A 46,462-nucleotide genomic window follows, 5' to 3' on the forward strand; every position below is an offset into this window, starting at 1 on the left:
TGGCGGGCTGCTGTTCATGGCCATGTTCCAGACGTCTGTTCTGCTGGGGATGGTGGTTGCGGTGCAGGGCGTCGGGCGCGCACTGGGAGGCAAGGGCAGTTTTCCTGACACCTTGCTGTTACTGGCCTGGCTGCAGTTCGTCATGCTTGTGCTGCAGTTTGTCCAGATTGCTGCGCTGATCCTGATCCCGCCGCTGTTTGGCATGATTACGCTGCTCGCGCTGGCGGTGTTTCTGTGGCTGCTGACGAATTTCGTACTGGTGCTGCATGGGTTCACATCGGGGCTGAAGGTCTTTGTGGGGATCATCTTTTCGTTTTTCGGGGTGGCGATGGCGCTGGCGTTCCTGCTGGTCTTGCTGGGTTTTGGCCCCGAGGGGGCAATGTGATGCTGGACGTAAATGCTGTCCGCGCGGATTTTCCGATTCTGGCGCGTCAGGTGAATGGCAAGCCGCTGGTTTATCTGGATAGCGGCGCGTCAGCGCAGAAGCCGCAGGTGGTGATTGATGCGGTTACCCGCGCATATGCCGAGGAATATTCCAATGTTCATCGCGGCCTGCACTATCTGTCCAATCTGGCAACCGACAAATACGAAGCTGTGCGCGGTACCTTGCAGCGTTTTCTGAATGCCGCGCATGAAGATGAGATCATTTATACGACAGGCACGACCGAAGGCATTAATCTGGTGGCTTATGGGTGGGCGATGCCGCGGTTTGAACCCGGCGACGAGATTGTCCTGTCGATCATGGAGCATCACGCCAATATTGTGCCCTGGCATTTCCTGCGCGAACGTCAGGGTGCGGTCATCAGATGGGTGGATACCGCCGCTGATGGCAGCCTTGATCCGCAAGCCGTGATTGACGCGATCGGTCCGCGCACGAAGCTGGTGGCCATTACGCATATGTCGAATGTGTTGGGCACGGTTGTCGATGTGCGCGCCATCTGTGCAGGGGCGCAGGCAAAGGGCGTGCCGGTGCTGGTCGACGGGTCGCAGGCGGCAGTGCATATGCCGGTGGATATGCAGGCCATTGGCTGTGATTTCTATGCGGTGACGGGCCACAAGCTTTATGGGCCGTCTGCATCCGGGGCGATATATATCCGGCGTGACCGTCAGGCCCAGATGCGCCCCTTCATGGGCGGTGGCGACATGATCCGCGAGGTTACGCGGGAGTCCGTTATCTATAACGACCCCCCCCATAAATTCGAAGCGGGCACGCCCGGCATTGTCCAGCAGATCGGGCTGGGGGTTGCGATTGACTATATGACGGGTCTGGGCATGCAGACCATTGCTGCACATGAGGCGGATCTGCGTGACTATGCGACCAGCCGTCTAGCGGGGCTGAACTGGCTGAATGTTCAGGGAACGGCACCCGGCAAAGGCGCGATTTTCAGCTTCACGCTGGAAGGGGCCGCGCATGCGCATGACATTTCTACGGTGCTGGACAAGAAGGGCATAGCCGTGCGCGCGGGGCAGCATTGCGCCGCCCCCCTGATGGACCATCTGGGGCTGTCGGCCACGTGCCGGGCGTCATTTGCGCTGTATAATACCCGCGAAGATGTGGATAAACTGATAGAGGCACTGGAATTGTGCCATGATCTGTTCGCGTGAAAAACCCGATTGCATCGGGTTTCCTGCCCGCCTATAGACGACATGCGGCACCCGTAGCTCAGCTGGATAGAGCGCTGCCCTCCGAAGGCAGAGGTCACAGGTTCGAATCCTGTCGGGTGCGCCATTAAATTCGTTCATGACAATAGCTTCCGGCCTGCGTGCATCGCACGTCACCCTTGTTGTGCTGTCCTGTCCCCCCCGACCCTGCCAGCATCAATGATGTAGCCTTGAAAGCGCGGCACAGCAGGCGCGTACAAGGCCGGGGTGCAGTTGCGGCCATCGTGGGATGAACGGGCGCGGCTTGATGGCGTGCGTAATGACGCTATGTGCAGAAATGGCCACAATCCGTATCAACAGACTGCTTGTGCAGGATGCAGCATGGCGGCAAGCGTGCATGGACGTTATAGATCAGGGTGTGCTGGGCTGCCAATGCGGTCCTTTGGGTCGATTCGAGGGGCAGATATTTGGCCGGATCAGTGGTGACACGCGACGATGCGCCTGAGCGCTGGGAGGATCCCGGTTTCGCGCTTGAACAGCAAGGCGAGGCATGGGTTCTGCGTGGCGAACTGACAGTACGCAGTCTGGGGGAGGCCATGCCCCGGCTTCTGGCGCTGGATGATGGCCCGCTGGCGCTGAACTTCAGCGCGCTGAAGCGGTTCGATACCGCCGGGGCCTGGGCCATATTGCAATTGCGCGAAAAGCTGCATTCCATAGGGCATGAATTGCAATTGCAGGGCTTAAGCCCGGAACATGAAGCCCTGATTGCCCGCGTCGAGCAGGCGGTTCCCACCCCGCCGGAGGATGAGAGGCGCAGGTTTGATATCCGCGACCTGCTGGCCGCTGTCGGTCAGGCGGTGGTAGGTGTCGGGCGGTTCATGGCGGAAATTCTGGCTATGCTGGGCGTGTTCCTGGCGCGGCTGGCCTGGCTGGCGCGGCATCCGTCGCAGTTCCGTCTGACCTCGTTGGTCTATCATGCTGATCAGGTGGGTTGGCGCGCGGTGCCGATTGTCTCGCTTATGGCGTTTCTGATCGGGGTTGTGCTGGCCTTTCAAGGGGCCGTGCAGTTGCGTCAGTTCGGGGCGGAAATTTTCGTTGTGGACCTGATTGCGATTTCCATCCTGCGCGAACTGGGCATTTTGCTGACCGCCATCATTGTGGCGGGGCGCACGGCATCCAGTTTCACCGCAGCCATCGGGTCGATGAAAATGCGCGAGGAAATCGACGCCATGAACACATTGGCAATCGATCCCGCGACAGTGCTGTTTGTGCCGCGCATTCTGGCACTTCTGATCACGCTGCCGATTCTGGGGATGGTGGCAAATGCGATGGGGCTTCTGGGCGGCGCACTGATGTCATGGATTGAACTTGGCATCTCGCCTGCCATGTTCCTGACGCGCCTGATCGAGGATACCAGTCTTGACCACGTGCTTGTCGGTTTTGTCAAAGCGCCGGTTTTCGCCATTATCATCGGTGTGATCGGTTGCCATGCGGGCATGCAGGTGGGCGGGAATGCCGAAAGTCTGGGACGGCAGACATCATCTGCGGTGGTGCGCGCGATTTTCGCCGTGATCCTGGCTGATGCGTTGTTTTCCGTGTTCTTTGCGATGATGGAAATCTGATGGAGCAGGATGTTGTCATTCGCCTGCGGGGTCTTCGCAACCAGTTTGGTGCGCAGGTCATTCATGATGATCTGGACCTTGATGTCTATCGCGGCGAGGTTCTGGGCGTTGTCGGCGGGTCGGGCACCGGGAAATCGGTGCTGCTGCGCTGCATCGCGGGGTTGCGCCCGCCGCAGGCAGGCGAGATCAGCATTTTCGGGCAGGACGCATTGCATTGTTCCGAAAGCGCCCGTCGCGCCATTGACCAGCGCATGGGTGTCATGTTTCAGGATGGCGCGCTGTTTTCCAGTCTGACCGTGCGCGAGAATGTGGAAGTGCCGATGCGCACTGTGCCGGGGCTGAGTGCTGCGATGCGCCGCGATCTGGCGGATCTGAAAATCGCCATGGCGGGGCTGCCCTATATTGCAGGGGACAAATACCCGTCTGAATTGTCAGGCGGCATGCGCAAACGGGCCGGTCTGGCGCGGGCACTGGCGCTGGACCCGGAAATCGTGTTTCTGGATGAACCGACCGCCGGTCTGGACCCGATCGGAGCATCGGCGTTTGATGAACTGATAAAAGGGCTGTCGCAAAGCATGGGGCTGACTGTCTTTCTGGTTACCCATGATCTGGACACGCTGCATGCCACATGCGGACGGATTGCCGTGTTGGCCGAAAAGAGAGTGATGTATACCGGGACCATGTCCGATATGCTGGAAGTAGATCACCCATGGGTGCATGAGTATTTCCACGGGCCGCGCGCACGCGCGGCGCTGGACACGAAGGAAAGGATCGCCTGACGCATGGAAACGCGGGCAAATTATGTTCTGATCGGTGCTTTTGCGCTTGCGGGATTTCTTGGAATCCTGGGGTTCTTTCTGGCATTCAGCAAATACCAGTTTGACCGGCAATTCGCCTATTATGAAGCTTATTTCGAAAGCGTATCCGGCTTGACGCGGTCGGCGGATGTGCGTTTTGCCGGGCTACCGGTGGGGCAGGTGCTGGAGGTCAGCCTTGCACCGGACGGGCGCGTGCGGGTCATGCTGGAAGTGGACCGTGCAACACCTGTCCGCGCGGATTCGGTCGCCATGGTGGACAGTTCGGGCATTACCGGCGTGTCCTTTGTTGCGCTGTCGCCCGGCACGCAGACCGCGGAGCTGATCAATGACCGCGATGATGTGCCACAATTGCAGGTAGGGATGTCCACAATACAGACATTGACAGAAACCGGCCCGCGTATTCTGGAAGAGGCATTGCAGGTCGTCGAACAGGTTAACCGTCTGCTGGGCGAAGAAAACCAGGCCCGTGTCGCCGGTATTCTGGACAATATCGAACAGTCTTCGGGGGATTTGACCGCTGCGCTGGACAGCTTTGCCGGTTTTACCGAGACAGTTGCCGCTGCAACGGAAACATTTTCAGAATTCAGCGACAATCTGGCCCCCATTCTGCGGCAGGCCGAAAATACGCTGGAAAGCCTGGAATTCGCTATCGACGAAATTGCCCTTGTCGCTACCGAAGCGCGCTACACATTTGAAGCGGGCACCCAGACCCTGAACACCGCTGACACGTTTGTGGCCGGTGAACTGACAGCGCTTGTCGAGGAACTGAGCGGGGCTGCCGCCACCATCCGCGCGGAGCTGGAAGAATTCAGCCAGGAAGCACAGGTCATGTTCGGCGAATTCACCCGCACAAGCAGTGCCGCCACCCAACGCATCGAGGCGCTGGACCCCGCCCTCGCGCGGCTGGACCCGCTGCTTGCGCGCGCCGACCGCACGTTGGAAACTGTGGAACGGATGTCAGACAATATCGACGGGCTTGTTACGGGGGACGGGGCCGCGCTGGTGGCTGAAGCCCGTGAAATGGTGGCCATCGCACGCGATGCGACCGTATCCATCGCACGGGCGGCGGAAACCGATCTGCCCCTGATCATGGCTGATATCCGCGCCGCGACCGAAGAAATCCGCGGGGTTGTCGCAAATGTGGGTGAAGACCTGTCCAGCGCCTCGGGGCAGCTTGATGCGCTGTCGGGCGCGGGGTTGCGCACATTGGATCAGGTGACTGACACATTCGCCAATGCCAACACCACGCTGGACGCGATAAACCGTGCATTGATCACCGGCGAAAGCACCTTGCAAGCGGCGGAACGCGCTTTTGTGGGGGCGGACCGGGTCATCAACGAGGAAATCGGCCAGATCACCGAAGACCTGCGTGATGTGCTGGGTCGGCTGGGGCGCGCAGTGGATTCGGTGGCCGATGACATTCCCGAAGTGACCGCCGAATTGCGCCGCACGGCCGAAAGTGCAGCGCGCGCCTTCGATGATCTGGGCGCGATCATTCGCGACAGTGGTGCACCTGTGCGTGAATTCACCACTACCGGCCTGCCCAATATCAGCCAGCTTGCGCGGGAAACGCGCGGTCTGATCTCGAATCTGGACCGGCTGACGCGCCAGATAGAACGTGACCCGACACGGTTCTTCCTGAACCGTCAGACACCGGAGTTCAGAAGATGACCCTTACCCGCAGACATCTGTTGACCAGCAGCTTTGCCCTGACCGCGCTGACGGGCTGCGGGGCGGTTTCGGCGTTGAACCAGGCGACAACAGCGCTGGACGCCTATGAGTTACGCGCGCCGCGCGGATTGCCGCAAGCGCCGCGTATGTTGGCGCGATCCCTGAGCATCGAGCCGCCCACCACATCGGGCGCGCTGGACACAGACCGCATATTGATCAAGCCCAACGCCGTCCAATCGCTGTATCTGCCGCGTGTGCGCTGGTCCGAGAATGCGCCGCTGATGGTGCAGACCTTGTTGCTGCGTGCCTTTGAAGATACTGGTGCGCTGTCATATGTGGGGCGCCGTCCGCTGGGGGGATCGGGGGATTTTGCGCTGCTTTGCGAAATCACGGATTTTCAGGCCGAACTCGGCACTGACGGTAACACAGTCGCCACGCGCATGCGCGTGACCGCGCGTATGGTGCGCGAGTCCGATGCGCGTATTCTGGGCCGCCGCAGTTTTGTGGCCACCGCGCCCGCCGCGTCAACTGACACGCTGGATATTGTCGAGAGTTTCAATGTGGTATCTGATGAATTGATCACCGATCTGGTGCGCTGGGGGCTGGATACTGTCGGCCTGCGCTTGCCAGTGGGTTGATAATTCCGCATGCATGCGTGGGGGCTGCCTGCCCCCACACCCCCGGGGATATTTATCCCAGAATGAAAGAGCGATCAGGCACTTGCTGAAATCTCTGTATGACTGGACCTTGTCACTTGCGCGCCATCCGCATGCACTATGGGCTTTGGCGATCGTGGCGTTCATTGAAAGTTCGGTCTTTCCGATTCCGCCGGATGTGCTGATGATTGCAATGATCGTGGCGCGCCCGTCACGGGCATTCGTGATTGCAGGCGTGGCCACAGTCGCGTCTGTCGCGGGCGGGATGGCGGGCTATTTTATCGGCTATGGCGCCTTCGAGGCATTGGGCCGACCGGTGCTGGAGTTTTACGGCAAGGATGCCTATTTCGAGCAGTTTCAGGCGCGGTATAACGAATGGGGGGCCTGGGCGGTGCTGATCGCGGGGGTGACGCCTTTTCCCTATAAGGTCATTACCATTCTGTCGGGGGCGACCGGGCTATCGCTGCCGGTGTTCATTGTTGCATCGGTGATTGCGCGGGCATTGCGCTTCTTCATTGTCGCCGCCCTGCTGTGGAGATTCGGCGCACCGATCCGTGATTTCATAGAGCGCCGTCTGGGGCTTATGTTCACATTGTTTATGGCTCTTCTTCTGGGCGGATTTCTGGCTGTGAGGTATCTATGATGCGAAGGCGGGTTCAAATTCTGGCGTTGGCAGGGTCTTTAGGGTTGCTGCTGGGGGCGTTGGCGTTCCAGTATATTGGTGGCATGGTGCCTTGCGCACTGTGTATCTGGCAGCGCTGGCCGCATGTCATAGCCCTGCTGGGGGCCGGGGCACTGGCCTTGCCGGGGCCGGTATTCGCGCTGATCGGGGCGGCGGGGGCTGCGACATCGGGGGTGATCGGGGTTTACCATACCGGGGTGGAGCGTGCGTGGTGGGAAGGCCCTTCAAGCTGCTCGGCCGGGGGCAACCTGTCGGGGTTGAGCGCCGAAGAATTGCTGGCGCAGATTCTGGCGGCACCCGTCGTGCGCTGCGACGAGGTGCCATGGGAGATGCTGGGGCTGTCGATGGCAAGCTGGAATGCGGTTGTGTCCTTCGGGATTGCCGGGCTGTGGATGGCCAGTCTGCGCCTGCGTTAGTGGTTGCGCAGGCCCGGTGCGGGGAATTCGCCGACATTGAATTCGCCCACCACATGGCGCCATTCGCCCGCGCGCAGCTGTTTGCGATGGGTAAAGCGCACGCAATGCAGTGGCCCGTCGATACTGCCTTGCCAGAATTCGATGAACTCGAAAAGGCGCGGATAATCCGGGGCCAGGTCGTAATCTTGCCAGACAAATGTATTGAGCACATGGGTATGGTCGGGCATGCGGTAGATCATTTCCGCTGTGGTCAGACCGTAACCTTTGAGCATGAGTTCGACAGGGGATGCGTCCATTTCAGACCTCTTGTTGCTGCTGGATAATTGAATCATGCCAAGAGAATAATAATAATCAATGAAAACATGTTGTTATCACTAATGATCGGCGGCTGCCAAAGGGCGGGGCTTTGCGGCATTGCACCCCATATGATGGTTCTGGTAAGGTAGGACCAACGAGATATAGTGAAGATCCAAACCGCGCGAGGATAAGGTGAGCGATAGCCCCGAAACCCCTGAAAATATTGACGAAACCCCACCATCCGGTCCCATCGGGCACAGTGTTTCGATCACCCAGGAAATGCGCGCGTCCTATCTTGATTACGCGATGAGCGTGATTGTCAGCCGTGCCATTCCTGATTTGCGCGATGGGTTAAAACCTGTGCACCGGCGCATTCTTTATGCAATGCATGAAGGCGGGAATACGCATGACAAGCCCTATCGCAAATCCGCGCGGGCTGTGGGCGATGTGATGGGGAAGTACCATCCGCATGGCGATTCCGCGATCTATGATGCGCTGGTGCGGATGGCGCAGCCCTTTTCGATGTCGCTGAAGCTGCTTGACGGGCAGGGCAATTTCGGCTCGATGGACGGCGATAATGCGGCTGCGATGCGCTATACAGAAGTGCGCATGGACAAGTCGGCGGCGTTTCTTCTGGCTGATATCGACAAGGATACGGTCAATTTTCAGGACAACTACGATGGGCGCGACCGGGAGCCGACCGTTCTGCCCGCGCGCTTTCCGAATATGCTGGTCAACGGGGCTGGTGGTATTGCGGTCGGCATGGCGACGAATATTCCGCCCCATAATCTGGGTGAGGTGATTGATGCGACGCTTGCGTTGATTGAGAACCCGGATCTGACCAGCGCTGAACTGATGGATTATGTGCCTGCGCCGGATTTTCCGACAGGCGGGTTGATTCTGGGGCGTGCGGGCGCGCGCAAGGCCTATCTGGAAGGGCGTGGGTCGGTCATCATCCGCGCCAAAACCCATATAGAGGAAGTGCGCAAGGATCGTTTCGCTATCATCGTGGATGAGATTCCCTATCAGGTGAACAAATCAACCATGGTTGAGAAGATCGCCGATGCGGTGCGTGAAAAGAAAATCGAAGGTATTTCTTCTGTCGCTGACGAATCCGACCGGACCGGTGTACGGGTAGTGGTTGAACTGAAGCGCGATGCCACACCGGATGTGGTGCTGAACCAGTTGTTCCGTTTTACCCCGATGCAGACGAGTTTTGGCTGCAACATGCTGGCGCTGAATGGCGGACGGCCGGAGCAGTTGTTGCTGCGGGATTTCCTGTCAGCGTTTATCGGGTTCCGCGAAGAAGTGGTTACGCGCCGCACGGCCTATGAACTGAACAAGGCGCGAGAGCGCAGTCATGTTCTGTGCGGCCTGGCGGTGGCGGTGTCCAATGTCGACGAGGTTGTGGCGACGATCCGGTCTTCCGCCGATCCTGCAGAGGCGCGCGAAAAGCTGATGACACGGCGCTGGCCTGCCATGGATATCGCGCCCTATATCCGGCTGATCGATGACCCCAGCCATACCATGAATGACGATGGCACCTACAACCTGTCCGAAATTCAGGCCCGCGCCATTCTGGAACTGCGGCTGCAACGCCTGACTGCGATGGGCGTGAAGGAAGTCACGGACGAGCTGGAAAACCTTGCTGCGAAGATCAAGGATTATCTGGATATTCTGCGTTCACGCGTGCGGGTGATGGAAATCATAGGCACGGAATTGCGCGAAGTGCGCGATGCATTTGCCGTCCCGCGCCGCACTGAAATCGTCGACTGGGCCGGCGATATGGATGACGAAGACCTGATCGAGCGTGAAGATATGGTGGTGACCATCACCAGTGGCGGGTATATCAAGCGCACGCCTCTGGCTGATTTCCGTGCGCAGCGGCGCGGCGGGAAGGGGCTGTCGGGGATGGCGACCAAGGATGATGATGTCGTCACCCAGTTGTTTGTCGCCAATACCCATACGCAGCTTCTGTTCTTCACCACGGACGGAATGGCCTATAAGCTGAAGACATGGCGCCTGCCGCTGGGCGGGCGCAACACGCGCGGCAAGGCGATGGTGAATATTCTGCCGATTGCCCAGGGCGTCAGCATTGCCGCTATCATGCCGGTAGAACGCCCGGAGGATGAATGGGAAAACCTGCAGATCGTATTCGCCACCTCTGACGGGTCGGTGCGGCGCAATGCGCTGTCGGATTTCGTGAATGTGAAGTCCAACGGCAAGATTGCGATGAAACTGCCCGAAGGCGTCAGTCTGGTGAACGCGCGCATCTGTGACGAAGATGACGATGTCATGCTCGTTACAGCATCCGGGCGGGCAATCCGGTTCCGCACGACCGACGTGCGTGTGTTCAAAGGGCGCGATTCCACGGGCGTGCGCGGTGTCCGTCTGGGTGATGGTGACAGCGTGGTCAGCATGGCCGTGATCCGCCACTTTGAGGCCAGCCCCGAAGAACGCGCCACTTATCTGAAGATGCGCCGTGCCATGGCCGGTGTCACCGAAGATGAGGGCGAGGATGAAGAGGACGCCGCTGAAGCTGCATTGTCACCGGAACGCTATGCGGAAATGTCGGCCTGCGAAGACCTGATTCTGACCATCTCGGAAAAAGGGACCGGCAAACTCTCCTCCAGCCATAATTACCCGGTGCGTGGCCGTGGGGGCATGGGGGTTGCCGCGATGGACCGCGCAATGCGGGGCGGCGCACTTGTCGCCTGTTTCCCGGTCGATGCGAATGACCAGATCATGCTGGCCACCTCCAGGGGCCAGTCCATCCGTGTCCCGGTGGAGGGGATTTCCTTCCGCTCGCGGTCTGCGGGCGGGGTCAAGGTGTTCAACACCTCGAACGGGGAACTTGTCGTCTCGGTCGCCCGCATTGCGGAAACCGGCGAGGAGGCAGAGGATGCGGCGGACGGGCAAGGGCCAGAGGATGCTGCGGGCGCTTGAATTCGCGCTGGACGATTGCCGGATGCAGCGCACCACGCTGACATACGGGCAATTGGCCGCAAAACTGGAAATTGACGGTCCGGGCCGCATCGCAAAACTGACCACCGCGCTGGAAACGCTGATGGAACAGGATGCGCAGGCGGGGCGACCCCTGCGCGCGGCCCTGGTGGTGGCGCGCGCAGGGGCCGGATTACCCGCACCCGGTTTTTTCCAGAAGGCGCAGGCGCTTGGCCTGTACCCTGATCCGGGTGATGAAACCGCCGCGCAGCGCTTTCATGCCCACCATCTGGACCGCTTGTTCGCCGTGGCCGATGGCCCACAACAAGACGAATAAAATACGATTCAACATGCATCGTGCCGACCTGTCCTTGCCGCAAAGGTGACATGAAGCGCGGGCTTCATGGCGCCTGTACCTGTTACCTTCAGGTGGGTGCGCGACATGAAGGTGACTTTTAATTGTTCAGTAAGTATCTGAAAGAATTCACTATTCATCAGAATGCGGTGACCCGCGGGGATTGGGTTATCCTGACCGCGGCTATTGCGGGAATGGGGATTTCGGTGTTCGCCTATATCGCGGACGGTCCTGGGGACCTGGCAGAAGCCGGGATGATCGTAGCAGAATAATTTAGCTGCCTGCCCGGACGTGGCGCGCCGAGGCAAAGCTTTGTTAGGAATTTCATGACATCCTGCACGCAATCACAGGAAGCCGCCCATGAACCAGTATATTTGCATGATCGACCTGAAGCCCAACGCCCACCCGCTGGCTTTCGCACGCGCTGCGGAGCAGTGGTTTAACCGGCTGATCGCTGCCGGAAAGATTGCCGGGTGGTCCTTGCAGCGCCGCAAACTGCGCCTTGCGGGTCCAGGATTCGGGGATTTCATGCTGGTTGTGCAAGTGGTTGATCTGTCGCAGCTCGATCTGGCATTCGGGCATCTCGCAGAAGGACATCACGATGTCGCGCGCGACTATGAACAGATGCATGGCATGGTGGAACGGGTTGATGTCGGCCTGTACCGCCCCTATCCGGACGCGGTGCAGGTGGAACGATTAGCCCTGATCTAGCTTTTGATCCCGGACTTTGACGGCGCAATCCGCTCACAGGAATGGAAGGCAGCACTATGGGATCAATCAGAAGATGTGTCGCAATCTGGAACCGACGGGGCAGTGTGGCGGGCGTTCCGGCAGGGCCGAAGGTGCCGCGCACCACCATACTGACGATGAAGGCGGTCGCAGCCGGGCATGCGTCTCAAGCGTGATTGGCACCTGCATGACTAACCGTGCCGGGGCATATGCCCGCATGAATGCCCTGTTCACGAACCTGGAAAATGGGCATATCGTCAAGGGCATCGATATGCTCAGGTCATGGGCTTATATGTGGCCCGCCATCACTTCCAAATGACATCCCCGGGACTTCATGACCCTGTTCCGCAGCCGTGAAACCGCTGATTGCAATCCGGATATCAATGGGGCGTGTCCGCAGCTTTCCTTTCATTCTGGCCCAAATATCCACAGGGTTTCTAAAGGGGGCGTGCCCCCTTGGCCTTTTTTATGCAAGACTGTGCGGCAAGTGATTCCCCAGCGGACGGGTGTACCAGATCTGACCGCGATGCGCCCTCAGCGCAGGCTGCGCCCCTTGATCACCGCATCATGGCCGAACCTTGCGCGCAAGGCATCGACCGCACGTTCGGCGCGCGCGCGCCCCTCTGCACCGGGGTCCAGCAGGTCGGGGCTGAATCCTGCGCCACTATCCACGCTGAGATCCGATATCCCGACGCCCAGAAGCCGGAATGGTCCCTTGGACATGGTTTGTGCCAGCAGCGGGCAGGCGGCGCGATAGATGACATCCGCCAGACAAGTCGGGCCGCGCAGGCTGACACGCCGCGTCAGTATCTGGTGGTCGGCGCGTTTCAGTTTTAGCGTCACCACCACGCCTGCCAGCCCCTTTGCCTTGGCGCGGCTGGCCACCTGATCTGACAGTCGCCACAAATGCCCCACCAGCGCGTCCGGATCGTTCAGATCCCTGTCGAACGTCGTTTCCTTGGAAATGGATTTGACCGAAGGGTCGCGACTGACTGCGCGTGTGTCCTGACCCCGCGCCAGATGCCACAGCCGCAATCCCATGGCACCGAAGCGGGCCACCAGTTCCGACTGGTCCCAGCGCAGCAGATCGTCAATTGTTGCGATACCCGCCTGTGCCAGATGGCCCCGTGCTGCAACTCCCACCCCCCAGATCATGCCGACAGGTTTGCCGCGCAGGAAGCCTTCGGTGCCCGCGCGCGAAATCACCGCAAAGCCGCGCGGCTTGTCCAGATCGGACGCGATCTTGGCCAGAAACTTGTTGTGGGACAGCCCGATGGACCCGGACAGGCGCAGCTCACTTTCCATCCGGCGGATCAGCCGCGCAAGGGATATTGCGGGGGGCGCGCCGTGCAGGCGTGTTGTGCCTGTCAGGTCCAGAAATGCCTCGTCCAAGGACAATGGTTCAATGGCGGGAGTCAGTTCTTCCATCATCGCGCGGATTTCACGCGATGCGCTCGCATATGCGTCAAATCGTGGTTTCACGACCACCGCCTCGGGGCAAAGCTGCAGCGCCCGGAACATGGGCATGGCAGACCGGACACCGTGAATACGGGCGATATAGCACGCGGTTGTAACAACCCCGCGCTGGCCACCACCGACAATGACGGGTTTGTCCTGCAGGGCCGGGTTGTCGCGTTTTTCGACGCTGGCATAGAACGCATCGCAATCCATATGCGCAATGCTCAGGTCCAGCAATTCGGGATCCGCCACAATGCGCGGCGAATGGCAGGCCGGACAACGCGGCCCTGCATTGAAGCTGGTCAGGCAATCACGGCATAGCGCAGGCATGGGCGCAGTATAGCGCGGGATTGACGCACAGCGCTATCGCAATCATGGATGCGCGATGGTGCAATCCATACCGCGCGCAGACAGGCGCCGGCAGGCGCGTTCAGCTTCAGTTGCGGTCAGCCCTGCGAAGCTGGCTTCAAACCTGCCGCTGGTCTGGCGGATGCGGCTGATGCCGTTGCCAAGGGCTGCGGCCTCGGCCATCTTGACTGTGATGATCCCGCGTTCAGCGGCATTGCGCGATGTGAATTCACCCAGCGAAACCCCCCATAGCCGCCCCCCGTCAGAGGTGGACAACCGGCTGACAATTTCGGCGTCGGCCTGGACATTGGCTTCGGCCACTGCTGCTGTTGCCGCGGCCTGGCTGTTCGGAACAGGTTGTGCTGCGCTGGTCAGAATAATGCCCTGACGTTCGGGGGGGCGGGGTGATGCGGCCAGACCGTCCTGCGCAAGAATCTGGCCGGTTTCTGCCCGCGCGTCGTCATAAAGTGCCGCCGGGGTCGTTGATGCATCGGGTGTGGCGAAATCCGCCAGCAGAATGCTTTCTGCGGCACCGATCCACACGGTTTCAGGCAGGGTTTCCACGTTCTGCGACTGCGCGATCTGCGTGTCTTCCACAGTATCCGTGCTGGTTGCGTCTGTGTCGCTGGCATCATCCGGGCTGTCTGACTGGTCTGCGGACGCTTCTGCAAGCTGTACCAGCGTATCCGAATCAGGCGTGGCAATGGCCGTGGCCACATCCAGCGCAACAAGATCTTCTGTATTGGCGATGCTGAAACCTGCGGCCTGCGCGACTGTGAAATCCGGTGTTTCACTTTCCGTTGTCAGATCCGCTGTTGCGCCGAAATCATCGGGGCGGGGCGGCGGGGTGACGGACGGGGTTTCGGGGGCCAGCGCGGCGACTGCCATTGTGGTGCTGCCTTCGTCCACGGCGGGCGCGGTTTCGGCAGATGTGGCATCGGCAATCTGCGACACTGCGGCTTCCACCCCGTCACGCAGGGCAAGCAGCACGTCAGATGAGGGGGCGCGTTCGGGGCGGGCTTGTGGGCGCGGGCTGGTGCGCACAGCTGTTTGCAACCGGATCGTGCGTGCGGATGCGGGCCTGTCGCCGCTGCCCTCCGGGGCCTGAGCAACGGCAACCGCGCCGCGCCCGCGATAGCCAGGCGTTGCCGGCGCACGTGTCGCCACCCGCGCACCAGCGCGGCTGAACCCGATATCCAGCAATTCCGCGACATGCGCGTTGCGGGCGGCTGTTGAACTGCCGCCGAACATGGTCGCAATGATATGCTTGCCGCCGCGCTGCGCAGATGCAGTCAGATTGAATCCTGCCGCGCGGGTATACCCGGTCTTGATGCCATCCGCGCCCGAATAGGCATCCAGAAAGCGCCGGTTGGTGTTTGGCACGGTGCCCACGCCCGCATTATCACTGCGCCGCGAGAAGATGTTGAAATACTGCGGATAATCGAAATAAAGCTGGCGGCCCAGAATGGTCATGTCGCGTGCGGTCGATACATGGCCTGATTGCGTCAGGCCGTGCGGGTTCCTGAATGTCGTATTCGACATGCCCATAGCGCGGGCGGTGGCTGTCATGCGGTCGGCGAATGCCTCGACGGAACCGGAAATCCCTTCTGCAATGACGACCGCTGCATCATTGGCAGACCGCAGCGCCGCAGCGCGGATAAGGTGGCGCAAGGATATTTTCTGCCCTTCGCGCAGGCCCAGACACACACAAGTCTGTTGCGTGGCGCGGCGGCTGGTGGTGAACATCGTGTCCAGGGTCACTTCGCCATGCTTCACGGCCTCGAACGCAATATAGAGCGTCATCATCTTGGTCAGCGATGCGGGGTGCAGCTTGGTGTCGTGGTTGCGCGCGAAAATAACTTCGCCATTGCGTGCATCCATCACCATCGCGGCATAAGGTGCCGCAAGCGCGGGGGCTGCGACCAGATAGCCGATCAGTAAGATGGAACATACCAAAACGTGACGGTATAGCCGCCCGAATCGTGCCTGCATCCGATTGCCTTTGTTTTCCGCCGCGATTTTTTTGCGGTCTGACTGCTCAGCTATGATGGTAGCACGATGTCGTCTTTCAGAAAAGTATGAAATTTCAACAGGTTTTTCCGCAAACGTCATCCGGTTGCAGGGCAGGTCTTGTGGCGGCGGCGCAGGCGGACACCAGATTTCGACAATCTGTCGGGGTTTGCTGATTGTCTGTAATCAGCTTCCGTCGATCCAGCCCACCAGTTCGGGCAGGGAACCCAGGCTGGCCAGGGTGCGGTAACGCGGATGTGTCAGCGGCGGTTCGGCATATTCAATTTCCCAGACCAGCCCATGCGGCACATACACCCCCCACCCACCGGCGAGAATGGGGGGGATGACATCAGAACGCATGGAATTTCCGACCATCAGTGCGGCTTCGGGCCCGTCCCCATGGCGGGTGAATATTGCTGCATAGGTTTGCGGCGTCTTGTGGGACACAATTTCGACCGCATCGAACATTTCGCCCAAACCTGACTGCGCGAGCTTGCGTTCCTGATCCAGCAGGTCGCCCTTGGTAATCAGAACCAGCCGATGCGAAGGCGCAAGTGCGGCGATCGCCACTTCGACATCGGGCAGCAACTCGATAGGGTGGTGCAACATCTCCTGCCCGGCAGCCAGCAATTGCGCAATCACCGATGCGGGCACGCGTTCCTCTGTTACCTCGATCGCGGTTTCGATCATCGACAGGACAAACCCCTTGATCCCGAATCCGTAATGCCCAAGGTTCCGGCGCTCTGCGTCCAGCAGACGGGCCATCAATGTGGCTCTGTCGGTATAATCGGCCAGAAGTTCCGCAAAATGGTCCTGCGTCAGGCGGAAGAAGCGTTCATTGTGCCACAAGGTATCATCTGCGTCGAAACCGATTGTCGTGATCCGGGTCATCTGGTCCTGTCTTTGGCTTCGGGGCTTTTCTGTGGCATCAGTTCCGCTATATTGTGCAGTAACCGCGTCATCCAGCACTGAAAAGGCCAAAACTCCGAATGCGCCACGTTCCGACCATGACAGACAGTGACACCCCGAACGGACCCGAGAATGACGGTGCTGTTGTCACTAAAACACGCACCCGGACCCAGCGCCCCCCCATGTACAAGGTGATGCTGCTGAACGATGATTTCACGCCCATGGAATTTGTTGTCCATGTGCTGGAACGGTTCTTTGGTATGTCCCACGCTATGGCTTTCGACATCATGCTGACAGTACACAAGAAAGGGGTGGCTGTTGTCGGCGTCTTCTCATATGAGGTGGCGGAAACCAAGGTCGCGCAGGTGATGGATTTTGCGCGCCGTCATCAACACCCGCTGCAATGCACGCTGGAAAAGGAATAGGCGCCACGCGCCCATGACATATACTCCCCCTGTCCTTGCCGTTGATCCGGCCCCGCGCGATGCGCGCCTGACCCTTGCCATGGCCGAAGGGCTGATCCTGCCTGACGGGCCGGTTACTGTGCTGCGCCCGCGCGCCGGTGAACGGTTTGACCCGCTGGATATGTCCCGTCTGCAACTGGTGCAGGGTTTCCGGCCAGACCATGATGCGCTGTTGGCAGCGGGCTATGATGTGGCGGTTGCTGCGCGCCCCGCGCCATCGGTGCTGGTCTGTCTGCCCCGGTCCAAGGCCGAAGCGTTTGCGCTGATCGCACAGGCGGCGGGCGCGTCTGGTACGGAACTGGTGCTTGTGGATGGTCAGAAAACCGATGGCATTGATTCGGTCTTCAAAACCCTGCGCGGCCGCGTTGCGGTGTCTGGGGTGGTGTCAAAAGCGCATGGCAAGCTGTTCTGGTTCGACCCGCGTGGTGTTGACCTGTCGGACCTGTCCTTTCGCCCAGCCACAGTATCCGATCCTGCCCTTGGGCAGTTCCGGACAGTGGCAGGGGTGTTTTCCGCTGACGGGGTTGACCCGGCATCGCAGATGCTGGCGCAGGCACTGCCGGATGAACTGCCTGCGACGCTGGCCGATCTTGGGGCAGGGTGGGGCTATCTGTCTGCGGCCGCCCTTGCGCGCCGCGGTGTGAAAACCCTGCATCTGGTTGAGGCGGACGCCACTGCCCTTGATCTGGCGCGGCGCAACGTCACCGACCCGCGCGTGCAGTTCCACTGGGCCGATGCGACACAGGTTGTATTGCCCGCGCGTGTGGATGGTGTGGTCATGAACCCGCCCTTTCATAACGGTCGCAAGGCCCAGCCCGCGCTGGGACTGGCGTTTATTGCAGCAGCCGCACGTATTCTGGCCCCGCGCGGGCGCTTGTGGATGGTTGCGAATCGGCATTTGCCGTATGAAGGGGCGTTGGCAGCCGCCTTCACCCAGATAGAGGTGCTGGCAGAAAACGGTGCTTTCCGTGTCTGGCAGGCCACCGCACCGAAGCGCGCAGATACCGGCACCGCGCCCCGGCGGCGCCGCTAGGAAGGCAGACAGCATGAGCTATTCGATAGCAGGCAAGACAGCGATTATCACAGGGGCCGCGAATGGCGTAGGCTTGGCGATCGCGCATCATTTCGTTGATCAGGGCGCGAATGTCGTGCTTGCCGACAGGGATGAAACCAGGCTGAAGGCCGAAGTCGCCCGAATGTCCAGATCGGACGAGCGCGCGATCTTTTTTGCGGGGGATCTGCGGGAACGTCTGACACTTGCGAACCTGATTTCCGCCACGGTGGATACGTTTGACAAAATTGATATTCTGGTCAATGCGACACGCCAATGCGCATCCTGCGACCCGCTTGATGACCAGAGCGACGCGGTGGAGCAATCATTGCAGCAAAACCTGCTGGCCAGTCTGAAACTTAGTCAGCTTGTTGCGAAGCGCATGTTGTTTCAGGCCGAAGCTGAGGGGGTTACCGGCGGGGACAGGCGTAATGCGATTGGGTCCATCATCAACATGTCCTCCATCGCGGCGCGCCGCTCTCAACCCGAATTGATGGCCTATTCCATTGCCAGCGCGGCGCTGGACCAGATGACGCGCGCCATGGCGGTCGCCCTTGCCGGAAGGCGCATCCGGGTCAATGGCGTCGCGCTTGGCAGCGTCATGAGCGCGAATCTGAAAGACAAGATCGACACCAACGAGGATTACCGGGAGCGGATTGTGCAGCAAACCCCGATGCGGCGTATCGGTGCCGCGTCCGAAGCCGCAGAGGCCGTGCAATTCCTGGCATCCGACGCCGCGGCCTTCATGACAGGGCAGATCATCACGATTGATGGCGGGCGCACCCTGATGGACCCGGTTTCCGTTCCCGCGCATTAAGGCGGAATAGGTTAAGCACGGCCTGAAGCAACCTTCGGACCAAGCGCTAAGCGCGCCATCGGTGGGCCGGGGACTGCCGGTCCGACGTTCAAAGAATGCAGTTTATGCAGGCGTCACAACCCTGAGTTCAAAGGCTTGGCGTGACATCAGCGAAATCGGCAGGTCGCGGGACCGCCAGACCTATGGCGCGACGGGCTTGCGCCCTCTGTTCCGCGCGTTTTGGGAATCTTTCAGTGCCCGCGTCATACCAGAACCGCCCGCAAGCCAAGATCCTGAAAGAACCGCAACAGATAACCGTCAGGATCTGCAACGACGAACTGCCTGTGCCCGCCCTCTTTTGTCCCGATGCGATACCATTTCTCTTCGACGGGAAGGTAGAGAGACCGTCTATACCGGGCAAGCGCTTCAGTAAGCGGATCGATTGATGGAACCCTGATCTGAACATTCAGACCTTTTCCAAAGGGATAGCTTTCTGGCAGATGTCCATCGTCGAAGGTGCGCCCCTCTCCTATCTGATCAATCATCAGTTCTGCCTCACCCAGACGCAAATAGCAGAAGCCTTCCTCAGGACGTTCATAGACACTCTCGAATCCGAGTATGTCGCAGTAGAAGAACTTTGACTGCTGCCAGTTGGAAACGGCAAATTCCGGGACTAGGGCGTTGCTCATTCTTCCTCCCGGTGCATCTTCTGCGCCTCTTGGTCAGGCGATGTCTGATCGTAGCAGGCCTCAATGCCGTATCCGCCGCCCTCCAACCCCGGACATGTGGGATCATGAGGTTGGTCTGATCACGCTCTTGGGGGTAATCACGGCACACGGCAGGCGGCGATGCGATCTGTGGTCCGGACCACCAGTTCGGCGCGGGACTGGCGCAATCGCTGCAGCCGTGCCTGTTCTGCCTGCCGGTCAATCACCTCGCGGGTTTCGGAACGGGGGCGCTGAATGGACTCAGTGCAGAACAGCACAGGTTCGCGGGGCCATGCGCACAGGCTTAACCGCGTTCGGCCTTCCTGCGCGGGCAGAATGCGGTAGCCTTTGGCCAGCGCGGTTTCCACATCGGCAATCTGGGCATCCAGTGCGCGCAGATCGGCCTGCGCGACGCGTGTGCAGCGGTCCTGCGGTGTGCCACAGGCGGCAAGCAGGGCAGGGATGGCCGCAATCAGGATCAGCTTGCGCATGGTTCCGGTTCCCCGATCAGCAAGGCGCACCCGACCGCGCCCCGTTCCAGCCTGTCACCGCGGCGAGCGTTTGGCAAGGATGCGCTGCAATGTCCGGCGGTGCATGCTCAGCCTGCGCGCGGTTTCCGACACGTTGCGGTCGCATTGCTCATACACACGTTGGATATGTTCCCAGCGCACGCGGTCAGCGGACATGGGGTTGTCGGGAATATCGGGCAGTTCATCATCGGGCAGTGCCAGCAGGGCGCGCATCACATCATTGGCGTCCGCAGGTTTGGACAGATAATCCGTCGCCCCGATCTTGACCGCAGCCACGGCGGTGGCAATTGCGCCGTAACCTGTCAGCACAACCACGCGCACATCATCGCGCGCGGCGCGCAGGGCTTCGACCACATCCAGCCCATTGCCATCTTCCAGCCGCAGGTCGACCACGGCATAGGCGGGGGGGCGGGCGCGGGCGATAACCTTGCCTGCGACGACCGAAGTTGCGGTTTCAACCTGAAAGCCGCGTTTTTCCATCGCCCGCGACAGACGCTTCAGAAATACCTCGTCATCATCAACCAGCAGCAATGATGGGTCAGGCCCAAGGTCAATTTTCACGCTGTCATCCATGCTTACACCCGCTTTCCTGTTCCTGACATTTAGGACGGGTTGCGCGAAAGGTCAATTTCACTGACGGCTTTCAGGCATTGTCGATGAAACAGCCTAATGTGTCGGCCACCTGTTCAGGGGACTGGTCGCGGCGGATAACGTCAACGAAGCCATGTCCGGGCAGCATGAAATAGCTGAAGGTCGAATGATCGATCAGGAAGAATTCATCATCGCTTTCCTGCGCAGCGAAATAAACGCGATAGGCGCGCGCCGCATCGCGGATCTGCTCTTCGGTACCTGTCAGGCCGATCATCTCGGGATGCATGAAGCGCACGAATTCCGCCAGCAGGTCCTGGGTGTCGCGCTGATGATCCACCGACACGAAAACCGGCGTCACGTCATAGCCGCGTTCCGCCAGCAGATCGACGGCCTGCGCATTGCGCGCTGTGTCTAGCGGGCAGACATCGGGGCAGAAAGTGTACCCGAAATACAGCAGGACAGGGCGGTCTGCGAAATCGGCATCGGTGACAGTGCGGCCCGTATGGTCAACCAGTTCGAAAGGCCCGCCAATGGACCCCGCGCCCCCCGCGATGGATGTTTCGCGGCATTGTCCCAGACCGGCCTGTTGCGACCCTGTCATAACCATATAGCCAAGTCCCCCCAGAAGGGCGGCAATCAGACCAGCAGCGATAAGTGAATAAAGGCGAATCATCGCACCCTCTCCGGCTTGGGATATTGACGGCTTGATGCCGGAATGCGCGCGGCCTAACAATCCCTTATCCCGCACCTGTGACATCACGACCCGCTGGCTAGAAGGAACCACCCCATGAAAGCGCCCACATTCGGCGAGATTAGTCAGGACAACCGGGGCGAATGGGTGCGGCTGCGCACGCTGACCTATGTACGGGCCGTTGCGCTGGCTGGTCAGGTGGGGGCGTTCCTGCTGGCGGTGGTGGTATTTGATCTGCGGTTCGACATGGGGCTGGTTGCCCTGGTCCTTGCCGCGGCGGCGGTATCCATCCTGCTGGCGCTGTTTTTATTCCCGCCCACCAAGCGATTGTCAGATATGGAAGCATCGCTGACATTTCTGTTCGACATCGCGCAACTGGGCTGCCTGCTGTATCTGACCGGCGGTATAACCAACCCGTTTGCGTTGCTTGTCATGGCGCCGGTGGCCATTTCGGCCATGGCATTGCAGCCACGATCGACCATGATGCTTGCACTGGTTGCTGTCGCGCTGATCACGCTGGTCAGTGTGACATATCAACCCTTGCGGTTCACGGATGGCACTATTCTTGTAGTGCCCCCGATCCTGAGTTTCGGGTTCTGGGCGGCAATTGTCATCGGGGTGGTGTTTCAGGCGTTTTATGCCCATCGCGTTGCCGCAGAATCGGAATCAATGGCAGATGCGCTTCTGGCGGTGCAGATGGCGTTGTCGCGCGAACAGAAGCTGACGGATCTGGGCGGTGTCGTGGCCGCGACCGCGCATGAACTGGGCACGCCGCTTGCCACGATCAAGCTGATCAGTTCGGAACTGGTGGATGAATTGACTGACCGCCCCGACCTGATGGAGGATCTGCACCTGCTGGCTGATCAGGTAGACCGTTGCCGCGATATTCTGCGCGCCATGGGGCGCAGCGGCAAGGATGACACCCATATGCACCGCGCGCCGCTGGAAGCCGTGCTGATAGAAGCTGCCGAACCCCACCGCAGCCGTGGCAAGAATGTGCATTTCCTGCTGACGCCTGAAGGGGGCGCCCCCGATAGCCAACCGCTGATTCTGCGCCGTCCCGAAATTATCCATGGGTTGCGCAACCTGATCCAGAATGCGGTTGATTTCGCGCAATCCGAAGTGTGGATAGACGCGCGCTGGTCCCCGCAAACCCTGACATTGCGCATCATTGATGACGGGGCCGGATTTCCGCCGCAGGTTCTGGCCAGCATTGGCGAACCTTTCATCGGGAACCGCCGGGATAGCGCCCGCGCCAAGCGCCGCCCTGGATATGACGGAATGGGGCTGGGAAGCTTCATTGCCAAGACATTGCTGGAACGCACCGGCGCAAGGTTGGATTTCATGAATTGCGACGGATCGGTCAGGACATTGCCGCAGGCCCCGGAATTGCATGGTGCACTGGTGGAAATTAGCTGGCCACTTTCGGCGATTGCCGTGGATGTGTCGCAAGGGCTGGGTCCGAACCCGGCGATGTCAGCCTAGGACAGCGCTGTCACCGAAAGGCTTGACTTCCGGCCTGTCTGTGCATAGGTGGGGCAATATCCCGGAAGTATGACCGCTTCCGGTCTTTGCTATGTGCAAAGATCGCCATCCGCCAGCGCGTTGCGCCCGTGGGTGCGATTATGGTTTGTGGCCCGTTGTGGCAAGATGATGTGGTCCCTGCGGGGATGTGGTTGCAGCCCTGCGGGGTGAACTGGATTGCTGCCCCTCCTGCGGGGTAGGCTGGATTACTGCCCCTGCGGGGCGAGGAGATGACGCGCATGTTCGAGAATCTGTCCGAACGCCTGTCCGGGGTTTTTGACCGCCTGACCAAACAGGGTTCGCTGTCCGAAGATGACGTGCGCGCCGCCTTGCGCGAAGTGCGCGTGGCGCTGCTGGAAGCCGATGTATCCCTTGCTGTTGCCCGTGATTTCATCAAGCGCGTGCAGAAGAAAGCCACCGGCGCATCGGTCACCAAATCGGTCACACCGGGCCAGCAGGTGGTCAAGATCGTTCATGACGAACTGATCGCCATGCTCGAAGGTGAAGATGATGCAGGCGCGCTGAAAATCGACAATCCGCCCGCGCCGGTGCTGATGGTGGGTTTGCAGGGGTCGGGGAAAACCACGACCACAGCGAAACTGGCCCGCCGCCTGAAGGAACGCGAAGGCAAGCGCGTGCTGATGGCCAGCCTTGACACCAACCGCCCCGCCGCAATGGAACAGCTGGCCATCCTTGGCACCCAGATCGGTGTGGATACGCTGCCGATCATCAAAGGGCAGAGTGCCGTTGACATCGCCAAACGCGCGAAACAACAGGCCACGCTGGGCGGCTATGATGTGTTCCTGCTGGACACTGCCGGGCGGCTGCATATCGATGAAGTTCTGATGGACGAAGTGCAGGCTGTGCGCGATGTCGCCAACCCGCGCGAAACGCTGCTGGTCGTCGATGGCCTGACCGGTCAGGACGCCGTGAATGTCGCCGCTGAATTCGATGGCAAGCTGGGCGTGACCGGTGTTGTGCTGACACGGATGGATGGTGATGGGCGTGGCGGTGCGGCGCTGTCAATGCGGGCCGTGACCGGAAAACCCATCCGCTTTGTGGGTCTGGGCGAAAAGACCGACGCGCTGGAAGTCTTCGACCCCAAGCGCGTCGCAGGCCGCATCTTGGGCATGGGCGACATCGTGGCCCTTGTGGAAAAAGCCCAGGAAGTGCTGGAGGTCGAACAGGCCGAACGCATGATGAAGCGTTTCCAGAAGGGTATGTTCAACATGAATGACCTGAAAATGCAGCTGGAACAAATGCTGAAAATGGGCGGCATGCAGGGCGTTATGGGTATGATGCCAGGCATGGGCAAAATGTCCAAGGCCGCCGAAGCCGCCGGCTTTGATGATTCCATGCTGAAGCGCCAGATTGCACTGGTCAATTCCATGACCAAGAAGGAACGCGCCAACCCCGCAATCCTTCAGGCCAGTCGCAAGAAACGCATTGCTGCGGGCGCGGGGCTGGACGTGTCTGACCTGAACAAACTGCTGAAACAGCATCGTCAGATGGCCGACATGATGAAAACCATGGGCAAGAAGGGCATGCTGAAACAGGCCATGGCAGGCATGATGGGCAAGGGAAAAGGCGCGGAAGCGATGCCGGACCCCGGCCAGATGGACCCGAAACTGATGCAACAGGCCGCGCGGCAACTGGGCGGCATGCCCGGACTGGGCGGTGGTGGTGGTTTGCCCGGCGGGCTGTCAGGGATGTTCAAGAAGAAATGACCCCCGCACTGGCCCATACCCCCGTACTGGAAACCGCGCGACTGGTGTTGCGTGCGCCGGTTGCCGCCGACTGGCCAGCATGGCGCGATTTCATGGCATCAGATCGTGCGCAGTTCGTCAATGCACTGGCGCGCGATGACGTGTCGGCCTGGCGCGCATTCGGTCATTTCATAGGGCATTGGGTGCTGCATGGTTTCGGCCAGTTTGTCATCACCGAACGGCAATCCGGTGCGGTCCTTGGATCAGCCGGGCCGTGGTTTCCGCTCGGCTGGCCGGAGAAGGAACTTGGCTGGTTGCTATGGCGGCCGGAAGCCGAGGGCAAGGGCTACGCTTTTGAAGCGGTCAGTGCGGTTCGGGATCATGTGCAAAATGATCTCGGTTGGAACGGCGCTGTCAGCTATATCGCGCCAGACAACCTGCGCAGCCTCGCGCTGGCGCAAAGATTGGGGTGTGCGCATGATATGGCCGCCGCAACGCCGGGCGGGCTTGCCGACGTGCAGGTCTGGCGGCACCCGATCGCCCGCGCCGATAATGACGGCAACTTAGAGGCCTATGCATGAGTGATCACGTTCAACGCGCCGCCGAAATTCTGGCCGATCACCGCGACAGCATCGACCGGCTGGACGCGATCCTTGTCTATACGCTGGGTGAACGCTTCAAGCACACGCAGGCTGTGGGCCGCCTGAAGGCGCAGCATGATCTTCCCCCGTCCGACCCTGCGCGCGAAGAACGCCAGATAGAACGGCTGGAATGGTTGGCCAAAGAGGCCGATCTCGACCCGGAATTCGCCAAGAAATTCCTGAATTTCATCATCTCGGAAGTGATACGTCACCACGAGGGATTGCAACGCTGACACCGATATTGCGGGATTTTCCCGCGACTGCCAATCATAAGGAGAAACTGACATGGCAACGAAAATCCGTCTGGCCCGTGGTGGGTCCAAGAAACGCCCCCATTACGCGATTGTCGCGTCCGATTCGCGCATGCCGCGCGATGGCCGCTTTCTGGAAAAGCTGGGCACCTATAACCCGCTGCTGGCCAAAGACAGCGAAGACCGCATCAAGATGGACCTTGAGCGCGTAAAACATTGGCTGGACCAGGGCGCACAGCCCACCGACCGCGTTGCGCGCTTTCTGGAAGCTGCTGGCGTGCGCGAAAAAGCCACTCGCGCCAATATGAAAAAGGCGCAGCCCGGCAAGAAAGCGCTGGATCGTGCTGCTGAAAAAGCAGCAAAAACCGAAGAAGCTGCGGCTGAATAAACACGCTAAAACAAGGGGGGCTGTCTGCCCCCCGATTGCCCGCGTTTCGCGGGCAAATCCCCCCCCGCGAGTATTTTGGCAAGATGAAAGCACTATGAGCAAAGCGCGAATCTGTGTCGGGGCGATCATGGGGGCCTATGGGGTGCGCGGCGAAGTGCGGTTGAAAAGCTTCTGCGCCGATCCCCGCGCGATTGCCGATTATGGCCCGCTTTGGTCCGAAGATGGCACGCGACAATTCAAGCTGACCCTTGGCGCGCAGGTCGCACAGGGGTTTGCTGCACGTCTGGGCGGGATCAGCAGCCGCGAGGCCGCCGACGCCTTGCGCGGTGTGCGGTTGTTCGTTGACCGTGACCGACTGGCCAGCCTGCCCGATGATGAATTCTATCACGCGGATCTGATCGGTTTGCTGGTGTTCGACACCGGCGGCGCGGAACTGGGCCGAGTCAAGGCTGTGCTGAATCATGGCGCGTCCGATCTGTTGGAAATTGTGGCACCCGGGCGCAAAGGTGCGATCCTGTTGCCGTTTACACAAGCAGCGGTGCCGACTGTGGATCTGGCAAGCCGCCGCATCATTGCCGACCCGCCCGAAGGTTTGCTGGAATGAGCGACCGGCCAAGGCGCGCGGCGGGGCGTATCGCGGTAACTCCGTCGCTTAGCCCGCGCGATCTGGATGCGCCGCGCCCTTTGGCGCAGGCATGGCAGGCGCGTATCATCACCCTGTTTCCCGAAGCTTTTCCCGGTGTGCTGGGCCTGTCATTGACGGGCAAGGCACTGAAAGCCGGGCTTTGGGGGCTGGACACAATTGATCTGCGCCTGTTTGGCGAAGGCAAGCACCGCAATGTTGATGATACCCCTGCGGGCGGGGGGGCTGGCATGGTCTTGCGCGCGGATGTTCTGGGCCGCGCCATTGCGTTGGCGCAGCGGGGGCGCAGTGACAGCCCGTTGGTATACCTGTCGCCGCGCGGGGCACCGTTTACGCAGGCCACAGCGCGGCGTTGGGCGGGCGCATCCGGAGTGACGCTGATTTGCGGGCGCTTTGAAGGGATTGACCAGCGCGTGATCGACCATTTCGGGATCGAGGAAGTCAGCCTTGGCGATTTCGTCCTGACCGGTGGCGAAATTGCCGCGCAGGCCATGATTGACGCCACAGTGCGCCTGTTGCCTGATGTTCTGGGTAATGCCGCATCGGTCGAGGATGAAAGTTTCGCGCGCGGCCTGCTGGAACACCCGCAGTATACCCGCCCCACTGAGTGGCAGGGGCATGGCATTCCGCCGGTGCTGCTGTCTGGAAATCATGGGGAAATTGCACACTGGCGTCAGCAGCAGTCAGAGGAATTGACGCAGGCGCGCAGGCCGGATCTGTGGGCCGAATGGCTGGCCCGGCAGCAGGACGGCAGCGAAAGCTGAATCCGTGTTGGTGCGTTGGTCGAATATGGCCTGAAGGGGAGGTTGGTTCTTGGATCAAGCCCACGCCAGCGGAGGGCCGGGGTCTGCCGGTCCCACATTGGATAAGTTCACTTTATGCTGGCGGAGCAATCCTAAGTCCAAAGTTCTGGCATGACGCCAACGAAATCGGCAGGCCGCGGGACGGCCGCCGATGGTGCGGCGGCCTGCGGCCTTTGCTCCGCACATTTAGGAACGCGCCCCAACGTCCCCTTCAGGCCGAACGCTCCCGCCAAAGTACCTTTCAACCCGTTTCAACAATGCTATTGAGAAACATGTTCCGGGGCATTCACAGCGCGATATGCGCCTGGGATTTGGTCAGGTCATCCAGCGCGCGTAACTGGCCGATAAGGTCGGCCATCTTGTCCACCGGAATCATGTTCGGCCCGTCGGATGGGGCGTTGTCCGGGTCCTGATGGGTTTCAATGAACAGCGCCGAAACCCCCACCGCGACAGCCGCGCGCGCCAGAACCGGCGCGAATTCACGCTGCCCGCCCGATGTGGTGCCTTGCCCGCCGGGTTGCTGCACTGAATGCGTGGCATCAAAGACGACCGGATAGCCGGTTTGCGCCATTGTGGGCAGGCCGCGAAAATCGCTGACCAGCGTGTTGTAGCCAAAGGACGTGCCACGGTCGCACAGCATGATGCGCGTGTTACCGGTTGAGGCGATCTTGGCCGCAACATTGCCCATGTCCCAGGGGGCCAGAAACTGCCCTTTCTTGACATTGATGGCGCTGCCGGTTTCGCCTGCGGCCAGCAACAGATCGGTCTGCCGACACAGGAAGGCCGGAATTTGCAATACATCGCAGACCTGCGCAGCGGGGGCGCATTGGCGGGCGTCATGCACATCTGTCAGCACCGGCACGCCGAATTCACGCTTGATCTGGTCCAGAATACGTAAGCCTTCGTCCATGCCCAGACCGCGCTCTGTGCTGATGGATGACCGGTTGGCCTTGTCATAGCTGGCCTTGAAGATGAAGCGCGTCGCCGTGGGGGCACAGGCCGCAGCAATACGTTCGGCCATCATGCGGGCATGATCCAGGCTTTCAAGCTGGCATGGGCCGGTGATCAGCGCAAAGGGATGTGCCCCACCAATGGAGATGTCACCAATCTGGATGGGGGTCGTCGCGATCATGATGCCTCCAATACTGTCTCAATCCGGGCCACGTCTTCTGGGTTGTTCAATTCCCAGAAAACACGTCCGCGCCCGTCCACTTCCACGCAGCGGACGGGTATGCCGCCATAGAGGAAGCGCAGTTGTTCCAGCCCTTCCAGTTTTTCCAGCGCGCAGGGCGGCATGGCTGCGTATCGGGCCAGCGCTTCTGGGCGGTAGGCATAGACGCCAACATGGTGGAAGACGGGAATCGGGTCCGGCAGGTTTCCCGCGTCGATAAACGGCAGCACTTCCTTGGAAAAATACAGCGCATTCATGTGCCGGTCAAATACGGCGGTGGTGCCGCCCACGCGCCCGTTGCGCCGGTCATCAATGAAATTGTCATAGGTCTGGCGGTCACAGCGCAGCACAGGTGTTGCCATACCCACAGACGGGTCGGCCTGCATGGCATCGATAAGCGCTTCGACAAACCAGGGTGGCGTCAGGGGGGCATCGCCCTGCAGGTTGACGACAAGTTCCGGCGTCAGGTTCAGCCGCGCCAGCGCATCGGCGCAGCGGACCGTCCCGTTTTCGCAGCTTTCGGAGGTCATGACGACATCCGCCCCGAATTCGCGCGACGCATCTGCAATACGTTCGTCATCGGTTGCCACAAATACCGCATCGACACCGCGTACCTGTCGGGCAGCTTCCCAGCTTAACTGGATCAGGGATTTATGACTGCCGTCACGCAGGCGCAACGAAACCAGCGGTTTGCCGGGATATCTGGTGGACGCATAGCGTGCCGGAATGAACAAAACGGTTTTCACATGACCCCCGCGCGTAAAAAATCGTGAATATGAACAATGCCTATCGGTGTATTCTCTGCCGTGACCACCAGCAAGACGCTGATCTTGCGTGCATTCATAAGCGCCAGTGCTTCGGCGGCCAGCATGTCGGGCTGCACGGTCACGGGGCTTGGATTGGCCACATCTGCGGGGCGAACATTCATCAGGCTGTCCATGTTGCGTCGCAAATCGCCATCTGTCATGACGCCGATGATGCGGTCGTCCTGCATCAGGACGGCCACCCCGAACCCCTTGGATGTCATGGTCAGCAGTGCTGTCTGCATATCGGCACGGTGGTCGAGTAACGGCAGGGAATTGCCTTGGTGCATGAAATCGGCAACGGTTTTCAGTTGGGCGCCCAGTTTGCCACCGGGATGATACAGGCGGAAATCCTCTGGCATGAAGCCGCGCATTTCCATCAGGGCCACGGCCAACGCATCGCCAAGGGCCAGCGTCAGGGTGGTTGATGTGGTGGGCGCCATGCCGATGGGGCAGGCTTCGGGCAGTTCCGGCAGGGTCAGCCTGTAGGTCGCGGCTTTCATCATCGTGCTGTCGGGGCGCGATGAAATGCCCATCATCGGAATCGAGAAGCGCTTGATATGGAACAGCATATCACGCAGCTCGGTGGTTTCGCCGGAATTGGAGATCAGCAGGCAGATATCATCATTGGTGACCATGCCAAGGTCGCCATGGCTGGCTTCGGCGCAATGGACAAAGAAGGCGGGCGTTCCGGTAGAGGCCAGCGTGGCCGCAATCTTGCGCCCGATATGGCCGGATTTGCCGATGCCCGACACAATCACCCGGCCCTTGATGTTCAGGATATGATGAATCGCGGCTTCCAGATCCGTCGGCAGGTTGCGCGACAGATAGTCCAGCGCGCGGGCCTCGACCGCGACCGTTTCGGCCGCGGCCTTGCGGATTACGTCAGTGGCCTCGTCCGGGTCGGGGGCCGCGGTTGAAATAGGTGCCATCATGTGGCCTTTCGCATCTCTCGTGCCGGTTGCTGGCATTGCTGATTTGTTTCAGATTCTGGACGTGACGACAAGCCATGTCCATGCCTTGTCCCTATAGTGGGCCACTTTGGAACAGCTGCACTTTCAGCCCGCCATGGGGAATCGGCGGACCGGGTTGCAGGTTCAGGCCGGTTGCATGGGCCAGTTTACGTTCTGATGTGACAAGACCCAGCCGCCAGCCTGCAAAATTCTCGCGCAGCACCTGGCCCAGCGTTGCATATAGCCCGAACAGTCTGGCAGGGTTGCCGATGCGCCCGCCATAGGGTGGATTGACCATGATCAGTCCGGGCGGCGTGTCGGGGCGGGACAATGCGCTGATGGGCTGACAGGTGAAGGCGGTGCAGTCCTCCAGCCCCGCGCGTTGGGCGTTTTCGCGCGCGTTCTGGATCACGCCCTGATCGCGGTCGAAACCGAAAAACTGCGCAGGCGGCGTCTGGGGGCTGTGCTGGCGCATCTGCGCCCATGCGCTGGCTTCAAAACTGGACAGGTTTTCAAACGCGAAGGTGCGGGTGCGGCCCGGTGGCAGGCCTGCCGCGCGCTCTGCCGCTTCCAGTATGAACGTGCCCGATCCGCACATGGGGTCAATCACAGGCTGTGTGCCGTCAAACCCCATCTGGTTCAGGAAGGCCGCGGCCATTGTTTCGCGCAACGGGGCCTTGCCGGTGGCCAGTTTATGGCCGCGTTTGTGCAGCCCTTCGCCGGATGTGTCCAGCGAGACAGTCACCATGTCATCATCAATGCGGACCATCAGGCGCAGATCGGCATCAAGGGTGATGGATGCGCCAAGCGTTTCGGTAATCGCTGTCTGGATACGCTGCGCGGCGGCTTTCTGGTGATAGATGCGCGAGCGGGTGCAGGTGACATCTACCCGGACCGGAATATCGGGGCGCAGGAAATCGGCCCAGGGGAATTTGCGCGCGCGCTTGTCGAGCTGCGCCAGATGCAGGGCGCGGAACTGGCCAAGCCGGACCAGAACGCGGCTGGCACAACGCAGCCACAAATTTGCGCGCCAGATGTCGGGCCATGTGCCTGTCGTTTCAACCCCGCCGGGGACGATGATGGGCGCGGGCAAGCCCAGTTCATGAGCTTCCTGTGCAATGACAGCCTCAAGCCCTGGCAGGCAGGCAAGGTATATAGGAAAAGTTGTCTGGTTCATGGCTGTCGCATAGGGGGATTTACCGGCCTGTGCCAGAAGAAAAAAGGCGGCGCCCGGCCACGTGGCCCGCCCACCCACCCCCGCGCAGCGCCTGCGCGCCGCGCTTGCCACGCGACCGGGCGCAGTGCGCAGCTTGCCTGCGCCCCATATGCCAAATGCGCCGCGCAGGCGGCGCATGGGGGTGGGTCGGGCGGGGCATATGGGGCGCCGCGCCCTTAGCGTGTGGCCAGATCATCCATCTTGCGCGCCAGTTTCAGGTCAAGATCCGTCACCCCGCCTGCATCATGCGTGCTCAGCACCACTTTGACCTGCTTGTAGACATTGAACCATTCGGGATGGTGGTTCATCTTTTCCGCGTGAATGGCGCAGCGTGTCATCCAGCCGAAAGCTTCGATGAAATTGGCGAAGGTGAATTCCTTTTCGATCGCGTCGCGTCCATCCGTTTTCTGCCATCCATCGGCAAGAAGGGCGTCCAGTTCCGTGGTGTCTGTCAGCTTTACAGCCATAATGTATCCTCCTGTATGTCAGGGATGTTTGCGAAACGGCGCATGGTCGCGCAGCACGTCCATCTCATCGCTGATGGCCTGCGTTTCATCCGCAAGATAGCGCGCAACCGCATCATGAAATCCCGGTTGCGGGAAATAATGCAGCGAATGCACGCGCGAAGGCATATAGCCGCGCGCCAGTTTGTGGATGCCCTGCGCACCCGCTTCCACCCTGCGCAGCCCATTGACGATTGCGTAATCCATCGCCTGATAATAGCACAGTTCGAAATGCAGGCAGGGGTGATCCTCAACACAGCCCCAATAGCGCCCGAACAGGCCGTCACGGCCAATGAAATTCAGCGCGCCTGCGACTGGCTGGCCGTCGCGTTCGGCTAACACCAGCAGAATGTCATTGCGCATCGTATCATGGATATGGTCGAAGAACGCGCGGGTCAGATAGGGGATACCCCATTTGCGCGCGCCCGTGTCCTGATAGAAACTCCAGAAAGCGTCCCAATGCGCGGGTCGTATATCTGCGCCCGTATATTGCCGGATATCGCCGCCGAAACCCTGCGCCTGCGCACGTTCCTTGCGGATGGACTTGCGCTTGCGCGAGGACAGATCGGCCAGAAAATCATCGAAACCAGCATAGGCGCGGTTTTCCCAGTGGAATTGTTCGGTAACGCGGGGCAGGAACCCGTATTGCGCACCGGTTTCGGCCTCGTCTTCGGTGCAGAAGGTAACATGCGCAGATGACAGCCCGTTATCGCGCGCAATTTGCGCCAGCGCCTGCAAAAGCGCTGCGTGCCCCGCATCGCCTGTATCCGGCGCGGTTAACAAGCGCCGTCCAGTTGCCGGTGTGAAGGGAACCGCGACCTGCAGTTTGGGGTAATAATCCCCGCCAGCGCGCTGGTATGCCTGCGCGAAAGCGTGGTCAAAAATATACTCTCCCTGCGAATGCGATTTGACATACATGGGTGCCACTGCAACCACCTGTGCGCCTGCATGCACGATCAGGTGGCGCGGTTCCCAGCCCGTATTCCCCCCGACCGAACCGGATGTTTCCAGCGCGCGCAGGAAACGATATGTCGTGAATGGGTCGGACGGGCGGCCAGAGGCGGCTTCCGGACAGGCGCAGGAATCCCAGTCCTGCGGGCTGACATGCCCCAGATCAGGAACCAACGTGACCGAAAGCGCGCCCCCATCCATGGGTCAGCTCGCGGCCAGAAGGGCCTCGCCACCGGATACATCGCAGGTGCCGGGGCTTTCTTCTGTGTGCAGGACCGTGACTTTGCCATCCTCCACCAGCATCGCATAGCGTCTGGAGCGGCCTATCAGCCCGGCGGGGGGGGCGTCGAAATCCATGCCGATGGCTTTGGTATATGTGCCTGCTGCATCCGCCAGCAGAGTCAGGCCCGCCTCTGTCGCACCTGTCGCTTCGCCCCAGGCTTTCATCACGAACGGGTCATTGACCGCGATGCAGATGATGTCATCCACGCCCTTGGCGGCAAAATCATCCTTTGTGCGGATAAAGCTGGGCACATGAGCGGAATGGCAGGTTGGCGTAAATGCGCCGGGCACGGCGAAAATTGCAACCTTGCGCCCTTTGGTCAGGCTGGACAGTTCAACCTGTTCCGGCCCCTCTGCGCCGATGCGGCTGAATGTTGCGTCCGGCAGGGTGTTGCCTGTGGTGATTGCCATTGTATATGTTCCTCGTTCTGTTGTGTTTAGCACTGACCAAGATATAGAGTTGCGCACGCAATAGGCCAGAGGCAGCGAGGCAGCAGATGGAAAGAATAGTGGTCATAGGTGCGGGGCAGGCGGGCGCATCGCTGGTGGCAAAACTGCGCGCGCTTGGCTTCAAGGGGGGAATCACGCTGATCGGGCAGGAAGCCGTGCCACCCTATCAACGCCCCCCCTTGTCCAAGGCCTATCTGCTGGGCGACATGGCACTGGAGCGGCTGTTCCTGCGTCCCGCCAGCTTTTACGCTGATCACGATATCGACCTGCGTCTGGGCGCGCCTGTCACTGCGATTGACCGTGCCGCCAGGACCGTCACGGTAGGGGGGCAGGTTATTGCCTATGACCAGCTTGCCCTGACAACGGGCACGGTGCCGCGCACCCTGCCTGCGGTGATCGGTGGTACATTAAAGGGCGTGCATGTTGTGCGCACACTCGCCGATGTTGATGCGATGGCCCCGGAATTCGTGGCGGGCCGCAATGTTATTATTATTGGTGGTGGCTATATCGGGCTGGAAGCGGCGGCCGTAGCGGCAAAGCGCGGGCTGAAGGTCACGGTGGTCGAAATGGCCCCGCGTATTCTGCAACGTGTCGCTGCTGCTGAAACATCGGACGCGATTCGCGCCCTGCATCAGTCCCATGGGGTACGAATACTGGAAAACACCGGGCTGGCGGGCCTCGAAGGTGACGGCCATGTGCGCGCCCTGCGGCTGAGTACGGGCGAGCTGCTGCCTGCCAGCTTTGTTATCGCGGGCATTGGTGTGGTGCCCGACACCGGGCTTGCCGAAGCGGCGGGCCTGTATCTGGAAAATGGCATTGCAGTGGATGCTCAGGGCCGCACCTCTGATCATACCATATGGGCCGCAGGTGATTGCGCGTCATTCCCGTGGCGCGGTCGGCGCCTGCGGCTGGAAAGCGTACAGAACGCCATAGATCAGGCCGAACTGGTGGCGCAGAACATGCTGGGGGCGGCGCAGGATTATGACCCCGTGCCATGGTTCTGGTCCGATCAGTATGACCTGAAACTGCAGATTGCGGGGTTGAACCTTGGCTATGACCGCGTGGTGCTGCGTAATACTGCAGATGCGCGCAGCCATTGGTATTATGCAGGTGACAAATTGCTGGCTGTGGATGCGCTGAATGATCCGCGCGCTTTCATGCTGGCCAAGCGCCTGATTGCCGCCGGGCGCAGCCCCGATCCGGCGCAAGTGGCTGACCCAACCACGGACCTGAAATCCCTGCTGCAACCATGAGGGTGATTGGCGGACGCTTCCGCGGCACCAGACTTGCCGAACTGGGCAGCGGCGATGCACAGGCGCATCTGCGCCCGACATCCGACCGCGTGCGTGAATCGATCTTCAACCTGCTGGTCAATGGCGGCTATGGCGATGTACTGCAGGACGCCCGCGTGCTGGACCTGTTCGCGGGCACCGGCGCGCTTGGGCTGGAAGCGCTGTCACGCGGGGCTGCGCATGTCACATTTGTTGATGATGGCGCGGTTGCGCGCGGGCTGCTGCGCCAGAATATTGAAAAACTGCGCGCCATGGGCTGTACGAAAGTATTCCGTCGCGATGCCACGCAACTCGGGCAAAACCGTGGCCATGGGTTTTCACTGGTCTTTCTGGACCCGCCCTATGGTCAGGGACTGGGCGAAAAGGCCCTGACATCCGCGCTGGCGGGGGGGTGGTTGGCTGCTGACGCCCTGATCGTCTGGGAAGAAAACGCGCCCCAACCCGCGCCCGCTGGCTTGCATCTGCTGGACCAGCGCCGCTATGGGGAAACCTATGTCACGATTCTAACCTTGCAGGGGACAGCATGACACCAGAACTGGTGATATTCGATTGCGATGGGGTTGTTGTTGACAGTGAAATCCTGTCCAACAGGTTTATCCGGGATGAAATGGCGGCACATGGGCTTGATCTGCGGCTTGATCAGATCATGGAGCTTTTTGTCGGCGGCACGATTGCAGGTGTCGCGGGGCGTGCCCGCGAATTGGGCGCAACCTTGCCACCTGACTGGGTAGAAACCTTCTACCCGCGGCTTTGCGATCATCTTGCACTGGGTACCCCCATGATCACGGGTATCGTAGGCGTGCTACAGGCCCTTGATGCCGCGCAGCTTCCCTATTGCATCGGGTCAAACGGGCGTCACGCCAAGATGAAGGTGACCCTTGGCCAGCACCCGGAACTGACAGCGAGATTCACGAATAATGTTTTTGCGGCGCAGGATGTGGCACGCCCGAAACCCGCGCCCGACCTGTTCCTGCATGCCGCAGGAAGTATGGGCTATGCGCCGGACGCCAGCGTGGTAATCGAGGACAGTGCGACCGGCGCCCGCGCGGCCCGTGCCGCCGGAATGCGCTGCTTCGGGTATGCCCCTGAAGGCGATGGCGCCCATCTTGCAGCCCATGGCGCTGTTGTCTTTCACAGCATGGCTGATCTGCCCGCCCTGCTGGGCATCTGATTTCATTCTGGTAAAAATATTCCGGGAGCGCGAGGGCAGCGCCCTCGCCCCCCCCAAGGGGTTCTCAACGCTGCGCCAGTGCCTGCGCCTTGGCAACTGTCAGTGATGGCGACAGCGCGTCCGGGTCCAGCACCAGTTCCACGATCGCAGGCAGACCCGCCGCCACCGCACGGTCAAATGCCGGCAGGAAATCTTCTGTGCGCTCCACCCGCTCGCCATAGCCGCCATAGGCCGCAGCCAGCGCTGCGTAATCGGGGTTAAACAGGGCAGTGCCGCTGACACGTCCGGGATAGGTTTTTTCCTGATGCATGCGGATGGTGCCATACTGGCCGTTATTGCACAGGATGACGATGATATTCGCGCCATGCTGCCGGGCGGTTGACATTTCATTCAGCGTCATCTGGAAACAGCCATCCCCTGCAAAACACACCACTGTCCGTTCGGGGTGTTCCAGCTTGGCGGCTATCGCTGCGGGGAAGCCATACCCCATGGACCCGGATGTTGGTGCCAGATGGCCGGGGAATGCGCGCGCGCGCAGATAGCGGTGCAGAAAGGCCGCAAAATTGCCCGCGCCATTCGTTACAATCGCATCTTCGGGCAAATGGTCGGACAGTTGGTGGACAACCTGTTCCAGTTTCACTGCGCCAGGTGTCTCAACGGGGGTGACCCAGTCCAGATACTCAGCATGCGCGGCGCGGGTCCACTCTGCCCAGTCGGGATGGGTGCGTGCATCGCGCCCGGCCAGTTTGGCGATAAAATCCACTGCCGGGGCGGCCAGTGCCAGATCAGGGCGATAGACGCGGCCCAGCTCATCAGGGTCGGGATGGATATGGATGATGGTCTTGTCCGGGCGGGCAGGGTCTACAAGTTCATATCCGCCGGTCACAATATCGCCCAGCCGCGACCCCAGCACCAGCAGGCAATCGGCGTCACGCAGGCGCTGCGCCAGTTTCGGGTTCATCCCAACCGCCAGATCGCCAGCGTAATTCGGGTGGCGGTTGTCGATACGGTCCATCCGGCGGAATGTGGCGCAGACCGGCAGGCCGAATGTATCTGCAAAATGCACCAGATGGTGCGCTGTATCAGTGGACCAGACCGACCCGCCCGCAATCACCAGCGGACGTTTTGCCTTGCACAGCATATCCAGCACAGCATCAATCTGTTCGGAACACACCGATGGGGGTGTCGGCGCCACGCCCGGCAGATCAGGCACATCGGCGCTTGCCGACAGGATATTTTCGGGCAGGGCCAGCACCACGGGGCCGGGGCGGCCTGCGCGTGCCTGATGAAAGGCGCGGCTGATATATTCGGGCAGGCGGTCGGTATGGTCGATTTCCGCCGCCCATTTGGCGATGGGCTTGAAGAATTCGCGGTAATTGACTTCCTGAAATGCCTCGCGGTCGCGGTGGCGGTTGTCGATCTGGCCCACGAACATGATCAACGGCGTTGAATCCTGCATCGCCACATGGATACCGCTTGCGGCATTGGTGGCGCCCGGCCCGCGTGTGACAAAAACCACGCCGGGCTGGCCTGTCAGTTTCGCATGCGCTTCGGCCATCATGGCCGCGCCCCCTTCATGACGGCAGACGATATTCTGAATGCCCGAGTCGTGCAGCCCGTCGAGCGCGGCCAGAAAACTTTCCCCCGGCACAGAAAAGACGCGTCGCACGCCCTGTGCTTTCAGTTGGTCAACCAGTATCCGCCCGCCATGTCGCATGGTCATGAATGCCTCGCTTCGCTTGTGTTTCACGTCACTCTGGGAGATTGCGTGATGATGTTCAACCGCGATGATTGTCATTCGCCGGTTCATCCCTAGCTAAGAACACGTACCCGTGACGGAGGTTCCATGTCGGATTTGAAACTTGTTGGATTATGTGGGTCGCTGCGCGCGCAATCCTATAACCGCAAACTGCTGCTGGAGGCCGCACGCCTTTTCGGAGGGGCGGAATTCACTGAAGGTAATTTGCGTCTGCCCTTGTTTGATGAAGATCTGGAGTCGCAGGGCATTCCCTGCGAAGTGACCCGCCTGAAAGACCAGATCAGGGCGGCGGATGCGGTGGTCATTGCCTGTCCGGAATATAACAAGGCCCCGTCCGGTGTGCTGAAAAACGCGCTTGACTGGCTAAGCCGTGGCGGCGCGCCATGGGCGGGCAAGCCCGTGGCAATTTTATCTGCCGCTGCGGGCCGCGCGGGCGGTGAACGCACGCAATTCGCGTTGCGCCTGATGATGGTTCCGTTCCGCCCGCGCTTGTTGCAGGGGCCGGAAATGCTGCTGGCCGCACCGAAGGACCAGTTCGATGCTGACGGGCGCCTGATCGCGGAACGCTATGTCAACACGCTGCGCGACCTGATGGCGGCGCTGCGTCGGGACGCGCAGATCGCGCGCAGCTGACAAAACCCGCGCGGGTTTGCACGACAAGGGTTTGAAACCCGCGCGCGGCCCTTCTATACCTGTTTCAGGCCAATATATCGGAGTCGCCAATGCCCAATCCCACCGCCGCGATGCTGGTCATCGGTGATGAAATCCTGTCGGGGCGCACCCGTGACGCGAATATGCATTTTCTGGCCGGTCAATTGTCCAATCGCGGGATTGATCTGGCTGAAGTGCGCATTGTGTCCGACAAACACGACAAGATAGTATCAAGCCTGAATGCCTTGCGGGCAGAATATGACCATGTGTTCACATCGGGGGGCATTGGCCCGACGCATGACGACATCACGGCTGATGCGGTGGCGGCGGCTTTCGGGGTGAACGTGGACATCCGTGATGACGCGCGCGCTATTCTGGTCGCGCATTACCAGCGCACAGGGCTGGAACTGAATGCCGCACGGTTGCGCATGGCGCGCATTCCTGATGGGGCCAGCCTGATTGAAAACCCCGTATCCTCTGCACCTGGATTCACGATTGGCAATGTGCATGTCATGGCAGGGGTGCCTGCGGTGTTTCAGGCGATGGTGGCGTCCGTTCTGCCGTTGCTGACATCGGGGCAGCCGCTTTACAGCCAGAGTCTGTGCATCAATCGCGGTGAGGGAGAGATCGCCGCCGATCTGTCCGCGCTGGCCGCCGACTTTCCCGAATTGTCGATCGGGTGCTATCCGTTCCAGCGTGATGGGGCGTTCGGTGCGAATGTCGTGGTGCGTGGGCAGGCACGCGCGCAGGTTGATGCGGCCATGGTGCGCCTGTCGGACCTGTTCCCCGAGGCGGTTGCATGACAGTGCCCGACTCTGATGCGCTGTTTGCCGCGCTGGAAGGGACATGGCCGTCGCAGTCGCGGTCAGTGACCGGCGGGTGGACCATCCGCGATGGTGCCGGCGGGGGCAAGCGTGTCAGCGCGGCAACGACTGCGGATGAAGGGGCAGACATCGCTGTTGCGGAAACTGCCATGCGCGCACTGGCGCAAACCCCGCTTTTCATGCTGCGCGAGGGGCAGACAGGGCTGGCGCAAAGACTGGATGCGCGCGGCTATCGCTGCGTGGATCCCACTGTGATTTACACGGCAGAGATTTCGACCATTGCACAGGAACCACCTGCCATCAGCCTGTATCCGGTCTGGCCACCGCTGGCCATCATGTGCGGGATATGGGCGGAAGGGGGAATCGGCCCTGCGCGGTTGAAGGTCATGGCGCGCTGTCACGGGCCAAAAGCCGGACTGATTGCCCGCAGCGATGACCGCGCCGCAGGGGCCGCGTTCTGCGCCATTCATGACGGGATTGCGATGGTGCATGCGGTCGAGGTGACGCCCGCCCTGCGCCGCAAGGGGGTGGCGCGCAATATCCTGCAAGGTGCGGCGTTCTGGGCGCAGGGGCAGGGGGCGCGATGGCTGGCGCTGGCCGTAACAGAAGGCAATGGACCCGCGCGCGCGCTTTATGATGCGCTGGGCATGCAGGTGGTGACCCGATATTCCTATCGTCAGAAGGAGGACTGACATGTCTGATCCGGTAACGCAGCTGAACCTGCCCGCAACCGACCCGCTGCCCGAACGCACGCAGAAATATCTGGATATCGCAGAGCAGAAACTGGGTATGGTCCCGAATGTGCTGCGCGCCTATCTGTTTGATATTGCGAAATTTGATGCATTTGTGGGCATGTATAATGACCTGATGTTGGGTGATAGCGGATTAAGCAAGCTGGAGCGCGAGATGATCGCGGTGGTCGTGTCATCCATCAACCGCTGCTGGTATTGTCAGGTGGCCCATGGCGCGGCGGTGCGCGAATTGTCGGGTGACCCTGCGCTGGGCGAGGCGATGGTGATGAATTACCGTGCCGCGCCCCTGGATACGCGGACCCGCGCAATGCTGGATTTCGCGGCATTGGTGACCGAATCCAGCGCGAAAGTGTGTGAGGCCGACCGCGATGCGCTGCGCGCGCAGGGATTTTCCGACCGCGATATATTTGACATCATCGCAGTGGTGGGATTTTTCTCGATGTCGAACAGGATGGCTTCGGCCATGGGAATGCAGCCCAACCCCGAATCTCACGCCATGGCGCGGTAAGTGTGACCGCGCGGGGGGACGGGGGGCGGTTGCCCCCCGGCAGCACCGGCCTTGCGGCCCATGCTGTCCCCCCCACCCCAAGGAGGGCACGCCCCCCTTGGGCAACCCCGTGGATATTTGGGCCAGCGTGAAATCAGGTTGCCTTGTCGAACAGGCCACTGACTGCGCGGCGCATGATGGTGCTGGTGCGTGGGCGGGGCAGTGTCCGGAAAGGCAGGGGGCGGCAGATTTCGATTGCGGCAATGCCCAGACGCGCAGTCAGCGCCCCATTGACGACCCCTTCGCCAAAGCGGCGCGACAGTTTCGACACGATTCCACCGGAAGCGACAGCGCCGATCATGTCTTCGCCCACTGCGACGGCCCCGGTTGCCAGAAGATGGGTGATGACCCCGCGCAGCAGCCGGACACTGCCCAATGTACCCGCCCGCCCGCCATAGATTTCGGCAATCCGGCGGATCATGCGCAGATTGGTGACAAGTGCTGCGATCACATCAACCAGTGCAAGAGGGATCATGGCGGTCAGCAGTGCGACCTGTCGGGCGGATGCTTCGACCTGAAGGCGGGCGGCGGCGTCGAGCGGGGCCAGAAGTGTGGCTTCTGCCTGATCGAGCAGCGATTCCGCATCAAGCTGGTCAGGGGCGGTTTCGGACATGCGTTCGCATGGCCAGCGCATATCCGGCCTGCTGGCGTAAAGCCCCATCAGCGCAGTGAGGGTTTGCGCCGCGCCTGCGCGGTCATTTTCTGCGCGGGCGTGCCCGGCTTGCTGGCGCAGCCGGTCGATCCGGTGCAGGCGGCGGATACCGGCCCATTCGCGCAGCGCTAAGGCGCATGCCGCCGCGACAAGAAGGGTCAGCAGGCCAAGGGCGATATACCCCAGCAATTCACTGCGCGCGACAAGGCTGGTTATGAAGTCCCAGGCCGTGACCGAGAGGGCAATGGTCATGAAGCCCGCGAAGCCCGCCCAGCCCAGTTTTGCCCAGAGTGTCAGGCGCGCACGCGCCCCGCGCATGGCAAGCAACATTGCGCGCCCGCTGGCGGCCTGTTGCGGCGGACCTTCGTCATCGGGCAGCGGGGGGGCTGTGTCAGGGCTTGCGGGTGGATTGTTGTCATCCAGTTCAACAAGAAAAGGCTTGCGGTCATTCATGTCAGAAGATCCCCGATCAGAAATTCGGCCGCGCTGTCCATCCGGATATGGGGAAGCCCGTCGCCGGGGGCGCGGGTCAGGGCGGCAGGGGCAAATTGCATGATCCGGTAGTCACCATTCAGCCAGCGTTGGGTGTCATGCCCCGACTGGCCGATGATCTGCATCGGGTCAGCGGGGAGGTCGCCCGCATGGAATGCGGCCTGTTTGCCGCTGTCCAGAAGTTTGCCGCGCACGCAATCGAGCATCTGGCCGTTGCGGTCATGCTGTTCCTCAACCGTGGTGCGCAGGGCGGCGATGGACAGCGCCTTGGTGCGGGCACCGGCGAATTCCGCACGGTCGCGGGACTGGCGCAGCAGGGCTGTTGTAATCGCACTCAGGCGGGGGTGCTGGCTGTGGTGCAGATGATCAGCCTTGGTAGCGGCAAAGAGTATGCGTTCGACCCGTTTGCTGCCCAGAAGCCGCAGAAGAAATGCGTTGCGCCCGGGCCGAAACGCGGACAGCAATTCGCTTAGCGTCTGGCCCAGCCGGTCCACGGCTTCCGGTCCGGCATGGATGGCCCCCAGCACATCGGCGAGCACGACCTGACGGTCGATGCGGGCGAAATGGTTGCGAAAGAAGGGGCGCACGACCTGCGCCTTATAGGCATCGAACCTGCGCGCCATTTCGCGCCCTAGCGACCCGCGCCCGCCAGTGCCCGCCATGGGAATAAAAGTCAGCACCGGCGAGCCTGCCAGTTCTCCGGGCAGCAGCAACCGGCCGGGGGTGATGTCGGGCAGGCCATTGGCACGCGCTGCATGAAGATAGGTGGTGAAAGAGTCCGTCAGGGCCAGCGCTGTCGCTTCATCATGTGGGGCGGTGGGGCCGGTTGCGGCCAGTCGGGTCAGGAATTCCGCTGCATAGGGGCGGTTTTGCATGCGCGCCAGCGTTTCTGTGGACCATTGCGCATGGCTTTTGTCCAGCAGCACCAGATCCAGCAGCCATTCGCCGGGGTAGTCGATAATGTCGATATGCTGGATGCGGCTGCCCCGGATACCTGCCAGAATCCCCGCTGGGCGCACGCGAAATGACAGCCGTAACTGCGAGATATGGCGTGTCCCTTCCGGCCAGAATGGTGCCGGGCCGGTCAGGGCTGCGAGGTGTTTTTCATAGTCGAACCGTGGCAATGTGTCATCTGGTTGCGGTTGCAGGAAGGCGGCTTCTACATGGCCCCCGGCAACAGCCTGCATCCGGCCCATGCGCCCGCGATCGAGCAGGTTGGCGACCAGCGAGGTGATGAACACAGTCTTGCCTGCCCCTGACAGGCCAGTGACCCCCAGCCGCAGCGCGGGTTCGGAAAACACGCCGGACAAGGCCCCCGTCACGCTGGCGCCAGCGCTTTCGACGCTATTGATCAGCCCGTATGTCAACCTGCGTGATGCCATGCCTGCCCCTTGATCTGCTGATCCATAGATAAGCGGCGCGGGTTCAACTTGCCAGTGATAGCATATGAATGGCGCTATATGCGCGCGCAGCGGTGCGGGTCAGTGCCAGTCGAAGAAGCCCGCAGGTGCCCGCGCGCGCAGTCTGGCGGCAAGTTCCTGCCCCAGAAGGGCGGCATCGGCCAGCGGCGCGCGCCCTTCATCGGACAGGCGGTCGGAGCCGTCGGGGCGCAGGATTTCACCGCGCAACCAGATTTCGCCACCATCTATCACTGCAAGGCCCGCAATCGGCGTTTCGCATGATCCGTCCAGACCGGCCAGAAAGGCGCGTTCCGCAGCCAGCCTTTGGCCCGTGGGCGTGTCATGCAGCTGTGCCAGCATTTCGGTTATGCGGTCGTCGGATTGACGCCATTCAATGCCGATAGCCCCCTGGGCGATGGCGGGCAGCATGTCTTCGGGGGCGATGGCGGAACTGGCGACATCTGCCATGTTCAGGCGGTTCAGGCCTGCCATGGCCAGAAAGGTGCAATCCGCCACGCCATTGTCCAGCTTGGACAGGCGCGTCTGCACATTGCCGCGGAATTCGACGACCTTCAGGTCGGGGCGGCGGTTCAGCAGTTGCGCCTTGCGCCGCAGGCTGGACGTGCCGACAACAGCGCCCGCCGGCAAGTCTGCCAGCGAGGCCGCATGGCGTGACACAAACGCATCGCGCACATCTTCGCGCGGAAGGTAGCAGTCCAGTACCAGCCCGTCGGGTTGCTCCGTCGGCATGTCCTTCATGGAATGCACGGCAATGTCGATATGCCCGTTCAGCATCGCCTCTTCGATTTCCTTGGTGAACAGACCCTTGTTGCCGATTTCTTTCAGGGGGCGGTCAGCGTCGATCAGGCTGCGGTCGTCGCCTGTCGTCTTGATGGCGACAATGGCAAATGCCCCCTCCGGCAGGTCGAATGCGGCCATAAGCCGCGCGCGCGTTTCATAGGCCTGCGCCAGCGCCAGCGGGGAGCCGCGCGTGCCGATTTTTAAGGGCGTGTCGGGGGTCGGGTATGCATGTGTCATGGCCCCTGATTAGCGCTGCGGTTTTGTCCTTACAAGCGCAGACTGTCCTGCGGGCTTGACAACAAGGGTGCGGCTTGGGACGAGGAACCCATTCAAGGAGAAGTAGCCGCATGACCGCACCTGCCCCGACCAAGACAATATTGCGCGCCCTCGCAGGAGAGACGCTGCCGACGCCGCCAATCTGGATGATGCGACAGGCGGGCCGCTACCTGCCGGAATATCGTGCCACGCGGGCGCAGGCCGGGGATTTCCTGTCGCTGTGCTATAATCCCGAACTGGCTGCCGAAGTTACATTGCAGCCGATCCGTCGCTACGGGTTTGACGCCGCGATCCTGTTTGCCGACATTCTGCTTGTACCGCAGGCGCTTGGGTCCAATCTGTGGTTTGTGACCGGCGAAGGGCCGCGCCTGTCACCGATCATCAATCGTGCCGGGGTCGATGCGTTGAAGCCGGTGGATGCAATTCATGAAACCCTGTCGCCGGTCTATGAAACCCTGCGCATTCTGGCGCGCGAATTGCCGCAGGAAACCACCCTGATCGGTTTCGCGGGCGCACCATGGACGGTTGCGACATATATGATTGCAGGCCGCGGCACACCGGATCAGGGACCGGCCCACAAGCTGCGCGAGGCTGAACCGGAAGCATTTGACGCCCTGATGGACCGCATCACATTGGCGACAATCGAATACCTGTCGATGCAGATTCAGGCAGGCGCCGAAGTCGTCAAGATTTTCGACAGTTGGGCCGGGTCGCTGAAGGGCGATGCCTTCACGCGCTACGCGCTGAAGCCCGCCCGCCAGATCATCGCCGCCATAAAGGAACGCCACCCCGGAATTCCGGTCATCGCCTTCCCGCGCGAAGCGGGCGATGCCTATATTGGGTTTGGCCGGGCGACGGGCGCGGATTGCGTCGCCATCGACAATTCGGTGACACCTGAATGGGCGGCGGAACATGTGCAATGTGATGGCTGCGTGCAGGGCAATCTGGCGTCCAGTCATATGGTCACAGGCGGGCAGGCGCTGGTGGATGCGACAACGCGCGTTGTGCGTGCTTTCAGCAAAGGGCCGCATATCTTCAACCTCGGGCATGGGATTACCCCTGATGCCGACCCTGAAAATGTCGCGCTGATGGTCGATACTGTGCGCAACTTCCGGGCATAACGACATGACAAAGCGGGCGGCCAATCAGCCGCCCGCCCTGATGCCATGTGAACCGGCATCTGCTCAGACTGCGGTCATTCCGGCATGATAACACTGTCGATTACATGGATCACGCCATTGCTGGCGGCGATATCTGCCTGAATGACAGTTGCGCCATCCACGGTAACCATGTCGCCGACACCGATGGTGACAGACTGGCCATTCACGGTTTCGGCCATCATCCCGTCAGTCAGGTCTCCCGACATGACCGCGCCGGGGATGACGTGATAGGTCAGTATGGCGGTCAGGGTCGGAATATCGTCCAGCAGCGCCTCTACCGTGCCTTCGGGCAAGGCCGCAAAAGCGTCATCGGTGGGCGCAAAGACCGTGAACGGCCCGTCCCCTTTCAGCGTGTCCACCAGCCCTGCGGCAGTGACGGCTGCAACCAGCGTCGAGAAGGTCTCATTACCCGCCGCGATATCGACAATGTCCTGACTGTGGCTGTGGCTGCCTGCAAAGGCAGGTGTCGAAAACGCCGCGACCACGGCCAATGTGCTGAGGGTCGATTTCATCATAGTGTATCCTCCATGTTTCATCGTTGTGATGATGTCGGGAATACGGCGGGGGTCCGGTTCCGGATGACGAACAAGTTTTCTTGAGCGCTGTTTACAAACCCCACATCGCGCCTAAGCGCGCCATGTCCCCGATTTCCAGTAACAGTGTTGTGTAAATCCGGCGATGATCCGGCAGGGATTCAGCCGTGATTCTGCGATCTCCCCGGGGCAGGGCGCTGCGACAGGGATTTGGCACCTGCATGGATTCGCGATCCGGTGTGGCGATTCCCTTTCATCCGGCTATGCAGGTCAGATTCCCCCATGGGCGTCGTAATTTTCGCAAAGCCAGGCCGCCGTATCGTGCATGATATGTTCAAGAAACGGTCATATTCGTGTGTTAGGGTAGATTTTTGCGCCGGATGATCATTTTATACTTGCGTGTATTTGGTTGATTGCCTAGATAGCGCTTCACCGGCGGCGGGAACGTTGTTGGGTCTTGGATCGGTTGACTGGATGCGAGTTTGGTTCTGGTCTGAGTGCGAGATTTAGGAGCATGGATT

General features: G+C 60.7%; 50 protein-coding genes and 1 tRNA gene (1 of these 51 running past the window's edge). 31 read left to right on the forward strand and 20 right to left on the reverse strand.

The window, feature by feature from the left end:
* The 9 genes from PUT78_RS15625 to PUT78_RS15665 form a co-directional block, all read left to right on the forward strand.
* A protein-coding gene (locus PUT78_RS15625; protein ID WP_274353205.1) for a Yip1 family protein crosses the window boundary here: on the forward strand, positions 1-385 show its 3' portion. 245 nt of this gene lie to the left of the window's left edge; the window shows 385 of its 630 coding nt (coding positions 246-630); its start codon lies off the left edge, out of view; the stop codon is at positions 383-385.
* On the forward strand, positions 385-1,605 hold the full coding sequence (locus PUT78_RS15630) for a cysteine desulfurase (RefSeq protein ID WP_274353206.1): 1,221 nt from the start codon (positions 385-387) through the stop codon (positions 1,603-1,605). The genes PUT78_RS15625 and PUT78_RS15630 overlap by 1 nt, the downstream gene beginning before the upstream one ends.
* Before the next feature lie 47 nt (positions 1,606-1,652).
* Positions 1,653-1,729, forward strand: a tRNA-Arg gene (locus PUT78_RS15635).
* A gap of 340 nt (positions 1,730-2,069) precedes the next feature.
* Positions 2,070-3,224: an ABC transporter permease gene (locus PUT78_RS15640; RefSeq protein ID WP_274353207.1), complete on the forward strand. Its 1,155-nt coding sequence runs from the start codon at positions 2,070-2,072 to the stop codon at positions 3,222-3,224.
* Positions 3,224-4,003: an ABC transporter ATP-binding protein gene (locus PUT78_RS15645; protein WP_274353208.1), complete on the forward strand. Its 780-nt coding sequence runs from the start codon at positions 3,224-3,226 to the stop codon at positions 4,001-4,003. The genes PUT78_RS15640 and PUT78_RS15645 overlap by 1 nt, the downstream gene beginning before the upstream one ends.
* 3 nt (positions 4,004-4,006) lie before the next feature.
* The gene (locus PUT78_RS15650) at positions 4,007-5,713 is read left to right on the forward strand and encodes an MlaD family protein (RefSeq protein WP_274353209.1); all 1,707 of its coding nucleotides are present in this window, start codon (positions 4,007-4,009) and stop codon (positions 5,711-5,713) included.
* A complete protein-coding gene (locus PUT78_RS15655; protein WP_274353210.1) occupies positions 5,710-6,351 on the forward strand; it encodes an ABC-type transport auxiliary lipoprotein family protein in 642 nt (213 codons plus the stop codon). The genes PUT78_RS15650 and PUT78_RS15655 overlap by 4 nt, the downstream gene beginning before the upstream one ends.
* An 82-nt stretch (positions 6,352-6,433) precedes the next feature.
* On the forward strand, positions 6,434-7,012 hold the full coding sequence (locus PUT78_RS15660) for a YqaA family protein (protein WP_274353211.1): 579 nt from the start codon (positions 6,434-6,436) through the stop codon (positions 7,010-7,012).
* On the forward strand, positions 7,012-7,467 hold the full coding sequence (locus PUT78_RS15665; RefSeq protein ID WP_337994691.1) for a disulfide bond formation protein B: 456 nt from the start codon (positions 7,012-7,014) through the stop codon (positions 7,465-7,467). The genes PUT78_RS15660 and PUT78_RS15665 overlap by 1 nt, the downstream gene beginning before the upstream one ends.
* On the opposite strand, the gene PUT78_RS15670 is transcribed toward PUT78_RS15665, so the two are convergent.
* The gene (locus PUT78_RS15670; RefSeq protein WP_274353213.1) at positions 7,464-7,763 is read right to left on the reverse strand and encodes an usg protein; all 300 of its coding nucleotides are present in this window, start codon (positions 7,761-7,763) and stop codon (positions 7,464-7,466) included. The genes PUT78_RS15665 and PUT78_RS15670 overlap by 4 nt on opposite strands.
* A 193-nt stretch (positions 7,764-7,956) precedes the next feature.
* Between PUT78_RS15670 and gyrA the strand changes: the two genes are divergently transcribed.
* The 4 genes from gyrA (at position 7,957) to PUT78_RS15690 (ending at position 11,773) form a co-directional block, all read left to right on the forward strand.
* Positions 7,957-10,710: a DNA gyrase subunit A gene (gyrA, locus tag PUT78_RS15675; protein WP_420793506.1), complete on the forward strand. Its 2,754-nt coding sequence runs from the start codon at positions 7,957-7,959 to the stop codon at positions 10,708-10,710.
* A complete protein-coding gene (locus PUT78_RS15680; RefSeq protein WP_274353214.1) occupies positions 10,694-11,044 on the forward strand; it encodes a hypothetical protein in 351 nt (116 codons plus the stop codon). Before gyrA ends, PUT78_RS15680 begins: the two co-directional genes overlap by 17 nt.
* Before the next feature lie 122 nt (positions 11,045-11,166).
* Positions 11,167-11,334: a hypothetical protein gene (locus PUT78_RS15685; protein ID WP_274353215.1), complete on the forward strand. Its 168-nt coding sequence runs from the start codon at positions 11,167-11,169 to the stop codon at positions 11,332-11,334.
* A gap of 88 nt (positions 11,335-11,422) precedes the next feature.
* On the forward strand, positions 11,423-11,773 hold the full coding sequence (locus PUT78_RS15690; protein WP_274353216.1) for a DUF6614 family protein: 351 nt from the start codon (positions 11,423-11,425) through the stop codon (positions 11,771-11,773).
* A 552-nt stretch (positions 11,774-12,325) separates the two neighbouring features.
* Here PUT78_RS15690 and PUT78_RS15695 read toward each other — a convergent pair.
* The 3 genes from PUT78_RS15695 to PUT78_RS15705 form a co-directional block, all read right to left on the reverse strand.
* Positions 12,326-13,579: a DNA polymerase IV gene (locus PUT78_RS15695; RefSeq protein WP_274353217.1), complete on the reverse strand. Its 1,254-nt coding sequence runs from the start codon at positions 13,577-13,579 to the stop codon at positions 12,326-12,328.
* A gap of 42 nt (positions 13,580-13,621) precedes the next feature.
* Entirely contained in the window at positions 13,622-15,589 is a 1,968-nt protein-coding gene (locus tag PUT78_RS15700) for a D-alanyl-D-alanine carboxypeptidase family protein (protein ID WP_274353218.1), read from the reverse strand.
* A gap of 204 nt (positions 15,590-15,793) precedes the next feature.
* Positions 15,794-16,498, reverse strand: a complete 705-nt coding sequence (locus PUT78_RS15705) for an HAD family hydrolase (RefSeq protein ID WP_274353219.1) — start codon at positions 16,496-16,498, stop codon at positions 15,794-15,796.
* 116 nt (positions 16,499-16,614) lie between these two features.
* On the opposite strand from PUT78_RS15705, the gene clpS reads away from it, so the two are divergent.
* From clpS to PUT78_RS15720, 3 genes are read left to right on the forward strand one after another with little or no spacing between them, the layout of a single operon-like run.
* Positions 16,615-16,941 carry an ATP-dependent Clp protease adapter ClpS gene (clpS, locus tag PUT78_RS15710; protein ID WP_274353220.1) on the forward strand — a complete coding sequence of 109 codons (327 nt, stop codon included), beginning with the start codon at positions 16,615-16,617 and terminating at the stop codon, positions 16,939-16,941.
* A gap of 13 nt (positions 16,942-16,954) precedes the next feature.
* Positions 16,955-18,013, forward strand: coding sequence for a class I SAM-dependent methyltransferase (locus tag PUT78_RS15715; RefSeq protein ID WP_274353221.1), 1,059 nt, complete (start codon positions 16,955-16,957; stop codon positions 18,011-18,013).
* A gap of 13 nt (positions 18,014-18,026) precedes the next feature.
* Entirely contained in the window at positions 18,027-18,848 is an 822-nt protein-coding gene (locus PUT78_RS15720; protein ID WP_274353222.1) for an SDR family NAD(P)-dependent oxidoreductase, read from the forward strand.
* A gap of 242 nt (positions 18,849-19,090) precedes the next feature.
* Here PUT78_RS15720 and PUT78_RS15725 read toward each other — a convergent pair whose 3' ends face one another.
* The 4 genes from PUT78_RS15725 to PUT78_RS15740 all read right to left on the reverse strand — a co-directional run bounded on the left by PUT78_RS15725 (position 19,091) and on the right by PUT78_RS15740 (position 21,328).
* Positions 19,091-19,516: a bleomycin resistance protein gene (locus tag PUT78_RS15725; protein ID WP_274353223.1), complete on the reverse strand. Its 426-nt coding sequence runs from the start codon at positions 19,514-19,516 to the stop codon at positions 19,091-19,093.
* A 137-nt stretch (positions 19,517-19,653) separates the two neighbouring features.
* Positions 19,654-20,025, reverse strand: coding sequence for a hypothetical protein (locus PUT78_RS15730; protein ID WP_274353224.1), 372 nt, complete (start codon positions 20,023-20,025; stop codon positions 19,654-19,656).
* Between the two features lie 54 nt (positions 20,026-20,079).
* A complete protein-coding gene (locus tag PUT78_RS15735; RefSeq protein WP_274353225.1) occupies positions 20,080-20,637 on the reverse strand; it encodes an ActR/PrrA/RegA family redox response regulator transcription factor in 558 nt (185 codons plus the stop codon).
* A gap of 70 nt (positions 20,638-20,707) precedes the next feature.
* Entirely contained in the window at positions 20,708-21,328 is a 621-nt protein-coding gene (locus PUT78_RS15740) for an SCO family protein (protein WP_274353226.1), read from the reverse strand.
* A gap of 114 nt (positions 21,329-21,442) precedes the next feature.
* Between PUT78_RS15740 and regB the strand changes: the two genes are divergently transcribed.
* The 7 genes from regB (at position 21,443) to trmD (ending at position 27,263) form a co-directional block, all read left to right on the forward strand.
* Positions 21,443-22,831: a sensor histidine kinase RegB gene (gene regB / locus PUT78_RS15745; protein WP_274353227.1), complete on the forward strand. Its 1,389-nt coding sequence runs from the start codon at positions 21,443-21,445 to the stop codon at positions 22,829-22,831.
* A gap of 278 nt (positions 22,832-23,109) precedes the next feature.
* The gene (ffh, locus tag PUT78_RS15750; protein ID WP_274353228.1) at positions 23,110-24,597 is read left to right on the forward strand and encodes a signal recognition particle protein; all 1,488 of its coding nucleotides are present in this window, start codon (positions 23,110-23,112) and stop codon (positions 24,595-24,597) included.
* Positions 24,594-25,157 carry a GNAT family N-acetyltransferase gene (locus PUT78_RS15755; RefSeq protein ID WP_274353229.1) on the forward strand — a complete coding sequence of 188 codons (564 nt, stop codon included), beginning with the start codon at positions 24,594-24,596 and terminating at the stop codon, positions 25,155-25,157. The genes ffh and PUT78_RS15755 overlap by 4 nt, the downstream gene beginning before the upstream one ends.
* Positions 25,154-25,450: a chorismate mutase gene (locus PUT78_RS15760; RefSeq protein WP_274353230.1), complete on the forward strand. Its 297-nt coding sequence runs from the start codon at positions 25,154-25,156 to the stop codon at positions 25,448-25,450. Before PUT78_RS15755 ends, PUT78_RS15760 begins: the two co-directional genes overlap by 4 nt.
* 52 nt (positions 25,451-25,502) lie before the next feature.
* Positions 25,503-25,856, forward strand: a complete 354-nt coding sequence (gene rpsP, locus PUT78_RS15765) for a 30S ribosomal protein S16 (RefSeq protein ID WP_274353231.1) — start codon at positions 25,503-25,505, stop codon at positions 25,854-25,856.
* Between the two features lie 94 nt (positions 25,857-25,950).
* A complete protein-coding gene (rimM, locus tag PUT78_RS15770; protein ID WP_274353232.1) occupies positions 25,951-26,460 on the forward strand; it encodes a ribosome maturation factor RimM in 510 nt (169 codons plus the stop codon).
* Positions 26,457-27,263 carry a tRNA (guanosine(37)-N1)-methyltransferase TrmD gene (gene trmD / locus PUT78_RS15775; RefSeq protein ID WP_274353233.1) on the forward strand — a complete coding sequence of 269 codons (807 nt, stop codon included), beginning with the start codon at positions 26,457-26,459 and terminating at the stop codon, positions 27,261-27,263. The genes rimM and trmD overlap by 4 nt, the downstream gene beginning before the upstream one ends.
* A gap of 325 nt (positions 27,264-27,588) precedes the next feature.
* Here the strand turns inward: trmD and kdsA are convergent, their stop codons facing one another.
* The 7 genes from kdsA to PUT78_RS15810 all read right to left on the reverse strand — a co-directional run bounded on the left by kdsA (position 27,589) and on the right by PUT78_RS15810 (position 33,592).
* Positions 27,589-28,434 carry a 3-deoxy-8-phosphooctulonate synthase gene (gene kdsA / locus PUT78_RS15780; protein WP_420793507.1) on the reverse strand — a complete coding sequence of 282 codons (846 nt, stop codon included), beginning with the start codon at positions 28,432-28,434 and terminating at the stop codon, positions 27,589-27,591.
* The gene (locus PUT78_RS15785; RefSeq protein ID WP_274353234.1) at positions 28,431-29,219 is read right to left on the reverse strand and encodes a 3-deoxy-manno-octulosonate cytidylyltransferase; all 789 of its coding nucleotides are present in this window, start codon (positions 29,217-29,219) and stop codon (positions 28,431-28,433) included. The genes kdsA and PUT78_RS15785 overlap by 4 nt, the downstream gene beginning before the upstream one ends.
* Entirely contained in the window at positions 29,216-30,211 is a 996-nt protein-coding gene (locus tag PUT78_RS15790) for a KpsF/GutQ family sugar-phosphate isomerase (protein WP_274353235.1), read from the reverse strand. The genes PUT78_RS15785 and PUT78_RS15790 overlap by 4 nt, the downstream gene beginning before the upstream one ends.
* Before the next feature lie 91 nt (positions 30,212-30,302).
* Positions 30,303-31,583: a THUMP domain-containing class I SAM-dependent RNA methyltransferase gene (locus PUT78_RS15795; protein WP_420793508.1), complete on the reverse strand. Its 1,281-nt coding sequence runs from the start codon at positions 31,581-31,583 to the stop codon at positions 30,303-30,305.
* 38 nt (positions 31,584-31,621) lie between these two features.
* The gene (locus tag PUT78_RS15800; protein WP_274353236.1) at positions 31,622-31,912 is read right to left on the reverse strand and encodes a 4a-hydroxytetrahydrobiopterin dehydratase; all 291 of its coding nucleotides are present in this window, start codon (positions 31,910-31,912) and stop codon (positions 31,622-31,624) included.
* A gap of 18 nt (positions 31,913-31,930) precedes the next feature.
* Entirely contained in the window at positions 31,931-33,100 is a 1,170-nt protein-coding gene (locus PUT78_RS15805; protein WP_274353237.1) for a GNAT family N-acetyltransferase, read from the reverse strand.
* Positions 33,101-33,103: 3 nt separating this feature from the next.
* Positions 33,104-33,592: a peroxiredoxin gene (locus PUT78_RS15810; RefSeq protein ID WP_274353238.1), complete on the reverse strand. Its 489-nt coding sequence runs from the start codon at positions 33,590-33,592 to the stop codon at positions 33,104-33,106.
* Between the two features lie 86 nt (positions 33,593-33,678).
* Here PUT78_RS15810 and PUT78_RS15815 point away from each other — a divergent pair, with 86 nt between their 5' ends.
* From PUT78_RS15815 to PUT78_RS15825, 3 genes are read left to right on the forward strand one after another with little or no spacing between them, the layout of a single operon-like run.
* On the forward strand, positions 33,679-34,884 hold the full coding sequence (locus tag PUT78_RS15815; protein WP_274353239.1) for an NAD(P)/FAD-dependent oxidoreductase: 1,206 nt from the start codon (positions 33,679-33,681) through the stop codon (positions 34,882-34,884).
* A complete protein-coding gene (gene rsmD, locus PUT78_RS15820) occupies positions 34,881-35,450 on the forward strand; it encodes a 16S rRNA (guanine(966)-N(2))-methyltransferase RsmD (RefSeq protein ID WP_274353240.1) in 570 nt (189 codons plus the stop codon). The genes PUT78_RS15815 and rsmD overlap by 4 nt, the downstream gene beginning before the upstream one ends.
* Positions 35,447-36,094, forward strand: a complete 648-nt coding sequence (locus PUT78_RS15825; protein WP_274353241.1) for an HAD family hydrolase — start codon at positions 35,447-35,449, stop codon at positions 36,092-36,094. Before rsmD ends, PUT78_RS15825 begins: the two co-directional genes overlap by 4 nt.
* A 64-nt stretch (positions 36,095-36,158) precedes the next feature.
* Here PUT78_RS15825 and PUT78_RS15830 read toward each other — a convergent pair whose 3' ends face one another.
* Positions 36,159-37,811, reverse strand: a complete 1,653-nt coding sequence (locus PUT78_RS15830; RefSeq protein WP_274353257.1) for a thiamine pyrophosphate-binding protein — start codon at positions 37,809-37,811, stop codon at positions 36,159-36,161.
* 129 nt (positions 37,812-37,940) lie between these two features.
* Between PUT78_RS15830 and PUT78_RS15835 the strand changes: the two genes are divergently transcribed.
* The 4 genes from PUT78_RS15835 to PUT78_RS15850 all read left to right on the forward strand — a co-directional run bounded on the left by PUT78_RS15835 (position 37,941) and on the right by PUT78_RS15850 (position 40,588).
* Positions 37,941-38,486, forward strand: a complete 546-nt coding sequence (locus PUT78_RS15835) for an NADPH-dependent FMN reductase (RefSeq protein ID WP_274353242.1) — start codon at positions 37,941-37,943, stop codon at positions 38,484-38,486.
* A gap of 89 nt (positions 38,487-38,575) precedes the next feature.
* Positions 38,576-39,307: a competence/damage-inducible protein A gene (locus tag PUT78_RS15840; RefSeq protein ID WP_274353243.1), complete on the forward strand. Its 732-nt coding sequence runs from the start codon at positions 38,576-38,578 to the stop codon at positions 39,305-39,307.
* Positions 39,304-40,020 carry a GNAT family N-acetyltransferase gene (locus PUT78_RS15845; RefSeq protein ID WP_274353244.1) on the forward strand — a complete coding sequence of 239 codons (717 nt, stop codon included), beginning with the start codon at positions 39,304-39,306 and terminating at the stop codon, positions 40,018-40,020. The genes PUT78_RS15840 and PUT78_RS15845 overlap by 4 nt, the downstream gene beginning before the upstream one ends.
* Position 40,021: 1 nt before the next feature.
* Complete coding sequence (locus PUT78_RS15850; RefSeq protein WP_274353245.1) at positions 40,022-40,588, forward strand: peroxidase-related enzyme; 567 nt, start codon at positions 40,022-40,024, stop codon at positions 40,586-40,588.
* A gap of 133 nt (positions 40,589-40,721) precedes the next feature.
* Here the strand turns inward: PUT78_RS15850 and PUT78_RS15855 are convergent, their stop codons facing one another.
* From PUT78_RS15855 to hemC, 3 genes are all read right to left on the reverse strand, one after another.
* A complete protein-coding gene (locus PUT78_RS15855; RefSeq protein ID WP_274353246.1) occupies positions 40,722-41,732 on the reverse strand; it encodes a YcjF family protein in 1,011 nt (336 codons plus the stop codon).
* Positions 41,729-43,153 (reverse strand): YcjX family GTP-binding protein, encoded by a 1,425-nt coding sequence (locus PUT78_RS15860; RefSeq protein ID WP_274353247.1) that lies wholly within the window; start codon positions 43,151-43,153, stop codon positions 41,729-41,731. Before PUT78_RS15860 ends, PUT78_RS15855 begins: the two co-directional genes overlap by 4 nt.
* A gap of 99 nt (positions 43,154-43,252) precedes the next feature.
* Positions 43,253-44,209, reverse strand: coding sequence for a hydroxymethylbilane synthase (gene hemC / locus PUT78_RS15865; RefSeq protein ID WP_274353248.1), 957 nt, complete (start codon positions 44,207-44,209; stop codon positions 43,253-43,255).
* 110 nt (positions 44,210-44,319) lie between these two features.
* Here hemC and hemE point away from each other — a divergent pair, with 110 nt between their 5' ends.
* Positions 44,320-45,369, forward strand: coding sequence for a uroporphyrinogen decarboxylase (hemE, locus tag PUT78_RS15870; protein WP_274353249.1), 1,050 nt, complete (start codon positions 44,320-44,322; stop codon positions 45,367-45,369).
* A gap of 74 nt (positions 45,370-45,443) precedes the next feature.
* Here the strand turns inward: hemE and PUT78_RS15875 are convergent, their stop codons facing one another.
* Complete coding sequence (locus PUT78_RS15875) at positions 45,444-45,923, reverse strand: fasciclin domain-containing protein (RefSeq protein ID WP_274353250.1); 480 nt, start codon at positions 45,921-45,923, stop codon at positions 45,444-45,446.
* Between the last annotated feature and the right edge of the window lie 539 nt (positions 45,924-46,462).

Source organism: Roseinatronobacter alkalisoli, from assembly GCF_028745735.1.
Lineage (GTDB): Bacteria > Pseudomonadota > Alphaproteobacteria > Rhodobacterales > Rhodobacteraceae > Roseinatronobacter > Roseinatronobacter alkalisoli.

What these genes read in the sequence shown, in the direction of transcription:
- PUT78_RS15665 (WP_337994691.1), top strand. Translation starts at nt 7,012, where the DNA reads ATGCGAAGGCGGGTTCAAATTCTGGCGTTGGCAGGGTCTTTAGGGTTG.
- PUT78_RS15655 (WP_274353210.1), top strand. Translation starts at nt 5,710, where the DNA reads ATGACCCTTACCCGCAGACATCTGTTGACCAGCAGCTTTGCCCTGACC.
- PUT78_RS15805 (WP_274353237.1), bottom strand. Translation starts at nt 33,100, where the DNA reads ATGGATGGGGGCGCGCTTTCGGTCACGTTGGTTCCTGATCTGGGGCAT.
- PUT78_RS15645 (WP_274353208.1), top strand. Translation starts at nt 3,224, where the DNA reads ATGGAGCAGGATGTTGTCATTCGCCTGCGGGGTCTTCGCAACCAGTTT.
- PUT78_RS15860 (WP_274353247.1), bottom strand. Translation starts at nt 43,153, where the DNA reads ATGGCATCACGCAGGTTGACATACGGGCTGATCAATAGCGTCGAAAGC.
- PUT78_RS15815 (WP_274353239.1), top strand. Translation starts at nt 33,679, where the DNA reads ATGGAAAGAATAGTGGTCATAGGTGCGGGGCAGGCGGGCGCATCGCTG.
- PUT78_RS15875 (WP_274353250.1), bottom strand. Translation starts at nt 45,923, where the DNA reads ATGATGAAATCGACCCTCAGCACATTGGCCGTGGTCGCGGCGTTTTCG.
- hemE (WP_274353249.1), top strand. Translation starts at nt 44,320, where the DNA reads ATGACCGCACCTGCCCCGACCAAGACAATATTGCGCGCCCTCGCAGGA.
- clpS (WP_274353220.1), top strand. Translation starts at nt 16,615, where the DNA reads ATGACAGACAGTGACACCCCGAACGGACCCGAGAATGACGGTGCTGTT.
- PUT78_RS15855 (WP_274353246.1), bottom strand. Translation starts at nt 41,732, where the DNA reads ATGAATGACCGCAAGCCTTTTCTTGTTGAACTGGATGACAACAATCCA.
- PUT78_RS15810 (WP_274353238.1), bottom strand. Translation starts at nt 33,592, where the DNA reads ATGGCAATCACCACAGGCAACACCCTGCCGGACGCAACATTCAGCCGC.
- PUT78_RS15740 (WP_274353226.1), bottom strand. Translation starts at nt 21,328, where the DNA reads ATGATTCGCCTTTATTCACTTATCGCTGCTGGTCTGATTGCCGCCCTT.
- PUT78_RS15695 (WP_274353217.1), bottom strand. Translation starts at nt 13,579, where the DNA reads ATGCCTGCGCTATGCCGTGATTGCCTGACCAGCTTCAATGCAGGGCCG.
- PUT78_RS15690 (WP_274353216.1), top strand. Translation starts at nt 11,423, where the DNA reads ATGAACCAGTATATTTGCATGATCGACCTGAAGCCCAACGCCCACCCG.
- PUT78_RS15725 (WP_274353223.1), bottom strand. Translation starts at nt 19,516, where the DNA reads ATGAGCAACGCCCTAGTCCCGGAATTTGCCGTTTCCAACTGGCAGCAG.
- rpsP (WP_274353231.1), top strand. Translation starts at nt 25,503, where the DNA reads ATGGCAACGAAAATCCGTCTGGCCCGTGGTGGGTCCAAGAAACGCCCC.
- PUT78_RS15795 (WP_420793508.1), bottom strand. Translation starts at nt 31,583, where the DNA reads ATGCGCCGCCTGCGCGGCGCATTTGGCATATGGGGCGCAGGCAAGCTG.
- PUT78_RS15705 (WP_274353219.1), bottom strand. Translation starts at nt 16,498, where the DNA reads ATGACCCGGATCACGACAATCGGTTTCGACGCAGATGATACCTTGTGG.
- PUT78_RS15790 (WP_274353235.1), bottom strand. Translation starts at nt 30,211, where the DNA reads ATGATGGCACCTATTTCAACCGCGGCCCCCGACCCGGACGAGGCCACT.
- PUT78_RS15670 (WP_274353213.1), bottom strand. Translation starts at nt 7,763, where the DNA reads ATGGACGCATCCCCTGTCGAACTCATGCTCAAAGGTTACGGTCTGACC.
- trmD (WP_274353233.1), top strand. Translation starts at nt 26,457, where the DNA reads ATGAGCGACCGGCCAAGGCGCGCGGCGGGGCGTATCGCGGTAACTCCG.
- PUT78_RS15735 (WP_274353225.1), bottom strand. Translation starts at nt 20,637, where the DNA reads ATGGATGACAGCGTGAAAATTGACCTTGGGCCTGACCCATCATTGCTG.
- regB (WP_274353227.1), top strand. Translation starts at nt 21,443, where the DNA reads ATGAAAGCGCCCACATTCGGCGAGATTAGTCAGGACAACCGGGGCGAA.
- ffh (WP_274353228.1), top strand. Translation starts at nt 23,110, where the DNA reads ATGTTCGAGAATCTGTCCGAACGCCTGTCCGGGGTTTTTGACCGCCTG.
- PUT78_RS15825 (WP_274353241.1), top strand. Translation starts at nt 35,447, where the DNA reads ATGACACCAGAACTGGTGATATTCGATTGCGATGGGGTTGTTGTTGAC.
- PUT78_RS15845 (WP_274353244.1), top strand. Translation starts at nt 39,304, where the DNA reads ATGACAGTGCCCGACTCTGATGCGCTGTTTGCCGCGCTGGAAGGGACA.
- PUT78_RS15680 (WP_274353214.1), top strand. Translation starts at nt 10,694, where the DNA reads ATGCTGCGGGCGCTTGAATTCGCGCTGGACGATTGCCGGATGCAGCGC.
- PUT78_RS15700 (WP_274353218.1), bottom strand. Translation starts at nt 15,589, where the DNA reads ATGCAGGCACGATTCGGGCGGCTATACCGTCACGTTTTGGTATGTTCC.
- PUT78_RS15715 (WP_274353221.1), top strand. Translation starts at nt 16,955, where the DNA reads ATGACATATACTCCCCCTGTCCTTGCCGTTGATCCGGCCCCGCGCGAT.
- rimM (WP_274353232.1), top strand. Translation starts at nt 25,951, where the DNA reads ATGAGCAAAGCGCGAATCTGTGTCGGGGCGATCATGGGGGCCTATGGG.
- PUT78_RS15650 (WP_274353209.1), top strand. Translation starts at nt 4,007, where the DNA reads ATGGAAACGCGGGCAAATTATGTTCTGATCGGTGCTTTTGCGCTTGCG.
- PUT78_RS15800 (WP_274353236.1), bottom strand. Translation starts at nt 31,912, where the DNA reads ATGGCTGTAAAGCTGACAGACACCACGGAACTGGACGCCCTTCTTGCC.
- PUT78_RS15840 (WP_274353243.1), top strand. Translation starts at nt 38,576, where the DNA reads ATGCCCAATCCCACCGCCGCGATGCTGGTCATCGGTGATGAAATCCTG.
- PUT78_RS15830 (WP_274353257.1), bottom strand. Translation starts at nt 37,811, where the DNA reads ATGCGACATGGCGGGCGGATACTGGTTGACCAACTGAAAGCACAGGGC.
- PUT78_RS15755 (WP_274353229.1), top strand. Translation starts at nt 24,594, where the DNA reads ATGACCCCCGCACTGGCCCATACCCCCGTACTGGAAACCGCGCGACTG.
- PUT78_RS15720 (WP_274353222.1), top strand. Translation starts at nt 18,027, where the DNA reads ATGAGCTATTCGATAGCAGGCAAGACAGCGATTATCACAGGGGCCGCG.
- rsmD (WP_274353240.1), top strand. Translation starts at nt 34,881, where the DNA reads ATGAGGGTGATTGGCGGACGCTTCCGCGGCACCAGACTTGCCGAACTG.
- PUT78_RS15630 (WP_274353206.1), top strand. Translation starts at nt 385, where the DNA reads ATGCTGGACGTAAATGCTGTCCGCGCGGATTTTCCGATTCTGGCGCGT.
- PUT78_RS15730 (WP_274353224.1), bottom strand. Translation starts at nt 20,025, where the DNA reads ATGCGCAAGCTGATCCTGATTGCGGCCATCCCTGCCCTGCTTGCCGCC.
- hemC (WP_274353248.1), bottom strand. Translation starts at nt 44,209, where the DNA reads ATGACACATGCATACCCGACCCCCGACACGCCCTTAAAAATCGGCACG.
- PUT78_RS15835 (WP_274353242.1), top strand. Translation starts at nt 37,941, where the DNA reads ATGTCGGATTTGAAACTTGTTGGATTATGTGGGTCGCTGCGCGCGCAA.
- PUT78_RS15850 (WP_274353245.1), top strand. Translation starts at nt 40,022, where the DNA reads ATGTCTGATCCGGTAACGCAGCTGAACCTGCCCGCAACCGACCCGCTG.
- kdsA (WP_420793507.1), bottom strand. Translation starts at nt 28,434, where the DNA reads ATGATCGCGACGACCCCCATCCAGATTGGTGACATCTCCATTGGTGGG.
- PUT78_RS15760 (WP_274353230.1), top strand. Translation starts at nt 25,154, where the DNA reads ATGAGTGATCACGTTCAACGCGCCGCCGAAATTCTGGCCGATCACCGC.